Raw genomic sequence first — 57,671 nt, 5'->3', positions numbered from 1 at the left:
AACCGAATTTTTTGTCCCACCAGGTAGGCTTAAACGAAAGTCCGACCCGCGTATTCATGACGTGGTTGGCAAGCTTTGAATTCGTGTAATTCTGATTGTAGGTAAGTCCTGTGGTGAGGTTGATCCACTTCAAAATTGGTTTCGAGTAATTCACTCCCGGACCGAAATACAGGTTTTCATTGCTCATGGCCCTCGACTGGCTTCCGTTGATTGTCCAGCCCAATGAAGATTTCGATTTCTCAAAAGAAAGTGTGTGACCGAACATCCCGGTTAATACCGTTACAGGACCGGTTTGGTTCGTTCCCGAAACATTGAAGCCGAAAGCGGCAGCATCTTCCAGGCGTCCGGTAATGTTTTCGCTTACGGAATAATTCCCGTTCAACATCAAAGTGCTTTTACGCTTCTTCCCAAAATTGTAAGACATGCTTGCGCTCGCATTCGTAGAAATCTGGTAGAAATTCAGGGTGTCTCCGACCGGGTTGTAGAAAGGATCTGAAGCCGGATTCCGTTTCGAGAAAGAAGAGAAATTCGAGTAATTTCCGGAAACCGTAAAGTTTTTGAAAGGCATACTTGAAAGGGCAATTGTTCCTACCCAGCGTTTCATTTCATTAGCACTCAGGTTATTCAGGTTGTTGCGTTGAACTCCGGTATTGATATTGATGTTCAGTTTCCCCCTGAAAAGTGCAATTGCCGGTGTAAGCGTAATATTCTCCAAATCGTTGTTGAAGTACATACCGCCAAGTGTGGTGTATCCCGGATCAATCCGTTCGTATTTCGCCCCGATGGAGAACACCTTGTACTGATAATTGATCGACCCGTTGAAAGCCCCGAAAGCAATCGTAGACTGGTTTCCGTTTACAAGCGGCGACATGGTTTTTGCATACGTCTTGCGTTCAATCTTTTCCGTAAGCTCAGTATTTCGTGTAAGAATACTGGATGCATATTCCGCAGTCATCAGGATCGATTTCCCGATTTTTCCTTTCAAAGCCAGAGACGCCACGATATTGTCCATCGGAGTAATGGTTGCGCTGTTTGGAACGACTGCCAATGAAGTACGCTGATCAGAGGCTTTCAACAAAATAAAAGTAGCTCCATAACCTTTGTCTTCATATCCGACAGAAATTCCACCGCCCCATCTTCTGTAGGCCATCGTTTCAATGTTGTTGATCTCCGGGATAAAGGCTACCTGCTTTTTCAGTCTTCCTCCAAAACCCTGGATCTTCCATTTACCCGGTGTGTATTCCAGTCCTGCACCTGCAAAGTTCAATCCGGCAAGCGTGTAAGGTGAAAACGACATGGAAATGACTCCCACATGTCCTTTGATCTTCTTGTAAGTCGGATGCAGTGCCGTTATATTGAAGGGCTGCGTAAAATTTCCGCCCTGGTTGGTGTACGAAAATGTAAAAGGCATGGAAAAATCAAGCACCGAAAAAGTTACATTTCCACCAACCACCCAGGAGAACGGATCTCTGGCCAGAGTCTTTCCGTAGGCCTGATTCAAATTCGAAGAAAAGTTCAATCCACCGGAAACTTTCATCATTCCTTTTTTACCGATCTTATCCAGGTTTTGGGAAAACGCAAGGATAGGCAGCAGGAAGCAAAAACAAAAAACCACTTTCATCATTGCACAATCAGTTTAATTTGTGCAGCACCGTACTCGGCCAAAATATGAATCAGGTAAGTTCCAGAAGCTAATGGAGGCAGATTATATGTTTTTACAATATCGCCTTCCGCGGTCCCTTCATCCGAAATGGAATTCAGAACTTCTCCCAAACTGCTGGTAAAAATCACTTCATAGTGCTGCAGACCTGCGATATTAAAGCTCAGTGTAACACCTTGACTTTGGTTTGCCGAAATCGGGTTCGGATAAAGCTGTACATTGCTGATACTGTTATCAACTGCCGAATCTCCGAAATTCATAGCGAAATTACCGAAGTAAACATACTTATCGAAAGAATAAAAGCAAGTGTCAGCCGGGTTTGCAGCTGTATCGATCAGGAAGCCCGTAAACTGGATTTGGTACCAACCACTATCCGCAGCTGTAAAAATTGCAATGGAATCGTAGGAACTAATCATTTCCACACCGGAAGGCAAGGTCCAGAACACACCGTCGAAATCGGAGAAACCGGAGATATTGACCAGAACAATCGTATCTCCTACCTGGTTGTAAGTTGACACCAGGAAGTCCACCCCAGGATTCTGGATGACTCCTGTAATTTCTGTCGTAAATGCATATTCACAACCCAGTGTATCCTTAATCAAAAGCGGATAGGTGGCAATCTGGTTCACCGGGAAATTGTAATTCGTGGAGTAAGCACCTCCGTTAAAGGCAAACAAATAATCCGAAAGATCTGCGGCTGCTCCACCGTAGATCGAATCGACCTGAATAAAACCACCGCTTCCACAGGAAGAAAAGGCTTCAAAGGTTGCGCTGATCGGAGAGGTAATGTGAGCCATCAGGGTATCAACTCCAACACAGCCTTGTCCGTTCTCTGCCTGGACAATGAAAACAGAATCTTCCCCACCGATACCATTCGGAGTGATTGCCTGGGTTCCATCAGACCAGGAATAAGTCATGGTTCCCGGACCTATTGCAACAGCACTTACCGTAAATGGAGTTCCGGGACATACCAGTGTATCCATCGCGGAAGCAAAGAGTAATTCGTTCGTTTGCTGAATCTGTATCGTATCTGTAACTAAACAGCCGTTTGTTCCTTCCACTTGGTAATAGAATTCTCCGGACCCGTTTACCACCAGCGTATCTGCACCGTTAGAAGTTCCGTTCGCAAGAAGCCATCCCTGATTGGAAATTCCGAAAGTCGGAAAATGTTCCAGGATCAGCTCATCAGCCGAACAGGTTAAACTCGTAGGTCCGCTATAAGCAATAACTGCAGGTTGCCGAATATCAAATACGACCGCTGCCAAAGGCCCGTAAGTTGAACAACCGTTGAGCGGGTTAATCCGGTACTCATCAATGGTCACAGTAACCAGGTTTGCTCCAAGCGTATCAGCTTCCTGATAACTCAGATCAGAAGCTGTTACCCAGACAGAATCGGGCAAAGTATCGCCCTGGTAGATCCAGTAATTATCCGTATTAATGGAGTTATAATCACTTAAAATTACCAACAGCGAATCATTGGTACAGGTGATAGTGCCAACTTGCTGAAAACCGGAAGAAAACCCATTGATCTGTTGAATTGGCGGAGTTAAATCAGTACTTAAGGTTAATTGCGTCGTATCCACACAACCGTTAGAAGGATAGGTCGCAATAAAAATAATGGAAGCCGTATCACTGTAAATGGTCAAAGGATTGGCATTCGAAAAGTCATTAGAAGATTCATTCCATGAAATCACAACCGGAAGTTCGGGAGCCAGCGAATTGGTATCGATCACTTCTATTTGCAGTGAGTCAGAATAACAATTCCAAATCGGCAGGGAGCCGTTCAGAATCATTTCGGGTTTGATCACACTTCGATCTACAAAGACACTATCTCTTACTTTACACATATTACCAGAAGTTTGGCTTACGGTAGCAGTAAAATAACGCGGGAACGAAACCGATTGCACACCACTCAACGTCAATTGAATGGAACTGTTATTAATGGTTGTTCCATTTTCATTTAACCAGGAAAAACTAACTCCCGGAGTAATTGACGAAGCTACCAAGTTCACAGTATCATTCAAGCAAGTCAGCATCAATGAATCTGCTACGGTCAAATCCGGTAAAGGTGCTAAAACAAGTGTTGTTGTAGCCGCTTTTGAGAATAAATAATCCGTTGTCGTATTACAGGTTGAATAAGGTTCTACTTTCAACTCTCCACCGGTAAATGATTCATCAAACATCAACCACATTTTATGGGCTGTAACAGACATAGGGACTATTACAGATCCGTTGAGGCTTGTCCAGCTGCTCGCTGTTGTTGGAACTTCGCTCAGGGTATTAGCCAGGCAATATTTGACTCCGGGCCCGTTGTAAGTCCATCGGTACCCATTTGCATATTTAGCGGGCGGAACCGTATAAGCTTTAATATTTCCGGCACAGACAACCGTATCCAGTTCAAAAGGTGGTGGATTGGGCGGAAGCGAAGCCATATTATACAGGTTATTCATCTTCTTCGCATCTTCCGGTTCCAGGCACATAATGGCCAAACCTGTGCGTGACTGACCTGCAATGGTTGACAAATTATCACTGGAAACGATCAGGAAGTTGTTCGTCAATTGAAGCATTTTCCCCAACAAAGAAGGGGATGCCGAACTACCTCCCAAACTAATGTTGTTCGAAGGCAAAAATGAAAGGGCCAAACTCGATCCGGAGCCTATTGTCCCGGTAACCGAACCACGTTCAATGGTATTATTGCGGATGTAATAGAAATTATTGTTATAAGATACAATTCCTGCATTACCCAACGCATACCCAGTCAACGCAACCGGATGCAATACCTCATAGGAATCAGGATTAACAATATTCAAGGCTCCAAGCAATATTGCTCCACTTCCATGACGCAAATTAGTCAGAACAATACTGTCATTCAAAACAGAGATTTCATTTGCCTGGTGTGTAGGATAGGTCGAACTCGGGTAACTCACGGTATGGTATGAAGGAAGTGTATTCCCCGTCAGCTGTGTCCCCGAGTTATTAAAGAGCATCATTTCCGTTCCGTCCGGATAGGTAATATTATCATAGGTATAATTTCTCATTGCCGGACCAGCAACCACATAGTTGTTATTCAACTTATCGACTGTGAAAATCGGATAGTTGGTATATTGGTCATAATATTCATCTATTCCGGATCCACCTGTAAATTTGGTAGAAACCAGGGCTCCCGAGCTTGCACTAAAAGCAACGATACAATTTCTGGAAGAATCATAAAAACCACCTACCGCTACAATCTCATTTCCATTTAGATCCATATCAGCTACATAATAAGCCGACGCGAAATTATTCAGAAGTTGAAACGCAGGTAGATGGGCAACCACATAAGGGTCGGTTGCAACTGCAGGTGCGGTAATCGTCATTCGGGCAAGGCATTCCTGGCTGGTACCATTTACTACTGTAAATAAGCCTCCGATGTATATATTGGCATTAAAAACCTCCACACAGCGGATTTCATCATTTACAGTTGGAAAAGTTGCATTTACATAATTGAAATTCAGATCAAGTAAGGCCATATTATTTACGGCATGTCCCTGAATACTGGAAAACTTCCCCACAACGATGTATTTCTGCATGCTGGTGATATACTTGATATCAAAGACTTGTCCGCTTGCATCCAAATTCACAACTACATTTTTCAATGTTTGTGCGTGAGAAAAGCAATGAAATAAGAGGACCAGGAACAGGAATGATTTAGATTTCATGTAGCGTTTAAGTTTCTGTTATGCAAAGTGGTTTGCGATTTCAAATCTAAATATTACTTTCGTACTATGCAAACCCGACACCTACTTTTTATTCTTTTCGCCATCTTCCTAAATTTCAAGGGGAACGCGCAGTCTGACTCTGCTAGTTTGGCTCAATCCAGAATAAGGGCTCTTACCCTGGATTCTATTATCCGGGTCAATCCTGACAAGCAGACTACGAACTTTTCGCCTACTGATCATGCATCACTTCCTATCGGAATTTGCAAGAAAATCGGTGATATTATTTACGTGATCTGCATTGATTCGGCGCGTTTTACTCCGCAGGGAGCAACCTTTGATGTTTATATGGCCATGGACTGGCCGGGTGCTTACGGGAAGCTGGCTTTCGCAGCAAAAGGTGTTTCATTTAACCCGAAAGGAGTTATGCCCGGTGGTAATGGAAACCCAATTACTTTAAAGCTTTTGGGGGACCAACGCATCAAATTGGGACCAAAGAACAGCATTGTTTTCAAAGGCGACGGAACAAATTACATCCAATGGGGCTGCAATGGTTACGAGCGGGCTAACATTAACGCCGATATCCTTTTTAGCCAGGAATTAATCCATAAACCAGGCGGAGGACAGGTAAAAGCGAACATACAGGTCAATATAGACGATATTTCCAAAATCATGTTCCAGACCAGTATGGATCCTTTTGTGGTGAAAGGATTGGATGATTTTGAATTCCGTGTAAACCAATTGATCGTTGACCGCAACGATTCTATCAATCCTACCGGAATTATCTTACCTGCCGCCACCCAAAACCTCTATCCTGAAATCGGTAACTGGACCGGGTTTTATGCGCATAACCTCTCCGTAAAACTTCCACCTAAACTAAGCAGGAGCAGTGGCGAAACGACCATTGGTGTAACAGATCTTCTGATTGATGACAACGGTGTTTCCGGAGATTTCTTTGCAACCGGTATTTTCAGTGTCGGAGAGGGCGATATGGACAGCTGGGGATTCTCAATTGATTCCCTGGTATTGGGTATCGAATATAACCACCTGGTAGATGGTCGACTGGCCGGAAAACTCCGCGTAGAACCTTTAAATAATGCTGAATTTGCATACCGTGCAGGAGTCTATAAACCCAACGATAATTCAGCGCTTATTTATGATTTCACTGCAAAAACAGTAAACAGTTATACCTATCAACTTCCAATGTTCAGCTCCACCCTGAAGCTGGCACCTAACTGTATGGTCCATGTGCAGGTTGTTTCAGGGAAGTTCATTCCTGACATTACACTTAACGGAAACCTGACGTATAACGGAGCTAAAGCAAGACTGAACAAATTGCTCTTCCAATCCTTAAACATCGGGACGCAGGCACCTTATATTTACGGCGGTACATTTGCACTGACAAGCGACGAAATTGGCGAAGACGGAGAACCCAACAAAGTCGCAAGGCTTCCAATCTCTCTGAATTACCTGGAACTTGGCCTGACGCAATCCAATGTTATCTTAAAAGTCGACCTCAGCTTAAAACTTGGAGGCGAAGAAAATTCCAATTCTTTTGGGGCATCTACTTTTGTAGGTGTCATTACAAAAAGAGTTACCGGATCAGACGGAAGACAAAGACTGCAATTCGACAAATTCAAGGTATACGATATCGCTCTGTCTATTAATACCAGTCCGTTTGCATTGAACGGAATCCTTTCTCTTCGTGATGACGACCCGGTTTACGGGGACATGTTCTTTGGAGCAATTTCATTCAAGCTCAATGCGATCATGAATGATTTTGCCGGAGTATCTGTTGGATTTGGAAAACTCAATTCGAAGCGATACTGGTACGTGGATGCTTCCGTACCACTAACTATACCGATCGGTCAGTTTGCTTTAATCACCAATCTTTTCGGAGGTGTTCAATACGGAGTAAAAAGCACGCTTACTCCGGCCCAAAAACTAGACCGGGCATTTAACGGAGCTATGAATCCAAATCAGGGCGCCCCTACTTCTTCCGCCATACCTTTCATACCTGATCCCAGCCTGGGACTCGGATTCAGTGCAGGTGTTGCATTGGTGGCCATTCCGGGAGAGTCGGTCCTGAACGGCGAAGCTATTTTCTCCATCCAATTCAATGCCAACGGAGGTTTGGCCAATATCAATTTCTTCGGGCGGGCGACTATGCTCGTAAAACGTTCAGAGCGAGGTGCTAATTGCACAAAAGTAGAAGGTGCTATTTCTGTGAACTACGACAACGTTGAAAAAGTGTTTGATGCACAAGTAGACGCACTTGCCATTGTTCCGGGAATTCTCCAGGGAAATTGTAATTTAAAAATCCACATTGACAAACATGATTGGTATTTTTGGTTGAACCGTCCGTCGAACAGGGCAACCATTGAAGTATTAAACCTGTTTACGGCGAATACCTATTTCATGATCGGAACGCAGATCGACCCGATGCCGCCGCCGCCGTCCTACGTAACAAACCTTGTTAGTTCAAGCCCTATTATCAGTACAGATATGAGTGCCGTGAGCACCGGAAACGGGTTTGCTACCGGAATGATGATTGCCGCAAATTTCGGAGGGGAATTCCCGAAAGAAACGAATTGGAGAGGATATGCTTATGCCAGCGTTGGTGCAGGTTTTGATATTACCATGTTCAAACTGAGTCCAACAGCACATTGCTCGGGTTCCACAAGCAAAGTCGGATTCAACAATTGGTATCTCATGGGACAGGTTTATGCCTGGCTGAGTGGCGGTATGGGTGTCCGTCGCTACAAAGATGACGGTACACTCAAAAAAGAATATTCGGTCGCTTCAATTGACGCCGCCGCCCTGCTTCAGGGTCGATTGCCAAAACCTACATTTGTCTACGGAGCTGTCGGATTTTCAGTCAAACTACTCGGAATCATTAATCTGGATTTCCAGGCAGATATAGAAATAGGAAACGACTGTCAAATTATCAATTAAAAGAATGTTACGATATCTATCACTTATTACAAGCATAATTTGCATACATGGTTTTGCGATTTCTCAAAACAACAGCACGTTCCCGGTTATCAGCCACATTACCAAAGATTCTGCTTTTATTAAATGGGTGCCGAAAGACATTCAAATGTTCAACAGCATTTTAGAAAATGGTGTCAGGGTGACTATTTCTGCAGAAAATGACCGTACTGATTTTACAAATGGTCAGAAAATAGATTTGGAACCCGTTGTCAAAAAATGGGACAAGTGGGATTTATCCAATGAAAAACTGGATAGAATCCATGAGATACAGCTCGGAATTAAAACGGCAATGAGCCATGACAAAAAAGCACAGGATTATGCATTCACCATTGCCAGCCTGGAATCTTCCCTTTCCTTTGAAATGAATCTGCTTTCCGACTTAATGATCGGGATTCCAAGACCAAAAGGCGGACAACCATTTGCAGTCAAAGTAGAAATCAAAGGATATGATCCTGTCATCCAAATCATTGAAAACAAAACCTCCAAACTTGCCGAAGTTCCAAAATTAACCGGGAAAGTCGACCGCAAAAAAACAGCAACTATTTCATGGAACGCCGATTCGGTTGTTTCAGAATACCTGGGCTTTCAAATCGAGCGTAAGGTTGATAACGGAAAATTCGAAAAGATCCTGGTATCTCCCTTTGTCAACTTCAAGACCAATACCGAAAAAACGGATCGTTTGGCCAGCTACAGAGACGAGAAATTACAACAGGGAAAAACTTACACGTATAAAATTTACGGTATCAACTATTTTGGAATAAAGGGACAATACAGCAATGAAGTAAAAATCTACCTTCCGAAGCTTGTCAATGCAATTGTGAATATCGATACTGTACAGTCAAAAGGATACGACCGGGAAATCATGGTCAGCATCAGTAAAGACGTTGACTCCCTGCCTCTTTTGGTCAACCGGCTTGTTCTAATGCGCTCTGACAGTTTATTGACCAATTATTCCGTGGTTGAGGAGCGTTTCCTGAAACCCAACGAAACAAAGGTTCAATTCAAAACAACTTCTTTGCTTCCTTCGGGTGACCGCAATTACTTCAAGGTATTCGCATTTTCACCCGACAACGATACGGCCTATTCAACTCCTTACTATTATTTTACGCTTGACCAGGAACCACCGGCGGCAATATCCAATCTCAAGGGAATTATTGATTCCCTGGGGCATGTCACTTTAACCTGGACCAAACCAAAAGACAATGACCTCCTTGGATACCGTGTTTACCGTGCCAATTTAAAAACAGAGGAGTTTGTAGAGAGAACAACCAGCCTGCAATTGAACACCTTGTTTCTCGACACTTTAAACCTGAATACTTTAACGAACGAAATTTACTATTTTGCCGTAGCAGTTGATAAAAACTACAACAACAGCCCCAATTCAGACACTGTTCTGGTTGTTAAACCGGACACTATCCCACCTTCCGAACCATTCCTGATCTCACTTCGAAAAGTAGGGATTCAAATTGATATGGAATGGCAGAATTCTACGTCGAAAGATGTGGAAAAATCGTATTTATTGCGGAAAACCGATTCGAAAACAGATACGGTATTGGTATGGAAAGGAGACGAATTCAGTCATTTTAGGGATTCGACTTTCACCTTCTCGAAAGATGTGAGTTATTCCATTTTGGCAATCGATCAATCGAATAATCAGACCAGTTCCAAATCAAGAAGCCTTTTTATCGAACCCGGTTTCAGAGCCGCACTTAGTAATGTAAAAGCATCTCCGAACAGAAGTACAAAAGCAGTCGATTTATCCTGGATGAAACCACAAACAGAAGTTTTCCAGTACTTTATTTACCGGAAAAAAAGCGAAGGATCTTTTCACCTGATTGCAACTGTTTCAAGTGCCGATGTTCCAGCCATGAAATACACCGACAAAACCGTTTCGATCAGCAACGAATACGAATACCTGATCCAATATCAGTCACAGGACGGGTTCAGAAGTTTAAAGCACGAAGCGGTGAAGGTGAGGTATTGATCTACCCGCCATGCTTGGCCAGGTAATCCAGTATGTAATGGTCTCCTTCGGTCAACTCCAAATCACGTCTGTTCATCATGGCATTTGCCGCATCTTTTGCTTTTCTCAGATCGAAAAGATCGGTTCCGTTTACGGCGCCCCAGGAGAAAGATGGTATGAATTTTTTGGGAAATTCCCCGCCGAAAACATTGCAGGAAACTCCAACTACCGTTGCGGTATTGAACATGGTATTGATGGCACATTTACTGTGATCACCCATACAAACACCCATAAACTGCAGGCCGGTTTCCACTTCGGTTCCTTGTTCGTACGACCAGGTTCGGATCATGGAGTAATTGTTCTTCAAATTGGATGTGTTGCTGTCCGCACCGAAATTACACCACTCACCCACCAGGGAATTCCCTAAGAATCCGTCGTGGCCTTTGTTGGAGTAAGCCTGGAATACACAATTCGAAATTTCTCCTCCGACTTTGCAAAACGGCCCGATCGTGGTCGCTCCATAGATTTTAGAACCCATTTTTACTACCGCATGTTCTCCCAGTGAAAATGGTCCGCGAATCATGGATCCTTCCATTACTTCCGCATCAGCTGCAATGTAAATTGGTCCGGCAGTTGTATTTAAAAACGATCCTTCAACAGATGCACCTGCTTCCAGGAAGACTAGTGAAGGATCACCGATAATGGTATTTGAATTTGAAATGTATTGAGATTCTCTTCCACCTGTAAGCAGAAAATAGTCTGCCACTAAAATTTCATCGTTCATTTGGAACAGATCCCAGCGCTGGGTCAACTCCAGCGGATGCTGCTCTGTCCATTTGATCTTTTCTTTTCCTGTTCCCCTTCTGGCAATCCAGGTGTCCCCGGAAACCAGGATTTGATTGTCTTCCAAAAACACCACTGCCGCAGCAATTGCTTCGGTTGGAATAATAGCCGCATTGACCTCAATATCTGCTTTACCGGATATCCTTGGAAACTTTTTGGAAATATACTTTTCCGTCTCAAATGACACCGTTGCTTCCGGAATCCATTTTTCCCATCGTTCTTTATTGGTCAGAATTCCCACTCTCAGATCACCGACAGGCCGTGTAAGTGTAAGCGGTGCAAAACGCAAATGCAATTCGTTATCGTGCAGAATGATGTTCATGGTAATGCTATTTGTTAAATTAAAGATAGCTATTCTAATTGCGAATTCCGAGTGCCGAATGCCGAATTATGAAAATAATTCTTCGAGGCGGGGATCGTTGTAATCTTTGATGAAGAACAGAACATTCTGATAGTGAGCGAATTCCTCTTCCGCATGCGTGGTGGTAATAATCACCGCTTTCATACCGGCATTCAAAGCCGCTTCTGCTCCTTTCGGAACATCTTCAAATACAATACAGGATTCCGGCTCAACACCCAATAATTCCGCGCCTTTCAAAAAGACTTCCGGATCAGGTTTACTTTGCACCACGTTTTCGGCTCCCACGATTGCCTTGAAATACTTGCGGATATCCAGTATATCCAATACAAAATCAATGTTGAAGTTATTTGCTGCAGAACCAATTGCCATTGAAATTCCTGCATGTTCTGCACGCTGGAATAATCCTCCCAGTCCGGGAATCAGCTCCAAATGCGGACGGTAGATTTCCTGGTAAAGAGCTTCCTTCTTTTCAGAGTAAATACGAATCGTTTCTTCACTCAGGGTTCCAATTCCAAAAACGCGGTCGAGCAATTCGTGGTTCTTACCATACATCTGCTGTTTCACCTGGTCAAGGGTTAAACCTGCTTTCAGATCATCGTTCAGGATTTTGTTCCAGACTTTTAAATGGAAGCCCATGTCGTCGATCATGGTGCCGTTGAGGTCAAAGAGAAATGCTTTTGTTTTTTGAATCATATTCAAAGGTATTCGATATCCGAACGCGGGATGAGATATCCGGGTTAAAAAACCTTTAATTCTTTGAAAGTATTCTGCAAGACAGTTATTTATGTCCTCAATTAAACTGTTTGAACATTTTGAGCCTTTTCAACAGTTTTTCCCGGTTTTGAAATAAACCACAAGCCTAAGAATGTCAACAATCCGTTGAGGATCAATAGTTCATTCCCAAAACGATATCCTCCGACAATTTCCTTATTGATTATCACACCTCCTGTCCATAGCGGCATGTTCTGGCTTACGTAATAACAGACCAAAGGAATAATAATACATACAATTGGAACCAGCCATTCGTTTAGTTTGCGTTTTAATACAATTCCAAAGGTGAACAATCCGAGCAATGGCCCGTAAGTATAGCCCGCTATGGTCAAAATCAACCCGATAAGATCTGTTTTTGGATTTGCGTCAACATAGGTTTTAGTAGCCAAAATAATAGCTAAAAATAAAACCGAAAAACCAATATGAACAAAGAGTTTGATTCGTTGTTTCTGGGCCTCTGTTCTGCGTTCAAAATGTAGAAAATCTATGCAAAATCCGGTAGTTAAAGCAGCTAAAGCACTATCTGCCGATGCATAAGAAGAGGCTGTTATCCCCAAAAGGAAGAAAATTCCGGCAATTTTCCCAAAATTATTCAATGCCAGCGTTGGGAAAGTATGATCTGTTTTAACCGGTAAATCAATTTGAAAGTGGTTGGCATAAACATACAATGCACCTCCCAAAAGCAGGAATAGAAAGTTCGTAATAACTAAAACCGTTGTAAATGAATACATGTTCTTTTGGGCCTCTCCGATATTCCTGCAGGTCAGGTTTTTCTGCATCAGGTCCTGATCCAAACCGGTCATGGCGATAGCCAGGAACATTCCTCCGAAGAATTGTTTGTAAAAATACAGCGGAGAATTTGGATCATCGAAGAAAAAGATACGCGACATGGAGTAATTTCCCGATGTTTTGGTTGCTGCTATTTTTGCATACAAGCCGCTCCAGTTAACCCCAAGTGCATTGGATATAATGACTGTACAAATGATGACAGCACTGATTAAAAAAACGGTTTGAAAAGTATCGGTGTAGACAATGGTCTTTATTCCTCCTTTAAAAGTATAAACCCAGATCAATGCTACCGTTGTTAAGGCTGTAACCCAATAGGCTACTCCCAAATCCTTAAATAAGAACAAATGCAGAACCTCCGTTGCCAGGTAAAGGCGTGTTGCGGATCCCAGGGTGCGCGACAAAATGAAAAAACCTGCCCCGGTCTTATAACTGACAGTCCCAAAACGGGTTTGGAGGTATTGGTAGATCGAAGTGACATTCAGGCGGTAATACAGCGGCATCAATACCTGTGCAATGACAATATAGCCGATCACATACCCCAGGACGATTTGAAAATAGGCCATTCCTTCACTGGCGACTTTGCCGGGAACGGAAATGAACGTTACCCCGGAAAGGGATGCTCCGATCATTCCGAAAGCTACCAAATACCAGGGACTTTGTTTATTACCGGTAAAAAACGAATCGGAATCTGCATTTCGTGAAGTCAGAAATGAAATCAAAATAAGTAATGCAAAATAAGTGATTAACACTACTGCAATAACCCATGGAGCCAACATATTGTTCATGAACTAAAATTAGTATAAAAAACGATGGGGCGTCCCGGTTAAACCGAGACGCCCCATTTTTTAATGTGATATAAATTACTTCGAAGCCAGTTCAACGAACTCGTCATAAGAAATTTCTTTCGAGTTCAATTTCACGGTATCCTTGAAGTATTGTGTCAATTTTGTTTCCGCAAGCATGTCGTAAATACGGTTTGCTTCCTCGCGGTTCTGCAATGCCCCTGCAGCTTGTTTGGTCAATTCCGCATCTTCAGGAGCAGGAATTCCATACTGCGCAAACTGGTTTGCAATCAATCCTTTTGTGAATTCGATCACTTCAGCATTGTCCAATTTGATATCGTTTGCTTTGAAGATATGTCCCTGGATCAACTGCCATTTCAAATCTTTCGCGTAGCTGTCATAGTCTGCTTCAATCTGCTCGATAGTGATCGGCTTTTCGTTTGACAGCTGGATCCAGCGCTTCAGGAAATCATTCGGAAGGTTAACCGGTGTGTTTTCTACTAAATCACGGTAAACTTCACGTGTCAACAAACGATCAGAGTCATTTGCAAACATGTTCTTCAAATCTGCAGCGATACGCTCACGCAATTCTTTTTCAGAAGAAACAGCTGCTTCACCGAACAATTTGTCAAATAAATCCTGGTTCAATTCAGCCAACTCCATGCGTTTGATGTCGTTGATCGTCATTTGATAAGAATCTGTGTGGTTTGCCAGTTCTTCCGGCTTAATTCCAAGCATGGCAGCTTTATCGCTGTCACCTCGTGTTATTGCAGAAGCAGAAACAGTTACTTTGTCCCCTACTTTCTTACCAACCAATGATTTTTTCACCTTCTTATCTTCAATAAACTCCATCGAAGTTGTTGAAGAATGCATAATTCCACCTTCTTTGATAGAACCGTCCTCATTCAACTCAACGAATTGAGCCAAAATCATATCTGTTTCACCCACCTCATCGGTAGAAGTCATTTTTCCGTAACGACGGCGTAAATCATCGATTTGCTGATCAATCAGCTTATCATCAATCTTCACCTGAACGTAATCGTATTTGCTTTTGTTGGTCAATTTCAAATCGATAGCCGGAGAATACCCGATTTCATATACGAATTCAAAATCACCCGGATTGTCGAAATCTCCCTTTACTTCAGATCCTTCTTTCGGGATCGGGTTTCCAAGGATTTCTAATTTATTTTCTTGAACATATGCGTACAAAGCGTCAGAAACCAATTTGTTCATTTCTTCAGCTAAAACACCTTTCCCATATTGCTTTTGGATCAAGCCCATAGGAACTTTTCCTGGGCGGAATCCCGGGATTTTCGCTTGTTTGCGATATTTATCTAAAGAAGCAGCCACTTTACTTTGGTAATCTGCCGGTGAAACCTGCACTGTTAACAATGCTGTTTCTGCATTAACTTCTTGACGTGTTACGTTCATTCCGTTTTTTTTTTATTCTTAACCTGTATAAACAAAAAATGGTCTTCATTGACAAACAACGAGACCATCTGAAGTGCGGATGGAGGGACTCGAACCCGCACACCTCTCGGCACTAGATCCTAAGTCTAGCGTGTCTACCAATTTCACCACATCCGCATATTTAATTCCGCCGCGGCGGACTAAATTCTATTTCAATTTTCGGAATTTCGATTAATCCCGCCCTTTGCGCCTTTGCTGACCTTACTCCACCGAAGCGGTTAAGCATAGGTGAAGAGCTACAGCGTAAGCATTTGGGTGCACAAAATTAGTCATTATTTCAATTATTGCAAGCAGATGGAAAGATTTTTCTGCAAAAAATTCAAATTGCGGTTTTGATTCCGCTCAACCACCTTGTTTTCCCAATAAATAATCAGTTATTAATCAATCCGTTGAATTCAAGGTAGGGATGCGATGCATTGCGTCCCTACCGCTTATTTATTTTTTTCGAAATAATTCGATCATCGGCTTTCCAATTGCAGTATTCGGACGCTGAACGTCCAGGATATGCACCAGTGTTGCTGTGATGTCTACGATCTCATAAGGTGTAAACACGTCCTGTGGAAGAATATCTTTCCCGTAAAACAATACCGGAACGTGCGTGTCGTAATTAAACGCAGAGCCATGGCTGGTACCTTTATGTGATCCGGGAGTATCTGCTGTTTTTGGTAAATAACCCGGCTGCAGGATAAAGATCAATTCTCCGCTTCGTTCCTTATCATAACCGGAAGCGATCATTTGCTGCCAATTATCAGCTGTCCTAACCAATAATTCATCCTTCGTATAAACCTGCTTTACCTCCGTCCATTGAGCGATTTCGGTTTTGAATAAAGCAATTACCTGCGGCTCCAATTCTGTTCCCAAAACATTGTCGGTCAAGTATACATTGTCATTCTCAATGGTATTCAAATAGTCTTTCCCAAATTTCGCAACACAGGCCTTTCTCAGGTTCTCAATCTTATTTTGAAGAAATAGGTATCCTCCCGGCAATTGATGGTCCATCAAAAATTGTGGAACAGGAACTACCGCATGATCGGCAGTCAGGAACACTACATACTGTCCTTTTCCAATTTCTTTGTCCAAAGTTTGGAACAAACGTGCCAGCTCCTGGTCCAACCGGAAGTACATATCTTCCATTTCCAGGGAATAAGGTCCGAAAGCATGTCCTGCGATATCGGGGGTCGAATAACTGATCGCTAGAAAATCGGTCGTTGCATGTTTCCCTAATTGCTCTTTGGAAAGTGCGTTGATCGCAAAATCGGTCAGGAAGGTATTTGCCGCCGGTGTTATTGTAAATAAATTGTATTGGTCGATTGGCGCAGCTTTACTGAAGTCGTAAGGAAAAACAGGACTAGTCTTCCCTCCTACCAAACCTTCATACGGAGAATTATCTTGTTTGATATAGGTGTAAGAGGAAGAATCTTTCAACAGTTTCCAGGGTTCATTGATATATTTGGAAACCAGCTTTTGATCATTGAACTGGTCCACCCAGGCCGGAAGTTCTTTTTTGTAGAAGGTCGAAGTAATAAAATTTCCCGTTGCATAATCGTACCAATAAGAGCCATCGGATAGATGACCGGCTGGCAGGATCGCACTACGGTCCTTGATGGAAACACCGATTACTTTAGAGTCCGGGTAAGTTAGCTTTAACTGGTCGGTAATGGTATTCGATCTCAAAAAATAAGGCGATCGTTTTCCGTAACCGCTCATTGATCCGACAGTTGAAACCGTTGTATCTTCCACACAATTCACCTCCCTGTTAAAGGGGCGGTAGTGCCATTCGTTGGCCACAATTCCATGGTTACTTGGCGTACTTCCGGTATAAATAGAAGCATGTCCGGGACCAGTGTAAGTCGGAACGTAATTGTAAGTCACATTTCTGAAATGAGCCCCCTTGTCCATCAGGCGCTTAAAACCGTCCTTCCCGAATTGCGGATAAAACCGGTACAAATAATCGTAACACATTTGATCAACCACAATTCCGACAACTACTTTCGGGGCGTTCTTTTGGGAGAAAACCTGATTGGACACAAATCCTAAACAAACGAAAAACAACAAGGACAAAAGCTTCATAATTTTATCTTTCTAAATAATTGATACAAATTATTTCCTGCAGAGAGCGCAGATGAACGCAGATTTTTGTTCGCATTCAATATTCCCGATAGTCATCGGGCGCGTTTGAATCGGCAAGAAAACAAATTCCCTTCATTCAGAAGGCAAACTTATTCCAACAAAACTAGGATTTGAATTCAAGAAATCACGAAATTTGCGGTAAAATTTCAATTATGTTAGGTTTAAAATTACCAACCGACCCGCGCTGGGTGAATATTGTGGAGAAAAACATTTCCGAAATATTGACGGACCATGCTTTCTGCGAACAAAAAGCGGCGAGCAATGCCATTTCAATTATCGTTCAGTATCCGCAATACCCGGACATGGTAAAAGCCATGATTGAAATTTGCCAGGAAGAAATGGAGCATTTCGGAATGGTGCACGATAAAATCCTGGAACGGGGGTATGAACTTGGTTTTGAACGCAAAGACCCATACGTTCACGACTTACTGGAATTTCTGAAACATGCACATTCAGGGAACCCGAAGAAATCACACATGGTGAACCAACTGCTTTTTGCAGCAATGATCGAAGCACGCAGCTGTGAGCGTTTCAAGATCTTATCTGAAGAAATCAATGATGAAGACCTGCGTGCATTTTACCGCAGCTTAATGGAAAGCGAGGCCCGGCATTACACGGTATTCCTGAATTTTGCGCGGAAATACGGTGAAGGCATTGATGTGGACTCACGCTGGAAAGCATTCCTGGAATTTGAAGCTTCGCTGATGGATAAGTATGGGAAAGCAGAAACGATGCACGGCTAATCAATTGTTGGGTATCGGAATTGTCAGCACCACTTCCGTTCCCGGGAATTCCGTATTGAATTCGTCAGCTTCACGGATCCGAACACTAAATCCATCTTTACTTTTTTCCTGGAAAGACTTCAGACGTTCTTCCGTTATCAGAGTACCATATGATTTATGTCCGTTATCTCGTTTATTCTTAATGGATTCTTTATAACCGATGCCGTTGTCGCGGATTACCACTTTTAACAGTTCGCCTTCTCTGTAAAACCCAATAAACAACTCCGCATCTGTTGTCTTTTTTGAAAGTCCGTGAATAATTGCATTCTCCACATACGGTTGGATCAGCATCGGTGGAATACATGCATGCTGGGGAAGTTCTTTAAAATTGCAGTCTATCCGGTAGGAGAAGTTATTCTTGAAGCGCATTTTTTCCAAAAGCACATAATTATTCAACGTTTCATGTTCTTCCGAGACGGTTATATACGAAACCCTTGAATTGGCCAATGTCTGCCGGATCAGTTTTGCAAAACGCAGCAGGTACTTTTCCGCATTTTCATTCTCTTCATACAACAGGAAACTATGAATGGAGTTCAACGAATTGAAGATGAAATGAGGATTCATCTGCGCTGACAAGGCCATTCGCTCCAATTCCATCATCCGGTTCAGCAATTCATTTTTTCTGCTTGCAGCTCTAACGGTATATTTCAAAACCCCATAAAACAAAAGAATAATCAACCCGACATAAAGCAGTATGAAATACCAGCGCAGGAAAATGACTTTTTCAACCGAGAAATTGTAGAGGATCTTAGGATCAGACCATTTTTCCTTTGCATCAAGGTATGCTATCTCCAGGCTATAATTTCCATCAGCAGGGTTATTAATAATAATCTCTCCCTTGTTGGATGTGATCCAGGTCTCATCTTCGTTAAACCGGTAACGGTATTCGGGAGATTTATCCAGGTTTTTGCTGTAAAGAAAAATTTTGATAAGATCCGTTTGAGATGGAAACACTCTGCTTTCGGTCAATTGTTTATTATTTGCAAATGCCTTTACTGAGAACAATGAAAGCGGAAAAACCTTTAATCTTTTTTTAATGTGCATCCAGTCTATTTTCTGGACCCCTTCTTTCGTAGCCAGGTACAACAGATTGTCATACACATATGAATCCGTTATTTCCGCACTGGATAATGCACCGCTGTCCAGGAAAGAGTCAACCGATATTTTCCCGGAATTATTTACCAGCAGGAAAATTCCCCTCCGGGTCGCCACCCACAACCGGTCCTTTTCATCAAAGCAAAATGTTAAGACCTGTTTCCCCAAACCAAGACCGGAAGCAAAACCGGAGACTTTTTCCGTTTCCGGATCAATTCTAAAAAGACCTTCCGAATTGGAGCAGGCAATTAATCCCCAGGCTGGGTTGTATTTTAGTAAACTAATCCTTTTAGTCAAAATAGGATATGGCTCCCGGTCAAATCTCTGATTCTTGATATCGGCGGCATAAACTCCCTGGTCAAATAACCCGAAAAAATGCTTATCGGACCCAATGTGGTAGTGAGAAAAAGAACCACTTAGTTTGGCGGATGAACCTAAACGCAATAAAATCCGAAGAATATTCCCCTCCTGGCCCATTTCCATGATTTTAACAGGCTTATCGGGTCTTGAGCTGCCAATGATACCGGTTCCCTTAACATAAATCGGGTTTCCGGGGAAAAGATCGTAGACATCAGGCCAATCACCCCAGTCAATAAGCCCCTGGCTAAAAACAAATCCATCTTTAAAAGGAACCAGGTTATATCTATAAATCATTTTCCCTACATCCTTGCATCTGTAAGGTGGATAGAGCTGCTGCCATTTCCCTACATAATGGGTAAGTACCACTTTATCCTTATTACCGGTGATAAACCTGACATCTCCGTTAAACCGGCTGCCATTGATGGATAACTGCTTAAATGCTTCATCATGAATCGCAAACACTCCTTTCTCAAGAGTTGAAAACCACAAGGCTCCATTCAAATCACTTAAAGCAGAAGTAACCGAGAATCCTGGTAAATAATGACTTACCAGGAGAAGCTTTTTTGTTTTTGGATCAAAGCGAAATTTCTTTACCCCACCTTTGTAATATCCGATGTATACAAATTCTTTATCTACATCCAGAGCAATGGCTGGCTGCCCGCCGGAAACTAAATCGAATTGCTTCCCGTCATTCATATAAGCCTTATGATCTGACAATAGGAAAAGATGTTTTTTATGCTCTTTAACTCTAACAGTAATCGATAAAAAAAGTTTCCCTATATCCCATTTGCGATTATTCCGAATCAGGAAGACGTCGACCGGATCATTACTAGTATTCGTAATATGGTAATGCGGCAAAAAATCATTTCCAAATTGCCAGAATGATCCTCCGTGTACAGATTTTATCGGAAGTTCTTTCAATTGTCCATGTGCACTTATCGTGAATAATCCGTTCTTAAAAGAACTGTAAACAATTGAAAGATCCTGGTTAACATGTGCTGAAACGATTGGGTTCCTAACGGTTTTAAGTTTTTTCTTAATCAGTCCGTTGTATCGATACGGCTGCATTTTCCCATCCCGAAAAACGCTCAATAATCCGTTATAACCGATAAACCAAACACCGCCCCCGGGATCTTCTACTGTGCGGAAATTAACATTGTCTGCAAGACCGTTCTCTGTTGTATAAGTATGGAACCCATATCCGTCATAACATACAATTCCCCGGTCCGTTAAAATCCAAAGTATGCCGGCATGATCCTGATAAACCTGGTAGGTCTCCGAACTCGGCAAGCCATTTCCAATACCATAATGTGCGTAATTGTAATCCCAGGAAATGCGATTTGATCGAGCAGCTGCATTCCATGCAATTGCACTGAAAAGTAATCCTGAAAGCAATGACTTAATCAAAGTGATGGTAAATAGATTTATTCGAACAAATGTAAGAGAATCCCAATAAATTCGTCAATTTTTCGTTAAATCTCAACTAATTACCGTGTTATTAGTTAGCTTTACTAACTATCTTGAGGATTATGAATACACAAGAGTGGCCTTTAGGCCGATTTTTCAGCTTTCTGACAAAGCAATACATTGGGAAACTAACTCTTCTTTTAGAGCATACGCCTGTAGAGAGGTATTATTTTCCCCTGTACTTAATCGGGAAAAACAATGGGCAAATGAACCAGCAGGAATTGGCAGATCAACTCCTCATGGACAAAGTTTCAATGGTTCGCATTATTGATGCCTTACAAAAAGATGGTTTTATCGAACGGAAAACAAACCCGGAAGATCGCAGAGAGCGCAGGCTTCATATTACACCTAAAGCAGAACCGTGGATACTGGAAATTGAAAAAGGTATCAAAGAAGCCAATGAATACTTTTTTAGTTTGTTAGATCCGTCTTTACATGCTAACTTTCAGTTAATTCTTACAGAACTCATTACAAAAACACAAGATATCCCGGCTAACCAGTTCGAATTTTTTTACCCGAAAAAATAAACCCGGAATTTTTTCCATCCAACGAAAATAAAACCCAATGATACTAAAGATTTCACCGATTTTAATACTTGCTCTTATCTTAAACGCTTGCGGCGAGAAAAAAGAAGATTTAAAAGCTCAGAAGGCTCCGGTTGTTACAGTCGACGTTATTCAGATCAAAGCAGGTGAAGTTGTTCGTTCAATAGCTATTCCGGGCTCGGTAATCCCGAACGAACAAGTAGATATTTATTCGGAAGTTTCCGGAAGAATTCAGCGCATTGCCTTCAGAGAAGGACAAAGTGTTGCAAAAGGCACCATTCTTGTCCAGGTTGATTCGGATATCTTAAAAGCTCAGAAAGCACAATTATTGGTAGAGCAGGACCTGGCTGAAAAAGACGAAGCCCGAAAAAGGAGTTTGTATCAGGCAAAAGGAATTAGTCTGCAGGATTACGAAGTTTCACAATCAGCGCTGGCAGACGCCAAAGCCAAACTGGAATTATTAAACGTCCAGATTTCCAAAGCAACTATCCGTGCTCCATTTTCCGGGAGAATCGGCCTGAGACATGTCAGCGAAGGTGCATTTATTTCCACCAGTACACTCATCACTTCCATTGTACAGGAAAATCCTGCAAAGATTGAATTCTCCGTGCCTGAAAAGTATGCACGGAATGTACGGATCGGCCAAATGATCCAATTTAAAACAGAGGGCGATTCCAAATCTTATTCGGGAAAAGTCTATGCCTTCGAACCAAGAATCGATGAAGGAACACGTATGATGACCGTTCGCGCTTCTCTCCCGAATCCGGGAGGATTAATCGCCGGTTCTTTTGTTTCGATCAATTACGATATGGGCAAGGAGGAAAATGCCTTCATGGTTCCAACGGAAAGTGTGGTCCCTGTTTTAAAGGGGCAAAAGATCTTTGTAGTGAGAAATGGATTAGTAGAAGAAATTCCGGTCGAAATCGGAATCAGAACACCTGACAAAGTACAGGTAATCGGGAATTTAAAAGAAGGTGACCAGGTATTGATATCCGGATTATTAGCAGTTAAAGCAGGCGCACCGGTGAAAACTAAAATGGCAGGAAAATGAACATTGCATCCATAAGTATCAATAGACCTGTACTTGCTTCCGTACTATCGATTATTGTCATTCTTTTCGGAGTTATCGGTTTCCTGTTCCTGGGAGTTCGTGAATTCCCCTCCGTTGACCCTCCTATAATTACGGTTACTACCAATTACACCGGAGCGAACCCGGATGTTATTGAGTCGCAGATTACCGAACCGCTGGAAGAAGCCATTAATGGTATTTCGGGAATCCGGACCGTAAGTTCTACCAGTTCTGACGGACGAAGTTCAATTACGGTAGAATTTGACCTGAGTGTAGACCTCGACGCTGCGGCAAATGACGTCCGCGATAAAGTATCGGGTGCGGTCCGTAACCTTCCCCCGGATGCTGATCCTCCGGTTGTTGTAAAATCAGATGCCAACGCAGAGACTATTTTCTCACTGACCGTTCAATCCGACAAAAAATCCTTACTGGAATTGTCTGATTTGGGAAACAATGTTTTCAAAGAAAGGCTTCAAACCGTAAAGGGAATTTCCGAGATCAGGATCTGGGGGGAGAAGAAATTCTCCATGAAACTCAACCTCGACCCCGAAAAAATGGCCGGGATGAACATCACCCCTTTCGAGGTTCAAAATGCCCTTAGCAACCAAAACGTGGAGCTGCCATCCGGACGTATTGAGGGGAATTCCGTAGAATTGACCATCCGCACATTCGGAAGACTTTCTACCGAAGAGGAATTCAACAACATGATTATCGCCAAACAGGGAACACAAATTATCCGTTTAAAAGATATCGGTCAGGCTGTTCTTTCTCCTGAAAACGAACGCACCCTGCTTCGCGGGAACCACGGAACCCCGATGATCGGTATCGCCGTAAACCCACAGCCCGGGGCAAATTACATTGAAATCGTTGATGAAATTTACAAAAAGATCAACCAGATCAAAAAAGAACTTCCGGCAGATGTACGCTTAGGTGTAGCTCTGGATGCAACGCAAAATATCCGTAAATCCATCTCGGAAGTAGAAGAAACCATTTTGATCGCTTTCGGGTTGGTAGTCATTATTATTTTCCTGTTCCTGCGCGACTGGCGCACTACCCTGATACCGATTATTGCGATACCGATCTCTCTGATCGGAACTTTCTTCATCATGTACATTTCCAACTTCTCTATCAACTTATTGACTCTGTTGGGAATTGTTCTGGCTACCGGTTTGGTGGTCGACGATGCCATTGTAGTGATGGAAAATATATACTCCCGTGTAGAAAAAGGTGAAGACCCGAAAGAAGCCGCACACAAAGGTTCTGCAGAAATCTTCTTTGCAATTATTTCAACAACCATCACGCTTTCCGTTGTATTCTTACCCGTTATTTTCCTCCAGGGATTAACAGGACGTCTTTTCCGTGAATTTGGAATTGTGGTTGCAGGATCCGTCATTATTTCGGCCTTTATTTCCCTGACACTGACTCCCATGATGAGTTCGCGTTTATTGAAAAAGAACGAACGTCATTCGCGTTTTTACAAAATGACAGAAGTGTGGCTGAATAAATTGATGACGGGATACAGGAACGGATTACTCCGTTTCATGAAACGCCCGTGGATTGCATTTATTTTAATGGTCACCTGTATCATTCTTATTTTTTGGGCTGGTTCCGATCTACAAACAGAACTTGCTCCAATGGAAGATAAAGGACGTTTCCAGATCCGATCTACCGCTCCGGAAGGAGCTTCCTTCGAACGCATGGATGCACATCAGCAGCAGCTGATCAGTTTGATCGATACGATGCCGGAAAAAGACAACATTATCGCGGTGACATCTCCGAGTTTCTCTTCCAATGCCGTAAACACCTCTTTTATCCGTGTAAACCTTGTTCCGGGAAAAGAACGCAAACGCACACAGGAAGAAATTGTCAATGCACTCACTCCGATTCTGGGGTCTTATAACTTCGCGAAGAACATCGTGATCCAGGAACAAACGATCGGTGGCGGCCGATCTGCAGGATTTCCCGTTCAATATGTACTTCAGGCTCCGAATTTTGAACAGATGAAAGAAATTCTGCCGAAGTTTTTGGAAAAAGCTTCGAGTGATCCGACATTTAAAATGGTGGACGTGGACCTGAAGTTCAACAAACCGGAATTACAGGTAGAGATTGATCGGGACAAAGCCGCAAGCCTTGGTGTGGATGTAAAAGAAATCGCTTCTACCCTGCAGCTCTATTTTTCCGGGCAGCGTTACGGTTATTTTGTTCTCAACGGGAAACAATACCAGGTAATCGGTCAGGCAAATCGCGATAAACGAAACGACCCTGCCGACTTAAGTACTGTCCAGGTGCGCACCGATCAGGAAAATCTGATTCCGATTGACAACGTTATTAAGCTGACCAATGAATCCAGTCCCCCGCAGCTTTATCGTTACAACCGGTACATTTCAGCGACGGTCTCTGCCCAGCCCAATGACGGTTTCACCATCGGTGACGGTATCCAGGCAATGGACAAAATTGCAGCTGAAGTACTTCCGGAAAGTTTTTCACACAGCCTGGCAGGAACATCGAAAGAGTTTGCAGAAAGCGGGAATAGCATCGTTTTCGCATTCATCCTGGCTTTGGTTCTCATTTATCTTATCCTGGCAGCACAATTTGAAAGCTTCAGTGATCCGGTTATTATCATGATTACCATTGTTCTTGCACTTGCCGGAGCCGTTCTTTCGCTTTGGTTTACCGATCAGACATTGAATATTTTCTCAGAGATCGGGATCATTGTACTGGTTGGTTTGGTTACTAAAAACGGGATTTTGATTGTGGAATTTGCCAACCAGAAACGCGAAGAAGGATTCAATATCCACGATGCGATTATAGAAGCCGCTGCACAGCGTTTCAGACCGATTTTAATGACAACCCTGGCAACCATCCTGGGAGCACTTCCAATCGCGCTGGCTCTGGGAGACGCCGCAACCAGCCGCATATCAATGGGTATTACCATTGTAGGCGGTCTGGCATTTTCACTGATTCTCACGCTATTCGTGATTCCGGGATTATATGTTTACCTGACATCCAAAAAATTGAAAGTAAAGCCATGAAAAACAGCATTCTTGTCTTCCTGATTTTTTTCAGCATTAAGGCTTTTTCCCAGCAGGTGCTCTCCTTTGAAGAGGTCATCAAACGTACGCTGGAAAAGAATTTCGATGTGCTGATACAACGCAACAATGTTCAAATAGCCGACAACTCAAACAACATCGGGGCCGCCGGATATTTACCGACTATCGGAGTAAACGCCGACCAAAACTGGACAACCACCAATACGCGCCAGGAATTCTATTCGGGTCAGGTAAATGAAAAGAACGGGGCCAATAACAATTCCCTGACGGCTGCCGCACGTTTAAACTGGACTTTTTTTGATGGTTTTGCCATGTTCGCACGAGATAAGCGTTTGCAGTTAGAGGAAGACCTCGCAACCGTTAACCTTACGGCTCAAATGGAAATGTCAATCTACCAGGCTTCTGTTCTCTATTATAGTCTGCAGTATTACAAACGCATGCAGGTAGTCTATGAAGAAGCCATTCAATTGTCTAAAGAACGTTTCGATCTCATTTCGCTGCGTTCCAAAAACGGAGCAGCAAGTGACCTGGAATTACTCCAGGCCAAATTAGATCTGAATACAGACAGCTCAAATTACCTGAATCATTTGAACCAGATCGGTAAAATGAAGGCAGACCTGGCAATGGTTATGGGAGAAGCCGGCAATATGCAGTTTGAAATAGACGATAACATCCCTGCCATTCCGGCACTCAGTCAGGCAACAATCCTTGAAAACGCACTTTCCCAGAACACCAGTTTATTAGTCCAAAAAAGCCAGATTGCCATTATCGACCAGCAGCGCAAAGAATTGCAGAGTCGTTACTATCCGCAATTATCCTTTTACGCGCAATATTCGGCAACTGTTTCCAAAAGTGAAGTCGGGTTACTCGCATCCAATCGTAGTTTGGGGCCGGGAATCGGGTTGACACTAAGCTGGACAATTCTCGACGGCTTATCCAATGTTACTGCAGTAAAGAACAACAAACTGCAAAAAGAAAATGCGGAGTTTGCCGTTGAAAAACAAGAGCAGAGCATCAAAACGGAAGTCGATAAAGCATGGCAGGACTACATCTTTTCGGAACGCATGTACCGATTGGAGAACAGTTCGATCGTGAATACTACAGAGATGTTTGAGATCGCACAGAAATCGTTTGAAAACGGTTCTTTGACCCAATTCGAACTGCGTGAAATTCAATTCTCTATTATTCAGGCGAAAAACCGCCAGTTAACTTCGGAATTCAACCTGAGAACCGCCGTTTTGAACCTGTCTTTGTTTACCGGAGATTATAAGAAATTGATCCCGTAAACCATCTGGGCATGCGATTAATTGCATGCCCAAATGGTTTTATCATAAAAAATGCGTCTGAAGATCCCGGATCACATCTTCTTTCTTTTGACGTGATATCGGGATTTTTAACCCGTTTTTCATCTTAATGTATCCACCCTCTTCCTTGAGGTATTCATCCACGTATTTCATATTTACAATGAATGATTTATGCGGACGAATAAAATTTACATTCGTTTTTAATTTATCATCGAAAAATTTCAGGGGTTTGGAAACCAATATTTCCTTCGCGTCGTCCAGGAAAACTTTACAGTAAGAGCTGTCTGCTTCGAAAGACACAATTGAATCCAACTTTACAAAACACATTCCATCTGCCGTAGGAATCGAAATCTTACGTTCACCGTTACCATAAGAGATCAAAATCTGATCGGCACTCATGGAACGTTTTTCTCGTACTTTATCCAATGCCTGGTTAACTGCTTCAACAAATAATTCCGAATCGATAGGCTTCATTAAATAATCAAGGGCCTGGTACCTGAAAGCCTTCACGGCATATTGATCAAACGCAGTTGTGAAAATAATCTGAGCGGCAAAAGAATCACTTTCATCAAGTACATCAAATCCCGTTCCGTCTCCCAGGTTGATATCGATAAAGATCAGATCAGCTTCCGTTTCATTGATCAGCTGAACCGCAGATTTGAATGAATCCGCTTCACCCAACACCTGGAAATTTGGAAAATATCGCTCTAAGTATTTAGAAATGACACGCCTTGCGTCGACTTCGTCATCAATAATTAATACCCTCTTAGTTTTCATAGTCATCGAATAAATAGTTGTAATCTCCTTTAGTAAAATTGTTTTAAGAATGCAGCGTAAGTTTAACGGGGCCTTTTTGAATTGGAATCGGAATTGGAATTAATGCAGAGTAATATACAAAAAAAGAAGGGTCATTTTCCCTGTTGGAGAACAGAACCCTCACGCAATAAATGAAATAGTTAATCCCGAAAAAGCTTACCATAAACAGAAGTCTCTCAGTTAAGAATTCTAAAATTAAGAAACGTTACAAAACTGCTTTTATTTTAATTGCCAATATTTCACAATCGTTCTATATCATAGAAAAAAGTAACTTTAGGACTTCAAAATGAAACATGGCTAAATTGTTGCTTTCAGTGGTAATCGCAATTGGGGTAATCCTTACTTCTTCTTTCGATTTCAATAAACTGCCTGATGAAAAGACTGTAAAATACAATACTGAGTATGTATATGTATTAATTATTGACGGACCGCGCTATACGGAAACATTTGGCGACACTACCTACCAATACATCCCTCATTTAGGAAATGAACTGAAAAAAGAAGGTGTTCTTTTAAGCAACTTTCGCAATAACGGTCCCACTTATACGATTTCCGGGCACTCAGCAATCATTACAGGCCGATACCAGCACCTTTCGAATGCCGGAAAACAGCTTCCCAAATATCCGACGATGTTCCAGTATTACCTCAAGGAAAAAGGAGTTCCAAAATCGGATGCATGGGTTGTTTCAAGTAAAGGGAAACTGGAAGTACTTGGAAATACGAAGTATAAAAAATGGTGGAACGTTTACAAACCCGAAACTTATTGCGGATTGCATGGAAATGGGGCCGATTACACCTCAGACCAGGAAACCTTTGATAAAGTTACCGAACTGCTTTCGGGAAATAATCCACCGCATTTGATGCTCATCAACCTGCTTGCGGCAGATGCATACGCACATTCCAAACAATGGGATATGTATTTGAAATCAATCCAGAAGTGCGACGACTATGCGTTTCAGTTGTGGAATATGATCCAGTCGAATGAAAAACTGAAAGATAAAACGGCACTTATCATTACGAATGATCACGGGCGGCACCTGGATGGACACAAAGACGGATACATCAGCCATGGTGATAATTGCGAAGGGTGCAGACACATCACCTTACTGGCTATGGGACCGGATTTCAAAAAGAACGTAGAATCCAAAGACTGTGCAGAACAATTGGATATCAGCAAAACCATTTCGGAAATGCTGCACTTCTCCATGCCAACCGGGAAAGGGCGCGTTTTAACGGAACTCTTCAAATAATCCCCGATTAATTGGGCATTGTCTGAATAGTTTACACTTCACAAAAATGTAACCTCTGAAACACTAAAAAAGGAACTCATAGGTACTGAAAGGATAGAGCATAAATCAAGGCAGGAATACCCGACTTACACCCGACTATATAGCGTCTTTTGTAGTAAAATTTAACAAGCGGTTTTACTGGGTTTTAGAACATTTCAGACTCGAAAAAGACCTGAAAACCTAACTTTTTAGACACCTGAAACCTCAGCGAAAAATTTTCTCACAAGTGTGTGGAATAACTAGATTCGTAATTCGTAATTCGTAATTCGTAATTCGTAATTCGTAATTCGTAATTCGTAATTCGTAATTCGTAATTCGTAATTAAAAAATCACTTCCCATCCATAAAATACCAGCGCTCTCCGATTTTTTCAAAACGGGAATCCTCCTTATGGTGTGTAAGCTGTCCTTTCTCATCCAGATAAGTCGCCACAAACTGTACGCGCTTTTCAGAGGACGACAGGATTTCCAGGCTGATCCATGTACTGTTCGAAGCCCATTCCAGGATTGCTTTCGGATTGTAGTATTTTCTGTATTTCGGTGAAGTTGTTTCCAAAATGTATGGAACATTCCGGGTTACATATGCCGAATACCGGGAGCGCATTAATTCTTCCGCACTTACCGGTAAAGCAGCTCCCAGCAAGAAAGGTTCACAACACTCACCAAATGGTCTTTGGCTGCCACAGTAACACAAATCCTTTATCCCCGGCTTCATGGCTTCTTTTTTCGAACTGCTTCACCCATATGCCGGATAGCTGCATTCGGTTTAATAAAATTCTCTTTGGTGTCTATCAAAGGTTCGTAAGGATAATTTCCAAAAAGTGTTGACAAACGATTGATTCCGAAAACTTTTTTGGTGTAGTGATTCGAAATAATTACCATACAAATGGTATCCTTTCGAAGAGAAGCATAACACCCCGTATTCCCATGCCACCAGCCTGTATGAAAAAACAAAGTCGATTTTCCTTTGTCTTCACGCATCCGGTAACCCAAACCATAATTACTTTTCCCTTTGCGCTCATAGCTGTACCCGCGGAAAATCTGTTTCTTGATCGAATCGCTCAAAAACACATCGGAATAAGTTGCCTTATCCAGCTTTAACAAATCCCTGGCTGTAGTATACAAATTCTTATCTCCGTAAATTCCGTCCAGATTGGTAAATGGCTCCAGTCTTTTTCGGGAATCATACGAACGGGCCAGTGAATCTGAATTTTGGGATCCGTCGTTAATAAACGAATCCGTCATTTTTAAAGGCTCAAAAATCAGCTCTTTTGCCAAAACCGGGAATTTCTTATGTGTAATCCGCTCAGCAATTAAAGCCAATAACGCGTAATTGGTATTGCAATAAGAAAACTGCGAATTTGCCGGAAAATACAAAGGCATTTTGTAGGTATTCAGAAGCTGGACAATTTTTTGGTTGGTCAGGTTTTTATCCGCAGGCCAGATTGAGTAAGGAAAATAGCCGTAATAAGGAATTCCGCTTCGGTGGTTCAATAACATTCTCACAGTTATTCCACTGTACATAATTTCCGGCAGGTATGAACGAATATCCTTGTCCAGTACCAATTGATTGGAATCAGCTAATTTGCAGATTATAATTGCAGTAACAACTTTGGAAATAGAAGCAACATGCAGCGGTGTGTGCTTATCAATCCGTTTATTAAACTGATAGTTTGCCGTTCCCTTGTAGCGTTCATAGACGATTTCCCCGTTTTTTGCAACCAGGAACATTCCGTTAAAATCTTCTGCAATGTGGTTCCTGTAAAACTGGCTGATACTGTCGTAGTAATGTGGCACAAATGATTTGGGAACCGGGTTGAACTTCGGGAACTGAAATTCATTCGACAGAATTTCTTTCTTCTTTTTTGTAGCCACATTAACATTTGTCTGACAGCCAAAAAGCAAAAAAAAGAACACTAAAAGAGTCGTAAATCGAGAAAATCCGGGAATCATGGCGCAAAGTTAGCAAAACTTTAACGAAACATTTCTTTCTTCAAAATCAATTTGATAATAGCAAGTTCAAAGAGATCAAAGGGTTGTTTAAGCGAATCTATTTGAACATTTGAACTATTAATAAATAAACGCTGCCGTTCTTTTTCGGATCAATCCGTCTTTTCCCTTTGCCTGAACAACCAGGTTGAAAGTTATTTGATTTCCTTTGTTAGCTGCTTTTGCTTTGGTTAATGCTTCCATCACTTCCGGAGTAATCTTCGAACCGGTAATGGCCGGAAGCGGATTTGCAATAGAAACCGATGTCACTTCGTAACTAATTACATCAAACCCCGCACTTTGCAATACTGCATTTTCCTCATACCCTACGCGTACTTCAGCCTGATCCAATGTAACTACGGTTGTTCCTTCCAAAGCACTCCCCACGTAAACAGAAGGAACCGGTAAATTCAACACTCGGTATTCGTATGTTCTAAGCACTTTATTCTCTTTCAGGTTCTTCATCGTTATGGTTATTGTTTTCTCCGGACCATTTGGTCTGACATAAAAACAAGAATCGCCTCTAAAAACCTCTGCCTGCGTGCTTTCCAATACCACAAAACGGGAATCTTCACCTGCCCCTATCTCAAACTTATTGTCGTATCCGCGGTAGACCACATTATACTCGGGCATTCCCAAAGCAATTTGTCCGAAACTCATTGAACTAATCAAACATGCTATTAATCCGATCACTATTTTCATATCACAGGTGTTAAACTTATCACTTAAATATACGGATTTATAATTAACTTGTGGTATGAAAAATTACAAACCAATAGCAGCAATCCTATTCAGCACGATCCTCTTTTCGTGTGGTGACAATTCAGAGGAAAAGGAACTAACAACCAGTCCGACGGAAACTGAAAAAACCATCGACGGAACGAAAGTAGAGCAGGAAATCCAGGCTCCAAAACCCAAAAAAGACACACATGTAAAGGTCTCCAAAACCGAAGATAAGCTTATTGATGAGATCTGGAAGCTTCCTGAAGTACAGGCATTATCCGATAAAATAGACCGCGAATCAAAAGGGAAGCGCCATCTGGTAGGCAGGATATCATCAGAGCCATCCGATGACCAGGAATATTACGGTATTTCAATTGCAGAAGATAATGGAGAAGCTTTGGCAACTTATTTTGAGTTCCGCATTTACCCGGATAACAGCATCTACTATTACGATGTGGTTGAGGACCAGGAATTGACTCTAAAAGAATGGCGGGCCCGGAAATAATCCAAACCCGCCTTAATATAAGTGTTGCGGTTTTTTCTATTTAATCAGCTGTACAAATCCCTGTCCTTCGAACGGTTCATCCTGAGCTCCTTTTGCAGTGTACTTATAAAAGTAAACCCCATCTTCCATCATGTTTCCGGCAGCATCTTTTCCGTTCCAGATAAATGGAATTGTACTGGAGGTATACACCGGATTTCCCCAACGGTTTACGATCGTAACATCCAATGATTTGATATTCAGCAATTCGAATGTGAAGAAGTCATTTACGTTGTCTCCGTTTGGCGTGAAGATATTCGGAGTCTTCAAGTCTACAGGCACAATCGGTGGAATAACCGGCGGCGGTATAACGGTTATAAGAACACTTGCCGTATCCGTACAGTTACCGTTTACTGCAACCAGCGTAACCAGGTAGGTCCCCACTGAATCATACACCTGGTTCTGAGAAGAAAGATCTGTAGTAGTTGTAGCGTTCCCATTTCCAAAATTCCAATCGAAGCTGTTTGCGTTGGTGCTTCCATTGGTAAAACTAACCGATAGCGGTCCATAGCCCGATGTTGGAGTTGCTGAAAGATCAGCTACCGGCGGATTCAAAGGAGTTACCAGTACAGAATCATTTCTGTGGCATCCGTTACTTTCCACATCGATATAATACCAACCCGGAGATAAATTCTGCCATACGGAAGCATTGATCTGGTTCGGGTTATTTGCTCCCGGACCATTCCAGGTATAAATTGGCTGCTGGCCATTGAAAGTTCCGTTCATCAAGACATAAACCGCCCCTGTGTTGGTTCCGCATTCCGAAGGAATCTGGGCAACAGTATCGAAATCCCATGGCATTGCATTCACTGTTACTTCAACCGTATCTCTTAAAGTACATCCATTCGGTGATACCGCCTGAACCACATAATTCCCGGAAGAGGTCGGAGCAATTGTAGCCCCTGTTTGTCCTGAAACCCATGTAAAATTAGGGTTTGCAAAGTTAGCTGTCGCGGTGATAGTTTCCGGTTCGTTCTCACAAAAAGTAATATCCGGTCCGGCACTGATCTGAGCAGGATCATAAGAAATCACAATCGTATCTGATTGCGGACAAATAGTATTAAATGTAATATTATCCAGTGCAAAATCATTATTTCCGCTGGAAACCTGGGCTACAATACTAATTGTTGCGGAAGTATTACTTCCTGAATTCCAGATTTGAGAAAATTGCTGCCAATCACAAGATAAAAGCGTAGGACTAAAAACCGGTCCGATCTGAACACCATCAATAAAAAACTGTAAAATGGCAACATTGGGTTGAGTAATGTTCTCGACACTCGTCACCCATGCTGAGAATGAGTAATCGGTACTCGGATCAACAGTGATTGTTTGGGACCAAACGGTTGTATTTGGGACATCCGACCCATTCACCACCATCATATTTCCCGGTCCGGTGGTCCCCAGGTCACTACATGCTCCAAAATTATTGTGTACAAGATTCGGACTTGTTGTTATTGCATAAGTACTTGGATTTGTAAGCAATCCGAAACTCCCTCCGGTCCCGGGGCCATACCCCGTAGTAAACCCGTTGTCACCCGATTCGAAATCACCGTTCACCACTAAATTTTGCGTATAATTCGCTACATTCAGGATTAAGGTTGTCGGAGAAGTAATCGTTACACTGGTCTGGTTTCCTGTACCGATATTCCAGTTATAAGAATCATACCCTGAAGGAACTGTATATGTCACGGATTCACCCTGGCAAAGCATGGTGTCGTTCCCTATATTCAATACGGGATACTGTCCGCATTGTGATTCTGCTGTACTCCAGGCAAGTACGGCAAACATAAGACCTAAAAGTTTTTTCTTCATAACGCAAATCTATGAAGACTAAACGGATATAGTAACTATTTAGTTGCGTGAAAAATCTTTTTTTTCGGAATTTAACATTTTATTAGGAAAACATGTAATCCTCAAAAAGCATTACCGCGTCAATAAGATTAGCTAAATTTGCTTTATGAAATTCAATGAATTAGGATTAAATGAGTTGGTCCTGGAAGCCATTGACCATATGGGCTTTGAAAATGCAACTCCAATCCAGCAATTTGCTATCCCGGAAATAATCGCCAATCACGATCTTTTAGCGTGTGCACAAACGGGAACAGGAAAAACCGCAGCGTTTATTCTTCCGATCTTACACAAACTGACCGGAAAAGAAGATGCTTCGATTAATACATTGGTACTTGTTCCAACACGTGAACTTGCCGTTCAGATAGAGCAGGAAATCCAGGGTTTGTCTTACTTCGTTTCGGTGGGATCGACCGCCATTTACGGTGGTGGTGACGGTGCCCGCTGGGAAGAACAAAAAAGTGCCCTGGTTGAAGGGACGGATATTATTGTGGCTACTCCCGGAAAATTATTGTCTCACATGATGCAGGGGTATGTTGATTTTTCTCAGCTGGAACATCTGATCCTGGATGAAGCGGATAAAATGCTGGACATGGGATTCTCAGATGATATCGAACGGATTATTTCTCATCTTCCCAAAAAACGGCAGACTTTGCTTTTCAGCGCTACTATGCCTGCCAAGATTAAGAACCTGGCATCTAAGATCCTGATCCACCCGAAAGAAATTGCTCTTTCCATTTCGAAGCCTGCTGCAGGGGTTACACAACATGTAATCTTTGCTTTTGATGAACAAAAAAATGCGGTACTCGATTTTATTTTGAAAGAACGTGCTAATTACGACAGCATTATCATATTCACATCGGCAAAGAGCAAAGTTCATGAGATCGTTTATGCACTCCGAAAAGCCGGATATAAGAATACACAAGGTGTTTCCTCCAACCTGGAACAGGAAGAACGTGAAGAAGTACTCAGAGGATTCCGCTCCAAACGGACGCGTATCTTAGTTGCAACTGATGTGATGAGTCGTGGGATTGATATCAAGGAAATCAACCTGGTGATCAATTACGATGCTCCGAGAGACGCTGAAGATTATGTACACCGCATCGGAAGAACAGCACGTGCCAATACGAAAGGTGAGGCATTTACGCTGATCAATCAAAAAGACATGCCGAAATTATCACGCATCGAACGCCTGATAGAAATGGAAATCCAGCGGGTAACACTTCCGGAAGAATTTGGGCCCGTACCGGAATGGAAAGCGGGCGGCAGTGGGGCTGCTCCGAATGGCAAAAACAAAAATCGCAATAAGAAGAAGTTTTACGGGAAGAAAAAACCGGCAACCAAGGGAGAAGTTAAAAGTTAAAAAGGGTTCAAACGGTTCAAACGGTTCAAACGGTTCAAACGGTTCAAATTTGTTTAAGTAAATCTAAATTGAACAATTGAACTATATCATACAAATGTTACAATGTTTCCTTTTTCGGCTTTGCGAACGCATTCCGAATATCTTTTAAAAAAGTACGGGATATTGTCTTCATCTCCGTTGACGATACGGTTCTTTACTTTTTCAAATGTCAGAATGGATATTTCAAATTCGGGAAGTCCCGTTTTCAGCATCGGCTGTTTCAAATGATCTTCCCAAAAATAGACTCCGCCATAGGTCCTCCTGGCAACTTCCAGGATATATGACCCTGTTTGTACACAAAAATCATCGATAATCTCTTCATCGGAAAGATCTGCAAAATCCGAAAAGTCCTCAATAAAACTATCCAATACGTTCAAACTTCGGATTGAATAATCAAAAGCCCCATCGTATTTTGTATTAAATGCCCGTACAATTTTCTCAGCATTTGCAGTTGCTTTGCTGATAAATTCCTGTTGAATTTTTTCAAATATATCCTCCCCTGAATCCAATACGATCAGTGGCTCTTTATCTTCAACTTGTATTTTCTTGTACTTGAAAAAATTAAACAATTTCATGTAACATTCTTGATTAGATGCGTAGCGTAGTTTTGATTGGACGAAAGTACAACTTTTTTAATGATTTATGTTGTCTAATCTTATTTGCATAAAATTATTTTCCAGCTGTAAATATAACACAATTGTTTTATATTCAGGTTGTGTAGCGGACATCTTCCCGGTAAGATACTTTGTTCATGGTTTCCACTTCAATGGTAAAATGTCCGAACTCTTCGGTTACCTTTCCGTCAATCGCATAAATTCCTTTTCCGCGGAAAGGATATTTCAAAGCAGCATCCTGAAAATGAACAGTATCCAGCTGTTCTCCTTCTTCATCGAATAAGGTTCCAAAATGCACAATTTGGTTTTTTGAACTCACAATTTTTTTCACCGAGATCAAGTATCCGTAAACACGGATTTTCCGGTTCACATGGTTCTTCAGGTCTTTTGCCAGGACATACCCAAGTGGGCTCTCTTCGAGTATAGCAAATGGATTACACAATGGAAAATCCAGCAATTCCAAGTGCTCAAAAACCTCTTCGAAATCTGTTTCACTCAGTTCCGGAAAAACGAACTCACGGCTTTCCTGTAAAAACAATTCGGGCTGAATTTCTGATTTCACCAATACTTTATGAAAGTTCAAATGAGCACTCCACATCAGCTCTTTCTTCGGGATTCCGAATGAACGCAGTGCTCCTACACGAATCAGCAACAAAAGCTGCTCCAATGGAAGTGCTATACGCTGCAGTAAATCATTGAACCCGGTAAATTCACCTCCCGATTCCCGCTCACTGACCAGGCGCTGCAGGTGTTTTAGTTCAATTCCTGCAATGTGCTGAAATCCCAGGTAGATAACGGTACCCCGGATAATGGTCTCCCCCCTGCTCGTGTTGATACATGGTGCTTCGACTACTGCTCCCAGTTTCTTAGCTTCCAGCACATATACTTCCGTGCGGTAAAACCCTCCGAAATTATTGATGGTTGCAACCATGTATTCTAACGGATAATAAGCTTTCAGGTACAAACACTGGTAACTTTCCACCGCATACGAAGCGGAATGCCCTTTGGAAAAGGCGTAACCTGCAAAACTTTCTATCTGCCGCCAGATTTCCCGGATATCTTTCTCCGAATGACCACGTTTTCTTGAGTTTTCGAAGAACTTTCCCTGAACCAGTAAAAACTCATCACGCGACCTGAATTTTCCCGACATTCCTCTTCTCAGTACATCCGATTCTGCCAAATCCAATCCCCCGAACTGGTTAGCAACTTTTATCACGTCTTCCTGGTAAACCATCACTCCATATGTATCCGGCATGATATCCAGTAAAACAGGGTGCGCTTCCCGGATTCGTTCCGGGTTTCGGTGACGCAGGATATATTCGCGCATCATTCCCGAAGAAGCTACACCCGGACGGATGATAGAACTTGCCGCTACCAATTCCAGGTACGTATTTGTCCGCAGCTTGATCATCAACATGCGCATGCCGGGCGATTCCACATAAAAACAACCAATTGCCCTGGCTTCACGCAATAATCTATTGATCGAATCGTCTGTAATAAACCGACGCACATCGTGAATATCATGTGGAGGACGATCCGGTTGATTGTATGCAATAATGTCTAGTGTATCACGGATTTTTCCCAATCCTCTTTGCGAAAGAATGTCGAATTTGTATAAACCCACATCTTCCGATTCAATCATGGAAAACTGAGTGGTTTTGTATCCTTTCGAGGTCAGGAAAGTAGCTGTAAAATAATGGATCGGTTTTTCACTGATGATCATTCCGCCTGCGTGAACACTTAAATGAGAAGGCAGTCCTGCAATCAGTTCACTGTATTTCAATACCAGCTCCTGGATCGGATCTGGTTTGAGCTCCCGCTTTTTATCCCCCGAAAGCATATCGATATCTGTTTTGGGCAAACCGAATACTTTTCCAAGCTCCCGGACAGTTGCTTTGTATTGAAAGGTGTTGTAAGTACAAATCAAAGCCGCATGCTCAAAGCGGTCAAACACATATTGAATCACATCATCCCGGTCTCGCCATGAAAAATCGATATCAAAATCAGGCGGGTTCTGTCGGTACAGGTTAATAAACCGTTCAAAATACAGGTCCAGTTCCAGCGGATCAACGTCCGTGATTCCCAATAAATATGCTACTAAACTATTCGCGCCGCTTCCCCTGCCCACATAGTAATACCCTTTGGATTTTGCGTAGGTAATGATGTCCCATGCAATTAAAAAATAAGTGATGTAATTCTTCTCATCAATTACTTTTATTTCTTTCTCTATGCGCTCCCTGATTTCTATTGTAATGGTATCATAACGGTGCTTCAATCCTTTTTCACACAACGAACGGATAAGTTCCAGGTCATTTTCCCTTGAATCGGTGTAAAGTGCCAGGTTTTGTGATACAGCCCCGGGTGCAAACTCAAATTCAATAGAACAGATTTTCAAAATTTCTTCCGACCGAAGAACCAATTCACGGAACTCATTATACTGGTCCAATAAACTTTCTCTTTGTAAAAACACGGCATCTTCCCTGCTTTGCTCCTCTACCGGCAGTTTGGAAAGCAATGCGTTTTGATCAATGGCCCGAAGCAGGCGGTGTGTATTAAAATCGCGCTTTGAGCGAAAAGTCATGGTTGGAAGCGCCACATACTTTTCCCATTCTTTGTTTGGGTTCATCCGAAAGCGGTTCAGCTGATGAGCAGGCACCCCTACGAATTCATATTCCGCAAGTAGTTCAGGCTCTTTCCCCCAGGGATAGATCACCACGCAGTTTTCTAATTCCGGAGCTTTCGAAGGGAAAGGAAGAACTTCATGCGTATGTTTACTCAGAAACCGGTTTATTTCCAGGAAACCGTCATTGTTTTTAGCCAGTACCACATAGCAGCACGAAATTCCATTCCTAAAATCCACTCCCACAACGGGTATCCTGCCGTTTTCCTGGCTGTAACGCACAAAATTCAGCACACCCGACGTATTATTGATATCCGTCAATGCAATGCGTTCATAGCCGGACCCTGCTCCCCATTTAACGAGCTCTTCCGGATCTGCCATTCCGTACTTTAAGCTGTAGCATGAATGAATGTTTATCATATCAATTCCTAATTACGGTAACTTCGACTTCGCTCAGCCACCGAAGCCTCTTTTTCATAACAACCAAATTCCCGGTGTCAGCGTACTTATACCTTTTCCGCCGCGGCGGGTCCGGCAGCAGGCATGACATCCGGGAACCTGGTTCCAATCGTTTCCCTCTGTTCGTTGTGGTTAGCCTTAGGTTGGCGGTGGTTGGGAAGTTATTAGTGAACAGAGGGCAACAATTGGTTTTTTGTGGTTAGGTTTTGCTTTTTATTTCGTCATTTCTTTTTCATTTGTCATTGGTAGTGACCAGTCTCTACCGATCACTACCATGTTCATTTCCCGGATGTGCTGAAAACCTTGTTTGATCCGGATATTCGATAATTCCGTTCCCATTTTCTCTCTTGTAAAAAATGTTAGACGATCCGGTTTGCAACTATCATCGGGGTTTCTCCCCTAAAAGGATTAAAATGTCCGATCCGCTTCACCTTCATGCCTATTGCCCGCTGAATTGCCCGTTCACCGAAACGCTCCCGGATATCATCCATCGAATGATATAAGGTGGCAAGCCGGGAACCTTCATCAAACAAACGCATCTGGTAATTTCCATGCACCAGCTCACTCATCCGCACGCCAACCAAACGCACAAGCAGTCTTCGGTTATGTAATTTTTCAAAGAGGTTCATTACTACCGGAAGAATCTCATGATCGGCAGCCGAATAAGGAATCCGCTGCTGTAAAGTCGTTGTCTGAAAATCAGAATATCGGATCTTCACTGTCACACATGCACAAACTTTTTTCTCTTTTCGCAGTTGAAAAACCAGGTTCTCAGCCAGGGCAAATACGATTGCCTTCAAACGCACCACATCGATCGTATCTTTATCAAATGTGCGCTCACTTGAGATCGATTTCCGTTCGCTGTACCGGATCACCGGACTGTTGTCAATTCCCTGTGCTTTTTTCCAGATGGCAATTCCGTTTTGACCAAGCACACTTTCCAGCATTTCTACCGGCATCTGCTGAATTGTTCCGATGCGTTTCACTCCCAGGCTGCAGAGTGTTTGGTAAGTTTTCAGGCCAACCATCGGAATTTTCTGCACCGATAACGGATTCAGGAATCGTTTCTCTTCCCCGTCGATGACATTCATCTGGTTATTCGGTTTGGCTTCACCGGTAGCAATCTTGGAAACCGTTTTATTGACCGACATTCCAAAAGAAATGGGCAGTCCGGTTTCCTTCATGATCTTATTTCTTAGCTCTCCGGCATATTTGTAGCACCCGAAAAAACGGTCCATTCCGGACAAGTCCATATAAAACTCATCGATAGACGATTTTTCCACCACCGGTACCGCATCCTGGATGATGTCTGTTACCAGACGCGAGTATTTCGTGTAATTGGCCGAATTCCCGCTGATAACGATTGCTTCCGGGCACCGTTCTTTGGCCATTTTCATGGGCATTGCGGAATGAATTCCAAATTTCCGGGCTTCGTAACTACAACTGGCTACTACTCCACGGTCTGATGCTCCACCGATTAAGATGGGCTTTCCGTTCAGGCGGCTGTCTTCCAAACGTTCACAGGAGACAAAAAAAGTGTCTAAATCCATGTGGACAATGCTTCGTTGTTGTTCGTTCATGTCTCGTATTTAAAAAAATTACGGCTGCATATCATTTCCGAACGGGTGAGCTGATTTCCAAAAAAACAATTCTTTTTTTTTGTATCTTAGTTCCGGTTTCAAAATTACCATTTTGATTAATTTAAAATCTAAATTTGATTAATAATTAATCAACAAGACAAAATTAGTTATCAACCACGTAAAGGATTTACGAACATCTTTTATTTCGAAAATTTGTGAATGTGCCAGTTTGCCAAATAGCAAACCGAAGCATTTTTTTCACTATCTTACAAAGAAACTAAGGCATTATGAAACAATTGCTCTTTTTAATCATTCTCCTGGCTGGAAAACTTTCCTACGCCGACGGACTGGATGAAATGCGGATTTACATCAACCAAAAACTGGTGGCAACCAGCTATGAAGGATCTTCTCAGATCCTGGAACTTGAAGTTTCTGTCGGAGACACTTTAAAGTTCGAGATCTGGACAGATTGGGGAGGAATGGAAAATTCTTCCATCAGTGTTTTTGAGTATCAAAGCAGCGAAAAAGTGGCCGAACTGGCACGGGTACCAAATCGGAAATACGAAGCAAACTTTTTCCAGGTCATCAAACCGAATATGATGGACAGTGAGATGCAATACGTTTTTAATTTTAGCCCGTCGGTGAACCGCACCTGGAAATTTGCCCGGGTTATTTTGAAAAACAAACAGAATTAACATCAATACTTCCTATCTTTAAGACAAGAAAAATACTTCATCTAAAAACAACACCTAATGAAAACAACTTTACTAACTCTTTTAATTCTATTTTGCCTGGTTTTTTCTGCGAAAAGTCAAATGCTTATTTGTTTCTATTGCTTTGACTCTACCGCCAATTGTGCCGCGCCTTCCATGTCGGTACCTGAACCTATAATCACCATTGAAAACACTCCAACCAACCTATGGGAAATCGGAACAATTCAAAAAAACAGTTTCACTTCAGGCTACAACTCCCCCGGAGCAATTGCCACAGATACAGTGGATCCATATCCTACCAATACTACTTCCACATTCTTAATCTCATGGGTCACCAATGAACCTTCCAATTCTATACATTGGACTACGGTAAGACTTCAGTTTGCTTACAATGTTGATTCAGATACGCTGACAGATTACGGTTCTATTGAATTCTCTCCTGACAGCGGTGCTACCTGGATCGATTTATTGAACGTGAATGATCAGACTTACGGATCTTACCTCGAATGGGATCTTTCTGGTCCTAACGGCATCATCCCTCCCACGCTATCCGGAAATTCGAACGGATGGATACATCGTTCACTTAACATGCATTTCCTGACACATGATCTAGCTATTCCAGCCGGAACTGCTATCTTATGGCGTTTTTCATTCACCAGTGATGGAAACCAAAGCAATAAAGACGGGTTAATGTTTGACGATATTGTTCTATTAATAACACCACCTTTAAGTGTAGAAGAACTAACTGCCGACAACATTCAAATCTCACCAAATCCGGTAAATTCAATAATGGATATTCAGATTACGGGAACAACTGAAAAACTTCTTTATTCGATCTATTCTTCAGAAGGAAAACTCATCAAACAATTCGATGATGAGGATGCTGAAACAGCATTGGATTTGAACACTCTGAATAGCGGAATTTATTACCTAACTATTCATAATACAGACAATCAATTCCTGGCAGCTAAAAGGTTTATTAAGCAGTAGTAGTTGCAGAAACCTTTACAGAACTAAACTTTGATTTGTTCATGCTGGATTACAGAGGTTATGGAAAAGTGAAGGAACAATTGATGAAGAAGAACAACTGCACAAGGACATACAATCGGCTTACAATGAACTAAAAAAAGCTACCCGGAAAATAAGACATTGGTGTTGGGGTATTCGATCGGAACGGGATTTGCTGCAAAATTAGCATCAAACAGCCATCCGAAATTGCTTATCCTACATGCTCCTTATTACAATCTGACAGATTTGATGAAACATAAATACCCTATCGTACCGATTTTTATACTGAAATACAAACTAAAGACCAACGAATATCTTCAAAAATGCAAGATGCCGGTTGTTATTTTTCACGGTGAAAAAGGATCATGGAATTTACACCGGTTCTTCTCTTAAATTGCAAAAGGAATTTAAAACTCAGGACACTTTGATTCTGCTAAAAGATGTAGATCATATTGGAATTATTAAAAGTGATGAATACCGGCGATTGATTCCAGCCCTTTTAAACAGGTAAACGATATGTGTCAAACCATCGAAACAAATCAGAAATTTGTATTTCGAACGGAAAATCTTATCTGTATCTTCTTAAACATTTACCTAATTCCGTTAGGCGGATTCATTTTTCTATTTACCGGATTGCAAGATTATTTCTGGGATAAATGCAAAAAAAGCGCCCGTCAATGACGAGCGCTTTTTATTGATAAAGTGTATTTTCGATTTTTATTTTTTCACGGAGTCAACTACAGCTTTGAACGCCTCAGGGTGGTTCATTGCTAAGTCAGCTAAAACTTTACGGTTCAATTCGATACCGCTTTTGTTTACAGCTCCCATGAATTGAGAATAGCTCATTCCGTGTAAGCGAGCTCCAGCGTTGATACGTTGGATCCACAAAGCGCGGAAATTTCTTTTCTTTTGCTTACGACCTTCGTAAGCGTAATTTAGTCCTTTTTCAATAGCATTTTTTGCTACTGTCCAAACATTTTTTCTACGGCCGTAGTATCCTTTGGCCAACTTCATAAAGTTCTTTCTGCGAGCTCTTGAAGCAACGTGATTTACCGATCTTGGCATAACTTTTAGTTTTTTGATAAGGAGTGTCAGTCAACCGACTGCTCTTTGGTACTCGTTACCTGGTTAAACATTACCGTCTAGGCTTAGCCTGGACAAAAATTCCCTTCTTAAAAGAAGTGAGGGATTACTTTTCAAAATAAAGCGTTTCGCGTTAGCGAACCTGCTTTATTTCATGTTCAACATTAATTTAACGTTAGACAAATCTGATTCATGAACCAAACCTGCGTGCGTCAAATTACGTTTTTGTTTCTTGGTCTTTTTCGTAAGAATGTGGCTTTTGAAAGCGTGTTTTCTCTTGATTTTACCAGATCCAGTTACAGTGAATCTCTTCTTTGCACTGGATGTTGTTTTCATTTTTGGCATCTTCTTCTCTTTTTAAAAAATGAACACTTTATCAAACTTATCTTGAATTCAAAAGGTGACTGAGCGGAGTCGAAGTAACCTTTTTCAATTCTAAAATTCTCTTTGTAGGCTGCACTACCGCTTGCCTGTTTATCAATAGCTTACGCTATTTCTTCTTAGGGTTGATCATCACAATCATTCTCTTCCCTTCCAATTTCGGCATTTGCTCCAATGTTCCGATATCCGCTAATTCCTGAACGAATTTCAATAACAGAATCTCACCTCTGTCCTTGAATACAATCGTTCTACCACGGAAAAATACGTATGCTTTCACCTTGGAACCTTCTTCCAAAAACTTACGGGCATGTGTCAATTTAAACTGAAAATCATGATCGTCTGTATTCGGACCGAAACGAATCTCTTTCAAAACAACTTTACTTTGTTTTGCTTTCAATTCTTTTTGTTTTCTTTTTTGGTTGTATAAGAATTTACGGTAATCCATAATCTTACAAACCGGAGGCACTGCATTCGGGGAAATTTCCACCAGGTCCAATTCCTGCTCTTCTGCCAACTGCAGTGCAGCACTCAAACTCATTACTTGTGGCTCTTCTCCTTCAATAACTAAACGGATTTCACGAGCGGTGATCTTCCCGTTTATTTTGTGCTCGTCGTTATTTTCTTTTCTTACTGGTTTTCTACTGTCTTTTCTCATTCAGTTTATTAAACATTTGTCGACAATTCTTTTTCTATCGCCTGGCCTACTAAAGTTGCGAAAGCATCTACAGCCATAGAACCTTTATCTCCTTCTCCACGCTGTCTCACAGATACTTGCTTTTCTTCAGCTTCTTTCTCTCCGACAACCAGCATAAACGGGATTTTTTTAAGCTCCGCCTCGCGTATTTTCTTGCCTATCTTTTCGTTACGGTCATCAACGAATCCGCGAATATCGGAATTATTTAGCAATTCTAAAACATCTTTCGCATAATCGTTGTATTTATCACTGATCGGCAGGATTGCAACTTGCTCGGTTGTTAACCACAACGGGAAGTCTCCGGCACAGTGCTCCAACAATACCGCAACGAAGCGTTCCATCGACCCGAAAGGCGCACGGTGGATCATTACCGGGCGGTGTTTTTGGTTATCCGCACCTGTATATTCCAATTCAAAACGCTCCGGTAAATTGTAATCTACCTGGATTGTTCCAAGCTGCCATTCTCTTCCCAAAGCATCCTGTACCATGAAATCGAGTTTCGGACCGTAAAATGCTGCCTCACCCAATTCCACAACTGTCGGAAGGTTTTTCTCTGCAGCCGCTTCAATAATAGCACTCTCTGCCTTCGCCCAATTTTCATCCGAACCGATGTACTTAGTCGGATTCTCCGGATCACGCAAAGAAATCTGTGCTTTGAAGTTCTGGAAATCCAGCGTTTTGAAGATGTATAGCACCAGGTCGATCACCTTCTTAAATTCATCTTTCACCTGATCCTGCATACAGAAAATATGCGCATCATCCTGCGTAAATCCGCGAACACGAGTCAAGCCGTGAAGCTCACCGCTTTGCTCATAACGGTAAACTGTTCCAAACTCTGCAAAACGAGCCGGAAGGTCTTTGTACGAACGCGGTCGGCTTTTGAAGATCTCACAGTGATGCGGACAGTTCATCGGCTTCAACAGGAATTCTTCATTCGGGTCCGGAGTTTTGATAGGCTGGAATGAATCCGCACCGTATTTCTCGTAGTGACCGGAAGTCACATACAAATCCTTATTCCCGATATGCGGCGTAATCACCTGCTCGTAACCTGCTTTACGCTGTGCTCTTTTCAGGAAGTTTTCCAAACGCTCGCGCAATGCAGCTCCTTTCGGCAACCACAAAGGCAAACCGGAACCTACTTTCTGAGAGAAGGTAAACAATTCCAGTTCTTTCCCCAATTTACGGTGGTCACGGCGTTTTGCCTCTTCCACTTTCTCCAGGTACTCAGTCAATTCGGCTTGTTTCGGGAAGGTAATCCCGTAAACGCGTGTCAGCTGCTTATTTTTTTCGTCTCCGCGCCAGTATGCTCCGGCGATCGACATCAATTTCACGGCTTTGATAAACCCGGTATCCGGAAGATGTGGCCCGCGGCACAGATCGGTAAAATTACCCTGAGTATAAAAAGTAATCGAACCGTCCGGTAAATCCTGGATCAACTCCAATTTGTACGGATCTTCTTTTTCGGTAAAATAAGCCAACGCATCTGCCTTAGAAACTTCTTTACGCACGAAAGGGTTCTTTAGCTTTGCAAGCTCCTTCATTTTTTCCTCGATTTTCGGAAGATCTTCTTCTTTGAAGGTGTAATCCATAAAATCGACGTCGTAATAATACCCGTTAGCAATCGGAGGACCGATCGCCAATTTAATTCCCGGATAATAAAACTCCAAAGCTTCCGCCATTAAGTGAGCTGAAGAGTGCCACATGGTCGATTTTCCGTCCGCATCATTCCAGGTCAGCAGCTGCAAATGACAGTCACCCGTCAACGGTCGTGTCGCGTCGATTACCACGTTATCCACTTTGGCTGCCAATACGTTACGAGCCAATCCTTCAGAAATGCTAAGAGCAACATCCAATGCTGTTGCTCCTGCTTCGTATTGTCTAACTGATCCGTCAGGAAGAGTTACATTAATCATCACTTACAAAATTTAGTACAAAAATAGGCTTTATCTCTGAAATATGCCTCATTTCTGTGATTTATGGTTCAATACCGTAAACTAAAACGATCCCTTCTTTTGTTCCTTTTCCGGAACCGATGGCATATTCGATGTGGATGTTTCTCAAACGATCGGCATCCGGAATCTTGGCAACATACGCATCGTTCAACTCTGTAGTACTGAACTTCAGGTTTTTACCCTGTGCTTTTTTAAACTCTTTGATCAATACACGCTCTTTATTTTCAGCCGGAGCATCGTAGATTTTTACTGTTAGAGCTGCTGTACATTTTTTGGCACTGATCGCAAACTTATATTCATCCAGCAAGAAAGTATACACCTCTATGCTCTTCGTTTGTTTGGAAGAACCGGCTGTGAAATAAGTGAGCTTGGAACCTTCGTAGCGCGTTCCTTTGATCATTTCCTTACATTCCTGTTTCAAAGTGCTCATTTGAGCTTCCAGTGCATTGTCATTTCCTCCGGATACTAATCCGATCCAGACTAAAGAAGCAACAAGCGGAAAGGCGAATTTGAATAGCTTTGTCATAAAAAATTATTTCCCTGGTTTAACAATATTTGAACGTACCATTTTCACTTCTTTTGCCAAAGCCAGGTATTCAGCTTCTGTCAATTCCGGTGTTTCACGATTGATGTTCTTAGATACTTTCTTTACAGAAGCCATTCCTTCGTATGTATTCAAAATACCTTCATAAAGTTTAATCACTTCTTTCAAACGTGCATCTTCCTGAGCCGGATGGCTCTTGAAACCTTTGATGATATTCTTCAACAAGCTCATTTGCTCAACAAGCAGTTTTCCGATTTCAGATTTATCTTTATTATTATCGACTCCAAGGTACATTCCTTCGATCCATGAACCGGAGAACTGGATTGCCCCCAAATATTTCAGGTCGTTATTTTCCATGTACTCATCCGATTTATCCTGGATTTCGTAAATCATATCCTGCAACGCTTCCACATCACCCAATCCTTTATCGAACTTTGAGATCAATTCCTTATCCGAAAAAACGCTTTCCAGACCTACTTTTGATCCCATTTTTTGAATAACCACCAAATACTCGCGAGCTTCCTGCGTTTTCGAATTGATTGCACAATAAGCCATATCTGTAGAGTAAACCCCCAAATTGATCAATTGATCGATTTTCACGGAGTACTTATCTGCATCCGCAACCGGATTCGTTTTTCCGGCAACATAAGGCAATCCGGCATCCTTAAATGCATTTGCGATACTTATCGGCGGAGGCAATACGTAATCATTTTCCGCAGAATCATCAGACTCATCTGTTGTTTCAATAGTAGCAACTTCGTTTTTTTCAGTTTCACCACCTCCACATGAAGCCAAGCTTAAGGTTAGTGCAAAAACGGGTACAAAATAATTCAGTTTCAACATAATTTGGTTGTAAAGTTTTGATCGTAAAGAAACAAAGAAAAATCAATTTGGGATATCATCTATCGAAGATTTTATTAGATTCGTCTATATTATAATCCGCTATACACGACATGCCGCTATTACCAATTTCAATAGGACTCATTCTTGGAATCTTTTTTTCCTATATGTCCGGGGGAAATCCGGGAACTATCGGATTAGTTATCACGACTATTTTCATCGTTAGTTTGCTGTCCCTGGTTTTTAATTATTTGTTCCGGCCGAAATCTTTCCCAAAGCTCATCCCTGTAATTGCATTCGGCACCTTATTTATGCTGATCGGATTCGGGAAACTGGAACTATCCAAAGAATCCGTTTCATCCTGCCGGGATCTTTCGGGGAAAATCACATACGGGACTGTATTCCGCAACAAAATCTCCGAATCGGGCTATCAAACAATACATATCTCACTTGAAAAATCAACAAGCGGAGATAAACAGTTCGCCACAAATGGAAATATCATCCTAACGCTCGATACCCTGGAAGGAATCTACCAAACAGGAGATTTCGTTGCTTTTAAAACTGTCCTTGCCCCCTTTCAGAATGAAACCAATCCCGGAAGTTTCGATGCGGAATATTATTACGGAACTCATCATTATATCGGAAGAGCATTTATAGCTTCCAACTGCATTAAAAAAACGGGGAACCGGGAAAATTTGTCCGTCTTTTTCTCCAAATGGCAGGATGAAATAGGTCAAAGCCTAAAATCCTGGCTTCCGGAGTCAGTTTCCGGAATTGGTGTTGCATTGCTTTTGGGAAATAAAGCAGACATCGACCCTGAGGTGCTCGACTCTTTTTCAAACACGGGAGCTATGCACGTGCTGGCAGTTTCCGGATTGCACGTCGGGATTATTTTGATCATCTTTCAATACATCCTGGGCTTTTTCAGCCGGTGGATTTCCAGGAAACAAGCCATTCTCTTTTCAGTTGTACTGATTTGGGGATTCGGGTTGCTAAGCGGCGCATCGCCTTCCGTGATCCGTGCTGTTATCATGTTCAGTATCCTGGCATTGGGACAATTATTGAGCAGAAAAAATAACGGAATGAACAACCTCATCCTTTCTGCCATCCTATTGTTGATGTACGATCCGTATTACTTATTCGACATTGGTTTTCAATTATCTTATGTAGCTTTAATCGGCATCATGCTCTTCCAAAAACCAATCTACAGCCTGCTCCGCTTCAAACGGAAATGGCTCGACTGGCTCTGGAAAGGAAGTTCAGTAGGGATTGCCGCAACCATTGCAACGACTCCCCTAATGCTTTACTGGTTCCATCAATTCCCGAATTACTTTTTGCTTTCTAACATCGTGGTCATGCTGCTCGGATTTATCGTTTTGCTCTTTCTGATTATCCTGGTCTTTACCGCATGGATTCCTTATTTCAATACGCTCGTTATTTTCCTGACCGCTCTTTCACTCCAGGCTTTGGTGATTGGAATTCAATATGTGGACGAAATTCCTGGTGGTGTTTCGGGAGGATTTGAACTTAACTTCTTCCAATTCCTGCTCATCGGAGGATTGATCGTTTTTTGTTTCTATAAATTATTAATCAAACAGCTCTTTCCAAAGATTGCCCTGACCGGTCTCGCAGTTTGCCTGCTCTTTATATCCTGGAAGCGGGAAGTGAAATTTGAACAAAACCAGCTTCAGGTATTCTCCGGTAAGGCTTTTTGCGGTATGATCCAGTACAACGGAAAACTCATCACTTTCACGGAAGATATTCCAAAAAACAAACAAATCCTTCAAACACTCAAAAATGCAGTCCGTGATTCGGGACTTAACCTTAGTAAAATAATTGTCCTGGAATCCGGCAATAAGGTTCTTTTAGATGGAAAAGAAATTTCATTTGAAGAAATGGAAAACGGGTGGAAATTTAGGATCGGTAAACAGGAATTCACTTATCTGTTAACAGGAAACCCGGGAAAATCGCATCCTAAAGCTTTGCTATCTCAAAGGCTTCAGCATTATTTGTACAAAGACGAGAAGATCGAGCCTTTTTGCATTCCGATTTGAATAATTGAAAAAATGTATAATGACAATTGAGAAGATTTTTAATTATCCTTTGAAAACATATTCATTGATCCTTACCAGAATTGACAAGACTTTTCAATTTTTTCCATTTTCAATTCTCAATTAATCCAACGGCATATAAAAGGAATCATATCTCCGGGTTACCATCACATTTTTATCCGCTTCTAAAACTGCTTCCACCACATAAACCGTTTCTTTCGACAAAGGATCCGTATCCTTTCTAAAGGAAAACACATAATCCGATGTTTTAAAACCCGGAATCTCCATTTTCATCTGGCGTGCGGCCAATTTCAGCGCAATTCCCTGGGGAGCGGTGCTCTGGTTTTCAGCTGCAAAACGCATGACCAGGAAAACATTATTGAGGAATTTATGCTTCTCTTCATCCTTCAGCCCAAACTCCTTGTTTTTCATCATTGAATAAAACGCAAGATCATCATTAGATGTAAATCCATCCATATTGCGGGTAAACCAGTCTTCTTTCATGTATTTCTCCGCCCAGATCTTATTCGATTTCCCGGTTTGGAATTCATCAATGTATTCCATTTTCCGCAATACATTCCTGTTATTTAAAAAGCATTGGGCAATAATAAATTCACACGTCGTATCCTGGATCAATTCGAACCAATGCGTTTCCATATAAAGAACTTCCGTGGTATCCGCAAGCAAAGCCATTTTCTGAGTCTCAATCAACGGATCAATTTCCTTGGTAGAAAGCCCCAGTTTACTCAAGCGGTATTTCTCTTCGAAAAGCGAATCCAAACGCTGATAAGACTGCGGTTTCACAACAACCGTTTCTCCATAAGTCAGGCTCACATACCGCTTATTCACAGCACCGAAATCCTGTGCCAGCTTCTGTTCCAGGGCTTCTTTCCTGTTTTTCGCCAAATCTTCCAAACTCGGGCCGGGAACATATTTCAGTCCGCAGGAAGAACCTGCACCAATAATAAGTAAAAAAGAAGCAAAACGATTTAGAAAGTTTATTCCCGACATATCTGTGACTTTATATGATCAAAAATAACGATTTTTGCCGGGTGAAATTGCACTGCTTCATACTTCTAACGTTTATTCTGATTTCGTTTGCACTTCCGGCCCAAAAAACAGTTTCCGGAAAGCGGACAAATCATGCTATTTCATTGGATGGAATGCTTTTGGAAACTGCATGGGACGAGGCAGAAACAGCAACTGATTTCATCAATAACTATCCCAACCCGGGAGTTGCCAGTAATTTCAAAAGCGAGGTTAAATTCCTCTACGATGATCAATACATTTACATCGGTGCAAAATTAACAGATGCCAAGCCGGATTCTATCATCGCTTTTTTATCTGAAAGGGACGATTTCGGAAATGCAGATTGGTTCGGAGTTCTAATTGACCCTTATGGTGCCGGGCAAAATGGCTTCGGATTTTATGTGACAGCTGCCGGAACCGAACTGGATGCCATCATCGATCAAACCAACGAAGATTATTCCTGGAATGCTGTTTGGAGGAGTAAAGTCAAACGAATTGCAGAAGGCTGGAGCCTGGAAATACGTATCCCTCTCACGCAATTGCGTTTCCCCAAAGAAACAATCCAAAACTGGCGGATCAATTACATCCGGAATATCCGCAGGAACCGGGAAACTTCGCATTGGTCTTTTGTAGATCCGCAGCAATACGGTGAAATTGCCCAAAGCGGCTATATCAAAGGAATTGAAAACCTGGGAACACCCTTAAGACTTTCCTTTTCCCCCTACTCCACGATGTACCTGGAAGATAGCTACGATGAAAATTCGAAGTCGCAGGACTGGGGATTCCGTCCGCGTTTCGGGATGGACATGAAAGTGGGACTAAGTGAATCTTTTACACTGGACGCCACTTTGGTCCCAGACTTCGGGCAGACCGTTTCGGACCGTTTGGTACTGAACCTTTCACCTTTCGAAATCCGGTATCCGGAGAACAGACCTTTCTTCCTGGAAGGAATGGATTTATTTGGAATCGGTGATCTGTTCTACTCGCGCAGGATTGGTGCAGAAAGCTACCTGAAAGAGCAGGCATTGGATTCTATCGCACAGGATCCGAACAACACCATCAATACTATTCCTGACCGGGCACAACTGATCAATGCACTGAAAATTTCAGGGCGGACAAAAGGCGGCCTGGGAATCGGTGTATTCAACGCCATTGAAAACAGGTCTTACCTGCATTACCGGGATTCAGCAGGAAATGACCACAAGATACTTGCACACCCGGTATCGAATTACAACGTATTCGTACTCTCACAAAACCTGAAAAACAACGCCAATATTGCCCTCTTAAACACCAATGTCATCCGCCCGGAGATCAATGTGCTTTCCAATGTCAGTACCTTGCGGGGATTGGTCTTCAACAAAGCCAGGGTTTACAGTATCTCTGCCAATACGCAGGTTTCAGTTAATTCTTCCGGTAATAAGGTCGATGTGGGCCGTTCTTCTGCAATCAGTTTCCAAAAAGTGAAAGGAGTCAACCAATTCAATATCGATTATTACGATTGTGATCAGAACTACAATCCGACAGAGTTGGGTTTCCTGCCCCGGAATAATTTCTTCGGGTTTTACGGACGTTACCGCTGGACAGGGTACGAAGCGACCAAACGGCTTCTGCGCAGGAACTTCTCAGCTGAAAACACGGTTGAATATTTATACAGACCAACCAAATTCGGTTACTGGTCCATTAACAGCGAATACATTGTAACCACCAAAAAATTCCTTTCCGCGGGCTTTTCTCTCAACTTTTATCCACTTGGAGAACGTGACTTTTTCGAATCGCGAACGTTTGGAATTCCAGTCAATTTCCCGGCTTCTTTTCAATACGGAGGCTTTTATTCGAGCGATTATTCCAAACGCTTTGCTTTGGATTACTACGTTTACCACCGTGTTTTCGACCGCAAAGGAATGTCGAACCTGGACCTGAACATCAGTCCGCGAATCCGTATCGCACCGAAAGTCTTCACCGTTTTGAGTTCAACGGTCAACCGCTATTTCAACAATTTCGGATACGTTCGCGTAACAGACACGAATTATACCGACCAGATCACTTTAGGCAATCGCGAACGCTGGATCGTTACCAATTCCATTGCACTGGATTACAACTTCACCAAAACATTCAGTTTAAAACTGCGTTTCAACCACTATTGGCAGGAAGTTTCCTACAAATCGTTTATGAAATTACTGTACGACGGAAGCTATCGCGCATCCGGTTATTCCGGAACAGACACTTTAGGTCAAAGCTACCACAACACCAGTTTCAATGCATTTACCGTTGATTTTGACCTTCGCTGGGTGGTTTACCCGGGAAGTGAGATTCGTTTTGTCTGGAAATACAACATTTACGCTTCGAAGAACGGCCTTGATTATGGTTACTTCAAAACCTTCAATAACCTGTTCGACAATCCTTACCTGAATTCATTCTCGGTAAAGGGGCTCTTCTACATCGATGCCGGGAAATGGTTCCGGAAAAAAGCCGTTTGAATTTATAAATATGTGGGCACGCGATTAATTGCGTGCCCACCGGTTTCAAAAAAATCTCCTCCCGAATAGGGGTAAAATCTCCCTCAGTTGTCATAAAACCAAAAGATGATAACTTTGCCGGTGTGAAATACACATCCCGGTGGAAGAAAAACAAGTGATAACACAAGTTGTGACAGGAGATTTAAGCACATTTGAAATGGTATTTCGCGATTATTATAAACCGCTGGTCCGCTACGGCACCACCTTTCTGAAAGATTCAGATGAAGCGGAAGATATTGTTCAACAGGTATTTGTTTCCCTTTGGGAGAAGCGTACACAACTGGATATACACACTTCCATCCGGGCAGTTTTATACAAATCCGTACAAAACGCCTGCTTAAACAAGATCAAACACCTGAAGATCCGAAATAATTATGCCGAAGAACTAAAAGCAACAGCAGCTTACGAAGATTCGTCGGACCCGGCACAGGTGAATGAACTGAACGAACGTATCCGGATGGCTATGGAAACAATGCCGGAACAATGCGGCCGTATTTTTAAAATGAGCCGTTTTGAACAGTTGCGCTACCAGGAAATTGCGGATCAGCTTGGTCTTTCTGTAAAGACCGTAGAGAATCAAATGGGTAAAGCCCTCAAAATCGTACGTGAAGAGTTGAAAGACTATTTGCCGTTACTCATCCTTTTTTTCATTCAAACACTATGAAAACATCACACGACATGGATGCGCTGATCGGCAAATTCCTCAGCGGAGAAGCAAGTCCTCAGGAAGCAATGTTCCTGGAAGACTGGATCTCAGAATCGTCTGAAAACGAAACATACTTCGAACAATGTTCTAAGGCTTTCGGTCTTACTGAAAAAACCATTTCAACAGATACTGCCTGGAGCAACGTTCAGGCCCAACTAAAACAAGCTCCAATACGCAAACTCCTGATCGGATGGATTTCTGCTGCTGCCGCTGTTCTTGTAATTTCGTTTGGAGCTTTCTTCTATTTGATTCAGCCAAACAAGGAACATTTAGTTTATACCGCAGGAACAAACAAAAAGAACATCGAATTGAACGACGGAACGGATATTCAGCTGGCTTCCCATTCAAGCATTGAATTATCGGAGGAATACGGCAAGAAAAACCGTTCTTTGAAGCTAAAAGGTTCCGGCTATTTCTCCGTAAAACACAGCAAAAAACTTCCGTTCATTATCGATGCAGGACCAATCCATATTAAGGACCTGGGGACGAAATTCAATGTTAAATCCAGTGACGATACGATTTACGTGCGTGTGGACGAAGGAATTGTGGTAATCTACGACAACAAAGGAATGAAGCTTACACTCAAGGCAAACGAAAGTGCTCATTATGTCATTTCAAGCGGCGATCTGAGACTGGATGTCCTGGCTGAAAACTTAAAAAAACAATACAAAACCATTCTGCTTGACAATCAGCGGCTGGAAGATGTCGTTAAACTGCTGAACACGACCTACAAGGTAAACATCCGCATTGACAACCCGGCGTTGAAAGATTGCAGGATCACTACCGAATTTTTGAACGAAGACCTGGACACGGTATTGATGGTCATCTCACAAACATTGGAAGTGACCATACTCAAAGAAAAAAACAACGAATATGTGATTAAAGGATTGGCATGTATACAATGATCCGTTTTTTTTGTGTTGCATTTCTTTGCTGCATAACCGCTTTTCATTCCGGTGCTCAAACACCTTACCTGGAGAAAGATGTGACTATCCGCTCCGGGACATACGCCTATGAAGACCTATTCAGGCAAATCTCCAATCAAACCGGAGTCGTTTTCTCATATACGGGCTTTGACGATCAGCACCGCGTATCAGCCAGGTTCGACAAACAACCGCTTCGAATCGTTTTAAACACACTTTCCGGCAACGGGAACTTCACCTACAAGCTGAAGGGGAAATACGTCATCCTGAGTACCAAACAGGCACCAAAGCCGAAATCTGAACATTCCTCGGCAAACAACTCCAACCTGGTTCTGAACGGCTACATCCTGAATGCAGAAGACTCCTCGGAAATCGAAGAATCCAGTGTTTACATCAGGCAAAGCAAGCAGTCTGCACTGACCAACGAATACGGCTATTTCAATCTTTCATTCCCGAAAACTACTGATGTACTTTCCATTTCTGTAGCAAAGGAAGATTTTAAAGACACTACCGTTGTAATCGTATCGAAGCAGCAAAATACGCTGGTTATCTACCTGCAGCCTAAATCAGCCCCTGTGAGCGTCACAGTTGACTCCGTGCGACTGACCCTTTCTATCGATTCCGTCAAGCCATCGGAAACCCCGGTTAAAGATACCCTTCCCGCTTTAAATCCGTTTTGGAAACGATTTAGAGAACGCAGTGCAAATCTTCGCAATATTACCGATACCTTGTTCACCAAAGTATCGTTTTCTCTCTTTCCTCCGGTAAGCACCAACCGCCTGCTTTCCGTGAATACCGTAAACAAGTTTGCATTCAATCTACTAGTCGGTTCATCCAAAGGAATTGACATTTTTGAGCTTGGAGGACTTGTCAATTTCGACTATGGAAATGTGAAATACGTGCAGATTGCCGGGCTGACGAATCTTGTTTCAGGAACATCAACCGGAGTTCAGGTAGCCGGGCTTGTAAACACCGTTGCAAAGGATGTAAATGGTGTCCAGGTAGCCGGATTGGTCAATATCGACGGTGGAAAAGTAAATTACGTGCAAGTGGCCGGAATTGCAAACCTGGTAAAAGACACCGTAAAGGGAGTACAGATCGGTGGAATTGCAAACCTGAACACTTCCTATACCAGAGGAGTGCAGATTGGAGGAGTTTACAACCGTTCCAAAAATGCTTTTGGTGCTCAAATCGGCGGAATTGCCAATATGGGTGACACTGTTAATGGTATTCAAATCGCGGGATTGGTAAATTCAAGCCGCGTAATCAGCGGATTCCAGCTTTCGGGATTGATCAATATTGCCAAAAAAGTAAACGGTTCTCAGCTCGGTTTCCTGAATATTGCCGATTCGATCAGCGGAATTCCGATTGGATTTTTAAGCTTTGTGAAAAACGGATACCACAAAGTGGAGCTTGCCTGTGATGAAAATTTGTTTGGAACCCTCAGCTTCCGCACCGGAGTCGATAAATTCCACAACATACTTATCGGCGGGATACAACTTTCAGGGGGACAACCACTTTGGACTTTAGGTTACGGATTGGGATCTGCCATTCATCTGGGAAAGAAATGGTATCTCGACCTGGACCTGACAGCACAACAACTCTATTTGAACAACTCCGATCTTACCTACAACATGCTGACGAAAAGTTTCGTTGGGATCGAGTACCGTTTTGGAAAGAATTTCAGCATTGCAGCCGGTCCGACCCTCAACTGGTATGCTTCCGAAAATAATTCCGCCAACGATCCGATTTGGAGCAGGATCAGACAAAAAACCGTTTCCAATTCCCTGGATGGCGGTTATGCCAATCAATTATGGATAGGCGGGAAACTGGCTTTGCGATTTTTTTAGAGTTCAAAAGGTTACCCTCCCCCCTGCCGTCCCCTCTGACGGAGTCTGACACTCGTCTGAGTCGTCAAGACCCCACAAAGGGGAATTGTGAGTCGACTTCTAATAAAAAAACTTAAAAAAAGCTAACTGCTTCCAAAGCATATTTAGATACTTTAAATTTAATAGTGCCAGTATTTGGTTTATCTGTTTGAGAATGCCTGCTTTCAATGACGATTTAATCGCTATTTGTATGGGTATTCGAATACTGAGTTTGTTTATTTTGTTTTTTTCTTTCCCCGGTTTTTCACAACTGGCGGATTCTCTCTATGCTTATCAATCGTTTCACCTGACCTGGGAGAATGATATTTTCACGGCAACCGACCGGTATTATTC

The 57,671-nt window shown here is 42.3% G+C and carries 41 protein-coding genes and 1 tRNA gene (1 of these 42 running past the window's edge); 17 read left to right on the top strand and 25 right to left on the bottom strand.

Annotated features, from left to right (window positions below):
- Both QZT69_RS14595 and QZT69_RS14590 read right to left on the bottom strand, forming a co-directional pair.
- Positions 1-1,624, bottom strand: the 5' portion of a protein-coding gene (locus tag QZT69_RS14595; protein WP_294676200.1) for a hypothetical protein. It extends 110 nt beyond the left edge of the window; only the first 1,624 of its 1,734 coding nucleotides appear in the window; its start codon is at positions 1,622-1,624; its stop codon lies off the left edge, out of view.
- Positions 1,621-5,358: a T9SS type A sorting domain-containing protein gene (locus tag QZT69_RS14590; RefSeq protein ID WP_294676195.1), complete on the bottom strand. Its 3,738-nt coding sequence runs from the start codon at positions 5,356-5,358 to the stop codon at positions 1,621-1,623. The genes QZT69_RS14595 and QZT69_RS14590 overlap by 4 nt, the downstream gene beginning before the upstream one ends.
- Before the next feature lie 66 nt (positions 5,359-5,424).
- On the opposite strand from QZT69_RS14590, the gene QZT69_RS14585 reads away from it, so the two are divergent.
- Positions 5,425-8,310, top strand: a complete 2,886-nt coding sequence (locus tag QZT69_RS14585) for a hypothetical protein (protein ID WP_294676189.1) — start codon at positions 5,425-5,427, stop codon at positions 8,308-8,310.
- Between the two features lie 4 nt (positions 8,311-8,314).
- Entirely contained in the window at positions 8,315-10,333 is a 2,019-nt protein-coding gene (locus QZT69_RS14580) for a fibronectin type III domain-containing protein (RefSeq protein ID WP_294676184.1), read from the top strand.
- Position 10,334: 1 nt separating this feature from the next.
- Here QZT69_RS14580 and QZT69_RS14575 read toward each other — a convergent pair whose 3' ends face one another.
- From QZT69_RS14575 to QZT69_RS14550, 6 genes are all read right to left on the bottom strand, one after another.
- Positions 10,335-11,477: a putative sugar nucleotidyl transferase gene (locus QZT69_RS14575; RefSeq protein ID WP_294676171.1), complete on the bottom strand. Its 1,143-nt coding sequence runs from the start codon at positions 11,475-11,477 to the stop codon at positions 10,335-10,337.
- 66 nt (positions 11,478-11,543) lie between these two features.
- A complete protein-coding gene (locus tag QZT69_RS14570; RefSeq protein WP_294676167.1) occupies positions 11,544-12,209 on the bottom strand; it encodes an HAD family phosphatase in 666 nt (221 codons plus the stop codon).
- Positions 12,210-12,310: 101 nt separating this feature from the next.
- Positions 12,311-13,861 carry a sodium:solute symporter gene (locus tag QZT69_RS14565; protein ID WP_294676165.1) on the bottom strand — a complete coding sequence of 517 codons (1,551 nt, stop codon included), beginning with the start codon at positions 13,859-13,861 and terminating at the stop codon, positions 12,311-12,313.
- 75 nt (positions 13,862-13,936) lie between these two features.
- The gene (tig, locus tag QZT69_RS14560) at positions 13,937-15,289 is read right to left on the bottom strand and encodes a trigger factor (protein ID WP_294676158.1); all 1,353 of its coding nucleotides are present in this window, start codon (positions 15,287-15,289) and stop codon (positions 13,937-13,939) included.
- A gap of 74 nt (positions 15,290-15,363) precedes the next feature.
- Positions 15,364-15,445: transfer RNA gene (locus QZT69_RS14555), tRNA-Leu, on the bottom strand.
- Positions 15,446-15,763: 318 nt separating this feature from the next.
- On the bottom strand, positions 15,764-17,398 hold the full coding sequence (locus QZT69_RS14550) for an alkaline phosphatase family protein (RefSeq protein ID WP_294676143.1): 1,635 nt from the start codon (positions 17,396-17,398) through the stop codon (positions 15,764-15,766).
- A 212-nt stretch (positions 17,399-17,610) separates the two neighbouring features.
- Between QZT69_RS14550 and QZT69_RS14545 the strand changes: the two genes are divergently transcribed.
- Complete coding sequence (locus QZT69_RS14545; RefSeq protein ID WP_294676136.1) at positions 17,611-18,201, top strand: tRNA-(ms[2]io[6]A)-hydroxylase; 591 nt, start codon at positions 17,611-17,613, stop codon at positions 18,199-18,201.
- Here QZT69_RS14545 and QZT69_RS14540 read toward each other — a convergent pair whose 3' ends face one another.
- A complete protein-coding gene (locus QZT69_RS14540) occupies positions 18,202-21,102 on the bottom strand; it encodes a histidine kinase (protein WP_294676134.1) in 2,901 nt (966 codons plus the stop codon).
- A gap of 122 nt (positions 21,103-21,224) precedes the next feature.
- On the opposite strand from QZT69_RS14540, the gene QZT69_RS14535 reads away from it, so the two are divergent.
- Genes QZT69_RS14535 through QZT69_RS14520 form a run of 4 tightly spaced genes read left to right on the top strand, consistent with a single transcriptional unit; the run spans position 21,225 to position 27,112 of the window.
- Positions 21,225-21,689, top strand: coding sequence for a MarR family transcriptional regulator (locus QZT69_RS14535; RefSeq protein WP_294676130.1), 465 nt, complete (start codon positions 21,225-21,227; stop codon positions 21,687-21,689).
- Between the two features lie 37 nt (positions 21,690-21,726).
- On the top strand, positions 21,727-22,758 hold the full coding sequence (locus QZT69_RS14530; protein ID WP_294676117.1) for an efflux RND transporter periplasmic adaptor subunit: 1,032 nt from the start codon (positions 21,727-21,729) through the stop codon (positions 22,756-22,758).
- Positions 22,755-25,808, top strand: a complete 3,054-nt coding sequence (locus QZT69_RS14525; protein WP_294676111.1) for an efflux RND transporter permease subunit — start codon at positions 22,755-22,757, stop codon at positions 25,806-25,808. Before QZT69_RS14530 ends, QZT69_RS14525 begins: the two co-directional genes overlap by 4 nt.
- Positions 25,805-27,112, top strand: coding sequence for a TolC family protein (locus tag QZT69_RS14520; RefSeq protein WP_294676105.1), 1,308 nt, complete (start codon positions 25,805-25,807; stop codon positions 27,110-27,112). Before QZT69_RS14525 ends, QZT69_RS14520 begins: the two co-directional genes overlap by 4 nt.
- A gap of 42 nt (positions 27,113-27,154) precedes the next feature.
- On the opposite strand, the gene QZT69_RS14515 is transcribed toward QZT69_RS14520, so the two are convergent.
- A complete protein-coding gene (locus tag QZT69_RS14515; RefSeq protein ID WP_294676100.1) occupies positions 27,155-27,907 on the bottom strand; it encodes a LytTR family DNA-binding domain-containing protein in 753 nt (250 codons plus the stop codon).
- Between the two features lie 332 nt (positions 27,908-28,239).
- Between QZT69_RS14515 and QZT69_RS14510 the strand changes: the two genes are divergently transcribed.
- Complete coding sequence (locus tag QZT69_RS14510) at positions 28,240-29,196, top strand: sulfatase-like hydrolase/transferase (protein WP_294676092.1); 957 nt, start codon at positions 28,240-28,242, stop codon at positions 29,194-29,196.
- Positions 29,197-29,564: 368 nt separating this feature from the next.
- Here QZT69_RS14510 and QZT69_RS14505 read toward each other — a convergent pair whose 3' ends face one another.
- The 3 genes from QZT69_RS14505 to QZT69_RS14495 all read right to left on the bottom strand — a co-directional run bounded on the left by QZT69_RS14505 (position 29,565) and on the right by QZT69_RS14495 (position 31,924).
- Positions 29,565-29,948, bottom strand: a complete 384-nt coding sequence (locus QZT69_RS14505) for a YchJ family metal-binding protein (protein WP_294676086.1) — start codon at positions 29,946-29,948, stop codon at positions 29,565-29,567.
- Positions 29,945-31,108, bottom strand: coding sequence for a serine hydrolase (locus tag QZT69_RS14500; protein ID WP_294676073.1), 1,164 nt, complete (start codon positions 31,106-31,108; stop codon positions 29,945-29,947). Before QZT69_RS14500 ends, QZT69_RS14505 begins: the two co-directional genes overlap by 4 nt.
- Before the next feature lie 195 nt (positions 31,109-31,303).
- Complete coding sequence (locus QZT69_RS14495; RefSeq protein WP_294676068.1) at positions 31,304-31,924, bottom strand: GldM family protein; 621 nt, start codon at positions 31,922-31,924, stop codon at positions 31,304-31,306.
- Positions 31,925-31,979: 55 nt separating this feature from the next.
- On the opposite strand from QZT69_RS14495, the gene QZT69_RS14490 reads away from it, so the two are divergent.
- A complete protein-coding gene (locus QZT69_RS14490; protein ID WP_294676060.1) occupies positions 31,980-32,450 on the top strand; it encodes a hypothetical protein in 471 nt (156 codons plus the stop codon).
- A gap of 36 nt (positions 32,451-32,486) precedes the next feature.
- On the opposite strand, the gene QZT69_RS14485 is transcribed toward QZT69_RS14490, so the two are convergent.
- The gene (locus QZT69_RS14485; RefSeq protein WP_294676055.1) at positions 32,487-34,298 is read right to left on the bottom strand and encodes a gliding motility-associated C-terminal domain-containing protein; all 1,812 of its coding nucleotides are present in this window, start codon (positions 34,296-34,298) and stop codon (positions 32,487-32,489) included.
- 145 nt (positions 34,299-34,443) lie between these two features.
- Here QZT69_RS14485 and QZT69_RS14480 point away from each other — a divergent pair, with 145 nt between their 5' ends.
- Positions 34,444-35,697 carry a DEAD/DEAH box helicase gene (locus QZT69_RS14480; RefSeq protein ID WP_294676044.1) on the top strand — a complete coding sequence of 418 codons (1,254 nt, stop codon included), beginning with the start codon at positions 34,444-34,446 and terminating at the stop codon, positions 35,695-35,697.
- Positions 35,698-35,783: 86 nt separating this feature from the next.
- Here the strand turns inward: QZT69_RS14480 and QZT69_RS14475 are convergent, their stop codons facing one another.
- From QZT69_RS14475 to dinB, 4 genes are all read right to left on the bottom strand, one after another.
- Positions 35,784-36,311: a hypothetical protein gene (locus QZT69_RS14475; RefSeq protein ID WP_294676038.1), complete on the bottom strand. Its 528-nt coding sequence runs from the start codon at positions 36,309-36,311 to the stop codon at positions 35,784-35,786.
- A gap of 133 nt (positions 36,312-36,444) precedes the next feature.
- Positions 36,445-39,390, bottom strand: coding sequence for a DNA polymerase III subunit alpha (locus QZT69_RS14470; RefSeq protein ID WP_294676033.1), 2,946 nt, complete (start codon positions 39,388-39,390; stop codon positions 36,445-36,447).
- 252 nt (positions 39,391-39,642) lie between these two features.
- Positions 39,643-39,768: a hypothetical protein gene (locus QZT69_RS14465; RefSeq protein WP_294676028.1), complete on the bottom strand. Its 126-nt coding sequence runs from the start codon at positions 39,766-39,768 to the stop codon at positions 39,643-39,645.
- A 20-nt stretch (positions 39,769-39,788) separates the two neighbouring features.
- Positions 39,789-41,009, bottom strand: a complete 1,221-nt coding sequence (dinB, locus tag QZT69_RS14460) for a DNA polymerase IV (protein ID WP_294676022.1) — start codon at positions 41,007-41,009, stop codon at positions 39,789-39,791.
- Between the two features lie 287 nt (positions 41,010-41,296).
- Here dinB and QZT69_RS14455 point away from each other — a divergent pair, with 287 nt between their 5' ends.
- Both QZT69_RS14455 and QZT69_RS14450 read left to right on the top strand, forming a co-directional pair.
- Entirely contained in the window at positions 41,297-41,704 is a 408-nt protein-coding gene (locus QZT69_RS14455; RefSeq protein WP_294676011.1) for a hypothetical protein, read from the top strand.
- A gap of 57 nt (positions 41,705-41,761) precedes the next feature.
- Positions 41,762-42,712 carry a T9SS type A sorting domain-containing protein gene (locus QZT69_RS14450; RefSeq protein ID WP_294676007.1) on the top strand — a complete coding sequence of 317 codons (951 nt, stop codon included), beginning with the start codon at positions 41,762-41,764 and terminating at the stop codon, positions 42,710-42,712.
- Positions 42,713-43,447: 735 nt separating this feature from the next.
- Here the strand turns inward: QZT69_RS14450 and rplT are convergent.
- From rplT to QZT69_RS14420, 6 genes are all read right to left on the bottom strand, one after another.
- The gene (rplT, locus tag QZT69_RS14445) at positions 43,448-43,795 is read right to left on the bottom strand and encodes a 50S ribosomal protein L20 (RefSeq protein ID WP_294676005.1); all 348 of its coding nucleotides are present in this window, start codon (positions 43,793-43,795) and stop codon (positions 43,448-43,450) included.
- A gap of 165 nt (positions 43,796-43,960) precedes the next feature.
- Complete coding sequence (gene rpmI, locus QZT69_RS14440) at positions 43,961-44,158, bottom strand: 50S ribosomal protein L35 (protein ID WP_294675997.1); 198 nt, start codon at positions 44,156-44,158, stop codon at positions 43,961-43,963.
- A 145-nt stretch (positions 44,159-44,303) separates the two neighbouring features.
- Positions 44,304-44,849, bottom strand: a complete 546-nt coding sequence (infC, locus tag QZT69_RS14435) for a translation initiation factor IF-3 (RefSeq protein ID WP_294675989.1) — start codon at positions 44,847-44,849, stop codon at positions 44,304-44,306.
- An 8-nt stretch (positions 44,850-44,857) separates the two neighbouring features.
- Positions 44,858-46,801 carry a threonine--tRNA ligase gene (gene thrS / locus QZT69_RS14430; protein ID WP_294676500.1) on the bottom strand — a complete coding sequence of 648 codons (1,944 nt, stop codon included), beginning with the start codon at positions 46,799-46,801 and terminating at the stop codon, positions 44,858-44,860.
- Between the two features lie 61 nt (positions 46,802-46,862).
- The gene (locus QZT69_RS14425; RefSeq protein ID WP_294675976.1) at positions 46,863-47,366 is read right to left on the bottom strand and encodes a hypothetical protein; all 504 of its coding nucleotides are present in this window, start codon (positions 47,364-47,366) and stop codon (positions 46,863-46,865) included.
- Positions 47,367-47,372: 6 nt separating this feature from the next.
- Positions 47,373-48,227, bottom strand: a complete 855-nt coding sequence (locus tag QZT69_RS14420) for a hypothetical protein (RefSeq protein ID WP_294675969.1) — start codon at positions 48,225-48,227, stop codon at positions 47,373-47,375.
- A gap of 110 nt (positions 48,228-48,337) precedes the next feature.
- Here QZT69_RS14420 and QZT69_RS14415 point away from each other — a divergent pair, with 110 nt between their 5' ends.
- Positions 48,338-50,278, top strand: coding sequence for a ComEC/Rec2 family competence protein (locus tag QZT69_RS14415; RefSeq protein WP_294675961.1), 1,941 nt, complete (start codon positions 48,338-48,340; stop codon positions 50,276-50,278).
- Between the two features lie 120 nt (positions 50,279-50,398).
- On the opposite strand, the gene QZT69_RS14410 is transcribed toward QZT69_RS14415, so the two are convergent.
- Positions 50,399-51,286: a hypothetical protein gene (locus QZT69_RS14410; RefSeq protein WP_294675948.1), complete on the bottom strand. Its 888-nt coding sequence runs from the start codon at positions 51,284-51,286 to the stop codon at positions 50,399-50,401.
- A gap of 41 nt (positions 51,287-51,327) precedes the next feature.
- Here QZT69_RS14410 and QZT69_RS14405 point away from each other — a divergent pair, with 41 nt between their 5' ends.
- The 4 genes from QZT69_RS14405 (at position 51,328) to QZT69_RS14390 (ending at position 57,299) form a co-directional block, all read left to right on the top strand.
- Positions 51,328-53,781, top strand: coding sequence for a DUF5916 domain-containing protein (locus QZT69_RS14405; RefSeq protein ID WP_294675944.1), 2,454 nt, complete (start codon positions 51,328-51,330; stop codon positions 53,779-53,781).
- 139 nt (positions 53,782-53,920) lie between these two features.
- Positions 53,921-54,484: an RNA polymerase sigma-70 factor gene (locus QZT69_RS14400; protein WP_294675938.1), complete on the top strand. Its 564-nt coding sequence runs from the start codon at positions 53,921-53,923 to the stop codon at positions 54,482-54,484.
- Positions 54,481-55,431 carry a FecR family protein gene (locus QZT69_RS14395; RefSeq protein WP_294675936.1) on the top strand — a complete coding sequence of 317 codons (951 nt, stop codon included), beginning with the start codon at positions 54,481-54,483 and terminating at the stop codon, positions 55,429-55,431. Before QZT69_RS14400 ends, QZT69_RS14395 begins: the two co-directional genes overlap by 4 nt.
- Positions 55,419-57,299: a DUF4974 domain-containing protein gene (locus QZT69_RS14390; protein WP_294675934.1), complete on the top strand. Its 1,881-nt coding sequence runs from the start codon at positions 55,419-55,421 to the stop codon at positions 57,297-57,299. Before QZT69_RS14395 ends, QZT69_RS14390 begins: the two co-directional genes overlap by 13 nt.
- Positions 57,300-57,671 lie beyond the last annotated feature (372 nt).

Source organism: uncultured Fluviicola sp. (genome assembly GCF_902168135.1).
Taxonomy (GTDB): Bacteria; Bacteroidota; Bacteroidia; order Flavobacteriales_D; family Crocinitomicaceae; genus Fluviicola.
The sequence above is the reverse complement of the archived record's forward strand: the minus strand, read 5'-3'. Positions and strand labels throughout refer to the sequence as shown.

Excerpts from the sequence above, each read along its gene's own strand:
- QZT69_RS14590 (WP_294676195.1), bottom strand. The coding sequence starts at position 5,358 with ATGAAATCTAAATCATTCCTGTTCCTGGTCCTCTTATTTCATTGCTTT.
- QZT69_RS14585 (WP_294676189.1), top strand. The coding sequence starts at position 5,425 with ATGCAAACCCGACACCTACTTTTTATTCTTTTCGCCATCTTCCTAAAT.
- QZT69_RS14580 (WP_294676184.1), top strand. The coding sequence starts at position 8,315 with ATGTTACGATATCTATCACTTATTACAAGCATAATTTGCATACATGGT.
- QZT69_RS14575 (WP_294676171.1), bottom strand. The coding sequence starts at position 11,477 with ATGAACATCATTCTGCACGATAACGAATTGCATTTGCGTTTTGCACCG.
- QZT69_RS14570 (WP_294676167.1), bottom strand. The coding sequence starts at position 12,209 with ATGATTCAAAAAACAAAAGCATTTCTCTTTGACCTCAACGGCACCATG.
- QZT69_RS14565 (WP_294676165.1), bottom strand. The coding sequence starts at position 13,861 with ATGAACAATATGTTGGCTCCATGGGTTATTGCAGTAGTGTTAATCACT.
- tig (WP_294676158.1), bottom strand. The coding sequence starts at position 15,289 with ATGAACGTAACACGTCAAGAAGTTAATGCAGAAACAGCATTGTTAACA.
- QZT69_RS14550 (WP_294676143.1), bottom strand. The coding sequence starts at position 17,398 with ATGAAGCTTTTGTCCTTGTTGTTTTTCGTTTGTTTAGGATTTGTGTCC.
- QZT69_RS14545 (WP_294676136.1), top strand. The coding sequence starts at position 17,611 with ATGTTAGGTTTAAAATTACCAACCGACCCGCGCTGGGTGAATATTGTG.
- QZT69_RS14535 (WP_294676130.1), top strand. The coding sequence starts at position 21,225 with ATGAATACACAAGAGTGGCCTTTAGGCCGATTTTTCAGCTTTCTGACA.
- QZT69_RS14530 (WP_294676117.1), top strand. The coding sequence starts at position 21,727 with ATGATACTAAAGATTTCACCGATTTTAATACTTGCTCTTATCTTAAAC.
- QZT69_RS14525 (WP_294676111.1), top strand. The coding sequence starts at position 22,755 with ATGAACATTGCATCCATAAGTATCAATAGACCTGTACTTGCTTCCGTA.
- QZT69_RS14520 (WP_294676105.1), top strand. The coding sequence starts at position 25,805 with ATGAAAAACAGCATTCTTGTCTTCCTGATTTTTTTCAGCATTAAGGCT.
- QZT69_RS14515 (WP_294676100.1), bottom strand. The coding sequence starts at position 27,907 with ATGAAAACTAAGAGGGTATTAATTATTGATGACGAAGTCGACGCAAGG.
- QZT69_RS14510 (WP_294676092.1), top strand. The coding sequence starts at position 28,240 with ATGGCTAAATTGTTGCTTTCAGTGGTAATCGCAATTGGGGTAATCCTT.
- QZT69_RS14505 (WP_294676086.1), bottom strand. The coding sequence starts at position 29,948 with ATGAAGCCGGGGATAAAGGATTTGTGTTACTGTGGCAGCCAAAGACCA.
- QZT69_RS14495 (WP_294676068.1), bottom strand. The coding sequence starts at position 31,924 with ATGAAAATAGTGATCGGATTAATAGCATGTTTGATTAGTTCAATGAGT.
- QZT69_RS14490 (WP_294676060.1), top strand. The coding sequence starts at position 31,980 with ATGAAAAATTACAAACCAATAGCAGCAATCCTATTCAGCACGATCCTC.
- QZT69_RS14485 (WP_294676055.1), bottom strand. The coding sequence starts at position 34,298 with ATGAAGAAAAAACTTTTAGGTCTTATGTTTGCCGTACTTGCCTGGAGT.
- QZT69_RS14480 (WP_294676044.1), top strand. The coding sequence starts at position 34,444 with ATGAAATTCAATGAATTAGGATTAAATGAGTTGGTCCTGGAAGCCATT.
- QZT69_RS14475 (WP_294676038.1), bottom strand. The coding sequence starts at position 36,311 with ATGAAATTGTTTAATTTTTTCAAGTACAAGAAAATACAAGTTGAAGAT.
- QZT69_RS14470 (WP_294676033.1), bottom strand. The coding sequence starts at position 39,390 with ATGATAAACATTCATTCATGCTACAGCTTAAAGTACGGAATGGCAGAT.
- QZT69_RS14465 (WP_294676028.1), bottom strand. The coding sequence starts at position 39,768 with ATGGGAACGGAATTATCGAATATCCGGATCAAACAAGGTTTTCAGCAC.
- dinB (WP_294676022.1), bottom strand. The coding sequence starts at position 41,009 with ATGAACGAACAACAACGAAGCATTGTCCACATGGATTTAGACACTTTT.
- QZT69_RS14455 (WP_294676011.1), top strand. The coding sequence starts at position 41,297 with ATGAAACAATTGCTCTTTTTAATCATTCTCCTGGCTGGAAAACTTTCC.
- QZT69_RS14450 (WP_294676007.1), top strand. The coding sequence starts at position 41,762 with ATGAAAACAACTTTACTAACTCTTTTAATTCTATTTTGCCTGGTTTTT.
- rplT (WP_294676005.1), bottom strand. The coding sequence starts at position 43,795 with ATGCCAAGATCGGTAAATCACGTTGCTTCAAGAGCTCGCAGAAAGAAC.
- rpmI (WP_294675997.1), bottom strand. The coding sequence starts at position 44,158 with ATGCCAAAAATGAAAACAACATCCAGTGCAAAGAAGAGATTCACTGTA.
- infC (WP_294675989.1), bottom strand. The coding sequence starts at position 44,849 with ATGAGAAAAGACAGTAGAAAACCAGTAAGAAAAGAAAATAACGACGAG.
- thrS (WP_294676500.1), bottom strand. The coding sequence starts at position 46,801 with ATGATTAATGTAACTCTTCCTGACGGATCAGTTAGACAATACGAAGCA.
- QZT69_RS14425 (WP_294675976.1), bottom strand. The coding sequence starts at position 47,366 with ATGACAAAGCTATTCAAATTCGCCTTTCCGCTTGTTGCTTCTTTAGTC.
- QZT69_RS14420 (WP_294675969.1), bottom strand. The coding sequence starts at position 48,227 with ATGTTGAAACTGAATTATTTTGTACCCGTTTTTGCACTAACCTTAAGC.
- QZT69_RS14415 (WP_294675961.1), top strand. The coding sequence starts at position 48,338 with ATGCCGCTATTACCAATTTCAATAGGACTCATTCTTGGAATCTTTTTT.
- QZT69_RS14410 (WP_294675948.1), bottom strand. The coding sequence starts at position 51,286 with ATGTCGGGAATAAACTTTCTAAATCGTTTTGCTTCTTTTTTACTTATT.
- QZT69_RS14395 (WP_294675936.1), top strand. The coding sequence starts at position 54,481 with ATGAAAACATCACACGACATGGATGCGCTGATCGGCAAATTCCTCAGC.
- QZT69_RS14390 (WP_294675934.1), top strand. The coding sequence starts at position 55,419 with ATGTATACAATGATCCGTTTTTTTTGTGTTGCATTTCTTTGCTGCATA.